This window comes from Streptomyces sp. NPDC032940, from assembly GCF_040636935.1.
GTDB lineage: Bacteria > Actinomycetota > Actinomycetes > Streptomycetales > Streptomycetaceae > Streptomyces.
In genome coordinates this window covers 54,480-111,230 of record NZ_JBEZVJ010000003.1, presented here as the reverse complement: position 1 = coordinate 111,230, position 56,751 = coordinate 54,480, and the positions used below count along the sequence as shown (strand labels likewise).

Genomic DNA, 56,751 nt, shown 5'->3' with positions numbered 1-56,751 from the left:
GCGCGCGCGTGAGGTTGGTGGCGCGGGCCACCGGCGTACGCGCCGCGGTGCCGGCGGACGTCTTCCAGGCGCCCGCGGTCATGCCGGCCGCGCGCCGCTCGGGCACGACGACGCCGTGGCCGCCGAAGGCGGAGACGGAGCGGACGACCGCGCCGAGGTTGCGCGGGTCGGTCACCCCGTCGAGGGCGACGATCAGCGGGTCCGCGCCCTCGTCGTGGGCGGCGGCGACCAGGTCCTCGGGGTGGGCGTACTCGTACGGCGGGACCTGGAGGACGAGGCCCTGGTGGTTGAGCCCGTTGGTCATCCGGTCCAGTTCGGGCCGCGGCGCCTCCATGAGGTTGATGTTGCCGCGCTCGGCCGCGAGCTGGAGCGCCTCGCGGACCCGCTCGTCGTTGTCGATGAACTGCTGGACGTAGAGCGTCGAGGCGGGCACGCCCTCGCGCAGCGCCTCGTAGACGGGGTTGCGGCCGACGACGAGTTCGGACGTCGACCGGCCGCCCCCGCGACGCTGCTGCGGGCGTCCCGCGGCACGGCGGGCCTTCGCGTTCGCGGCGCGCTGCTTGGCGTGCCCCTTGCGCATCTCGGCGGGAGGCGTCGGCCCCTTGCCTTCCAGGCCCCGGCGTCGCTTGCCGCCGCTGCCGACCTGCGCGCCCTTCTTGCCGGACATGCGGCGGTTGTTCGCGGCCATGAGTTACCTGTCTCCGCTCTCTACGTCTTCACGCGGGTGTGCGTGGTGTTCGGTGCTCGGTGCTTGGTGCGTCTTGTGCGGTTGCGTCTTATGCAGTGTGCCGCCCGGGAGGCCGGGCGGCACAGTCGATCTTCCGGGACCGAGGGGCTCAGCGGGAGCCGAGGCTCCAGCGGGGTCCCTGCGGGCTGTCCTCGATGGCCAGCCCCGACTCCTTCAGCTGGTCGCGGATGGCGTCCGCGGTCGACCAGTCCTTCCGCGCCCGGGCGGCCTCGCGCTGGTCGAGGACGAGGCGTACGAGACTGTCGACGACGTGGTGCAGGTCCTCGCCCTGCTCGGCCTCGCCGGCCCAGTGCGGGGCCTGCGGGTCGAGTCCGAGGACACCGAGCATGGCACGGACCTCGGCGAGGCGGGCGACGGCGGCCTCCTTGTCGTCGGCGGCCAGTGCGCTGTTGCCCTGCCGGACGGTGGTGTGCACGACGGCGAGCGCCTGCGGGACGCCCAGGTCGTCGTCCATCGCCTCGGCGAAGGCGGGCGGCACCTCGGCGGCGGGCTCGACGGTCCCGGCCAGCTCGGTGACGCGCTGGACGAAGCCCTCGATCCGCGCGTACGCCGACTCGGCCTCGCGCAGGGACTCCTCGCTGTACTCGATGGTGGAGCGGTAGTGCGGGGTGCCGAGGTAGTAGCGCAGCACGACCGGCCGCCACTTCTTCACCATCTCGCTCACGAGCACGCTGTTGCCGAGCGACTTGGACATCTTCTCGCCGCTCATGGTGACCCAGGCGTTGTGCACCCAGTAGCGCGCGAACGCGTCGCCGAAGCCCTTGGCCTGGGCGATCTCGTTCTCGTGGTGCGGGAAGATCAGGTCGATCCCGCCGCCGTGGATGTCGAACTCGGTGCCGAGGTACTTGTGCGCCATGGCGGAGCACTCCAGGTGCCAGCCGGGCCGGCCCCGTCCCCACGGCGTCTCCCAGCTGGGCTCCCCGGGCTTCGCCGCCTTCCACATGGCGAAGTCCCGCGGGTCGCGCTTGCCGGTCTCGCCCTCGCCCGCGGGCTGGCGCAGCTCGTCGAGGTCCTGGTTGGACAGCGAGAGGTAGCCGGGCAGGGACCGCACGTCGAAGTAGACGTTGCCCTCGGCCTCGTAGGCGTGCCCGCGCTCGATGAGGCCGCGCATCATCTCGACCATCTCGGTGATGTGGCCGGTGGCACGGGGCTCGTAGGTGGGCGGCAGGCAACCGAGCGCGTCGTAGGCGTCGTTGAACGCCCGCTCGTTCTCGTATCCGATGGACCACCAGGGGCGGTTCTGCTCGGCCGCCTTCCAGATGATCTTGTCGTCGATGTCGGTGACGTTCCGGATGAACGTGACGTCGTAGCCGCGGTACGCGAACCAGCGGCGCATGATGTCGAAGTTCAGACCGGAGCGGATGTGCCCGATGTGCGGGGCGGCCTGCACGGTGGCGCCACACAGGTAGATCGAGACACACCCGGGCGTGAGGGGGGCGAAGTCACGGATCTGCCGGGCGCTGGTGTCGTACAGGCGAATAGTCACGGGTCCAGGGTAGTGGGCCCCGGGCAGTGCCAGGGGCGCACGGCCCGCTTGTCACCACACCGATTCCGAAGACACCGCCCATGGGGGCACCGGCCACCGCCCGCCCGAGCCCCGTCCCACCCCCACCCCTCACCCGACCGAGCCAGGAGGCGGCGGTCACCGCTCGTCCGACCGAGTCGGGTGTGGGTGGGCGTAGGCCGGGGCCCAGGGGCGGAGCCCCTGGCGGGGTGCGGGAGCGGGGTGCGGGGCGGAGCCCCGCGACCACCGGGCACGAGCACGGACACGGACGCCACACTCACCCGGCACGGGCAGCGCCCGTCACTCCACCCCCGTCCGCACCACCAGCGCCGTGGCCACCGCCATCAGCCCCTCTTCCCGCCCGGGGAACCCGAGCCCGTCCGTCGTCGCCCCCGACACCGACACCGGCGCCCCCACCGCCTCGGACAGCACCTTCTGCGCCTCGTCCCGCCGCTTGCCGATCTTCGGCCGCGGCCCCACCACCTGCACCGCGACGTTCCCGATCCGGAATCCGGCCGCCCGCACGATCCGCGCGGCCTCCGTCAGCAGGGTCACCCCGGACGCGCCGGACCACTCCGGCCGCCCGGTGCCGAAGTGCTGCCCCAGGTCACCGAGGCCCGCGGCGGAGAACAGCGCGTTGCACGCCGCGTGCGCGACGACGTCCGCGTCGGAGTGCCCGGCCAGCCCCGTCCCCTCGCCCTCCCACTTCAGCCCCGCGCACCACAGGTCGCGGCCGTCCTCGAAGGCGTGGATGTCGGTGCCGATCCCGACCCGCGGCAGCACGAAGGAAACCTCAGAACCCATCGTTCAGCCTCCTGCGCGCCAGTACCGCCTCCGCGAGCACCAGGTCCAGCGGGCGGGTCACCTTGAACGCCTCCTCGTGCCCCGGCACGACCACCACCGTCAGGCCCAGCTGCTCGACCATGCTCGCGTCGTCGGTGACGTCCTCGGTCACGGTCTCGTGGGCCCGCACCAGCGTGACCCGGTCGAAGCCCTGCGGCGTCTGCACGGCCCGCAGCCGCGCCCGCTCCGGCGTCGCCACCACGGGCTCCGGCTCGCCCGGCGCCGCGGCGGGTTCGACCTGCTTGACGGTGTCGGCGAGCGGCAGCGCCGGCACCACGGCGGGCGCCCCCTCGCGCACGGCCTCGATCACGCCGTCCACCGTGTCCACCGGCACCAGCGGACGCGCCGCGTCGTGCACGAGGACGATGTCGTACTCCGGCGGCAGCGCGTCCAGGCCGAGCCGTACGGACTCCTGCCGCGACTCGCCGCCGGGGACGACGAGGAAGTCGGTCCGCTCGGGCAGGGCGTGGACGTCGAGGAGGCTCTTGACCTCGGCGGCGCCGTCGGGCGGGGCCACGACGACGACCAGGGAGACCCCGCGGGACGCGGCCATCGCGCGGACCGCGTGGATGAGCATGGGCGTGCCGCCCAGTGAACGCAGGGCCTTCGGGGCACCCGGGCCGAGGCGTACGCCGCGGCCGGCGGCCGGGATCACGGCCGCGGTCCGGGCGTGTGGGCGGGCCTCGGCGGGCGGCTGCGCGGGCGTGGGGCGCGATTCGTCAGACATCGGTTCCTGTCAGGTTTGTGTGCTCGACCTAGTTGGGTATGGCCTCACCGTGCCGGGCGCGACGCCTTGACCGGACCCTTCCGTGACCCTGGTCGAGCCAGCAGCCCGGGCCCGGCACGCCAGGACCGGGGGGAAGCCTCCCGGGATGAGCGTACGAAGGCGTACGGCGTCGGGGTACGAAGATGCCGCAGCGCCCGGCGACAGTACAGATGTCATCGGGCACCGCGGCATTTCCGTGCGCTGAACCGAGTGGGACCGACTCGAGCGGCCGGTGGGCCGTCTCTCGCGTCAGGTCCCGCGAGCGTGTCGCCTCAGGAGGCGAGCACCTCGTCGAGCAGGGCCTCCGCCTTGTCCTCGTTGGTGTTCTCCGCGAGAGCGAGCTCGCTCACCAGGATCTGGCGGGCCTTGGCGAGCATGCGCTTCTCACCTGCGGAGAGTCCGCGCTCGCGCTCACGCCGCCACAGGTCGCGCACGACTTCCGCGACCTTGATGACGTCGCCGGAGGCGAGCTTCTCCAGGTTTGCCTTGTAACGACGCGACCAGTTCGTGGGCTCCTCGGCATACGGCGCGCGCAGCACCTCGAAGACCCGGTCCAGCCCGTCCTGACCGACCACATCACGCACGCCGACGAACTCCGCATTGTCCGCTGGCACACGTACCGTCAGGTCACCCTGGGCGACCTTCAGCACCAAGTAGGTCTTGTCCACGCCTTTGATCTGGCGAGTTTCGATAGCCTCGATCAGCGCGGCCCCGTGATGGGGATAGACCACGGTGTCGCCAACCTTGAACGTCATGTGACAGGTACCCCTTCCGTGGCTATCCAGGGTAACACGGATACGGCGTCTTCTGAATGGCGTTTTCGCAGGTCAGGGCATATCTCGGGGCTTGACAACAGCAACAGGAACGTGCTTCGCCGGGTGAGCGGAAGAAGGTATTCGCAGGTCGGAGCGGCTCTTACGGCCGGGTGAAACATGCACGTCACACACGTCGGGAGGGGCCGCCGGATGACCGAAGATCCCCATATGTCCGGTTCCATGCGTGCGACTTCCGCTACTCCGTTCGGCGTCCGGCGCGGGCTTCCGGTCGAATCCGGAATTGATCACGGGCACGTCCGGCCCGCCCCCGCCGGTGATCAATTCCCGGTCCGTCCGCGCATTCCTTCACGCAAAATTCGCGCACGGGCAGGGCACCCGTATGGCGGCGCTTCTTATCCGAATGGCGGATGAGTACGTGTTGACTCTGCGTACCAATGCGACTCCTGATGCCGGTGTGTGTGACGCCCGATGCCGGTGCGCCGGACGGGCCCTTCCCGCGGCCGGCCGACGCCGTCACTACCGCCTGCCGGGCGAAGCCGGAAGCCTCCGGGGAGGGTCGGGTGCGGCGGCCCGGGAACGGCTCGGTAACCTAAGGCCGCTGACAGACACTTAGGGCGGCTTTATCCGTTGGCCGCCGCCTCGCTCGAGTCCAAGGAGTTGCCGCCGCCGTGAGCAGCAGCCTTCGACGCGGTGCCCTCGCCGCCGCCGCCATCGCGTTCTCGATCGCCTCGCTCGCCGCGTGCGGTGCCGGTCACAACGCCCAGACCCTGGAGATCAAGCCGGACAACGCGGCGACCTCCGTCGGTGACATCAAGATCCAGAACGCGCTCGTCATCACGCAGCCCGACCTGGAGTCGACCGGCCCGGCCGTGGTCTCCGCCACCCTGTTCAACGGCGGTACGACCGACCAGAAGCTGGACTCCGTCACCGTCGCCGGCAAGTCCGCGGAGCTCAAGCCCGCCAAGGGCGCCAAGGACCTGACCATCCCGGCCGGCGGGCGCCTGATCCTGGGCGGCGAGGGCAACGCCACCGCGGTGCTGCCCAGCAGCCGCGAGGCCATCCAGGACGGCAACGCGCAGAAGGTCACCTTCGCCCTCAGCGAGACCGGTGACGTGAGCCTGAGCGCCTTCGTCGTCCCCGCAGAGAGCTACTTCTCCTCGTGGGGCCCGGCCGACGTGCCGGCGACGCCCAGCGCCTCGGCGTCGCCGTCCGCGGGTGCCTCCGGGGAGCCGGCCGCCGGCGAGAGCTCGGGCGTCCCGGCCGACGGCGCTTCGGCGGACGCCTCCGAGGGTGCCTCGGCGGACGCGACCGGTGCGGCGGCCGACGGCGAGGAGCACGAGGAGACGGCCGGGCACTGAGGCCCGTACGCCGGAAAAGCACGGTACGACGAAGGGCGGGACCCTCTCCGGGGTCCCGCCCTTCGTCGTACCGTCCGCCCCGGTGGCCGGGGCCGGGCCGGCTACGGCTCGAACTTGTAGCCGAGGCCGCGCACCGTCACCAGGTACCGCGGCGCGCCCGGGTCGGGTTCGATCTTGGCGCGCAGCCGCTTGACGTGGACGTCGAGGGTCTTGGTGTCACCGACGTAGTCGGCGCCCCAGACCCGGTCGATGAGCTGCATGCGGGTCAGCACCCGACCGGCGTTGCGCAGCAGCATCTCCAGCAGGTCGAACTCCTTCAGCGGCAGGTCGACCTTGGTGCCGCCGACGGTCACCACGTGCCGGTCGACGTCCATGCGGACCGGCCCGGCCTCCAGCGCGGCGGGGGTGACCTCCTCGGGCTCGCCCCGGCGGCGCAGTACGGCGCGGATGCGGGCGACCAGCTCGCGCGAGGAGAAGGGCTTGGTGACGTAGTCGTCGGCCCCTATCTCGAGTCCGACGACCTTGTCGATCTCGCTGTCCTTGGCGGTCACCATGATCACGGGGACGTTCGAGCGGCCGCGCAGCTGTCGGCACACCTCGGTGCCCGGCAGGCCGGGCAGCATCAGGTCGAGGAGGACGAGGTCGGCGCCGTTGCGCTCGAACTCGTCGAGTCCGTCGGGCCCGGTGGTCGCCACGGCGACCTCGAAGCCCTCCTTACGGAGCATGTAGGACAGGGCGTCGGAGAAGGACTCCTCGTCCTCGACGACGAGCACACGGGTCACGGAAGGACCTCCGGGGCGGGAAGCGAAGCGTACGGGGATGTGTCGGGGGAAGCGGGGGCGGACCGTCCGCCGCCGGCGATCTCGCCGTGCTCCACGTGCCCGAGGTCCAGGTCTTCCACCTGGTTCCCGGGGCCGGCGTCGGCGGCGTCGTGGGCGGTCCGGCGCGCTGCGCGGTCGCGGGAGGTGCCCGACTCCGGCAGTCGCAGGGTGAACGTGGAGCCCTGGCCTTCGGCGCTCCACACCGTGACCTCCCCGCCGTGCGAGGCGACCACGTGCTTGACGATCGCGAGACCCAGCCCGGTGCCTCCGGTGGCCCGGGAGCGGGCCGGGTCGACGCGGTAGAAGCGCTCGAAGACGCGCTCCTTGTCCTTCTCGGAGATGCCGATGCCCTGGTCGGTCACGGCGATCTCGATCAGGTCGCCGCCGGGAGCGCTGACGCGCCGGGCGGCTATGCCGACGCGGGTGCGGGCGGGCGAGTAGTTGACGGCGTTCTCGACGAGGTTGCCGAGGGCGGCGGCGAGCTGGCCGCGGTTGCCGCGGACGTGCAGGTCCGCGGTGCCTCCGGCGGCCATCGTGATCTGCTTCGTGCCGGCCGCGTGCCGGCAGCGGTCGATGGCCTCGGCGACCAGTTCGTCCACGCGGACCGGCTCGGCGTCGTCCAGCGGATCGTCGTTCTGGACCCGCGACAGGTCGATGAGCTCCTGCACGAGGTTGGTGAGCCGGGTCGCCTCGATCTGCATGCGTCCGGCGAACCGCTCGACGGCCTCCGGGTCGTCCGAGGCGTCCATCACGGCCTCGGAGAGCAGCGAGAGCGCACCGACCGGTGTCTTCAGCTCATGGCTCACGTTCGCGACGAAGTCGCGCCGCACGGCCTCGATCCGGCGGGCCTCGGTGAGGTCCTCGACCAGCAGCAGCACCAGCCGCGACCCTAGGGGCGCCACGCGTGCGGACACGGCGAGCGCCTCGCCGCGTCCGGTGCCCCGCCTGGGCAGGTCCAGTTCGACCTGCCGTATCTCCCCGTCGCGCCGCGTGTCCCGGGCCATCTGCAGCATCGGGTCGACGGCGAGCTTGCCGCCCCGGACCAGGCCGAGGGCGTACGCCGCCGAGCTGGCCTTGACGACCGCGTCGGCCTCGTCGAGGACGACGGCGGAGGAGCGCAGCACCGACAGGACGGTGTCCACGCCGGGCGGGAGCACCGGGTCGGTGTGCAGGGAGGTGCGGGTGGGGCGCTTCTGGTCGCGTTCGCTCCAGCGGAACGCCAGCATGGCGATGACACCGGTGAGCACTCCGGCGATCGCTGCCGCTGCGGCGACCGCCGCGTTCACGTCCATGCGTCCAGGTTAGGCATGGCGAACGGCCCCGCATCAGCCATCGGAGTGCGACCTCGAACACTCGTCGCCCAGAGTTCACCTTGGCGCCAGGGCCGGTTCACTTGTGGTGCCGGAAACGGACGCGTGCGGGCCGGACCGTGTAAGCGTGGGGGTGCGGCGAGGGATGCGAACCCCCTCCCAGGACGTACGAGAGGGAACCTGATGCGGGACGCGTACCACGAGGAACTGGACTCGATCGGCGACAGTCTGGTGGAGATGGCCCGGCTGGTCGGGTCGGCGATCGGGCGCGCCACGACCGCCATCCTCGACTCCGACCTGAAGCTGGCCGAGCACGTGATCGAGGGCGACCAGAAGGTCGACGAGCTCCAGCACGAGCTGGAGGCGAAGGCGATAGCGCTGCTGGCCCGGCAGCAGCCGGTGGCGACGGACCTGCGCATCGTCGTCACCTCGCTGCGGATGTCGGCCGACCTGGAGCGCTCGGGCGACCTGGCCCAGCACGTGGCCAAGCTGGCCCGGCTGCGCTATCCGGCGCGGGCGGTCCCGCACGACCTGCACGCCACGATCCTGGAGATGGGCCAGCTCGCGCAGCGCCTGATGGCGAAGGCGGCCGAGGTGATCATCACCAAGGACGTGGACCTGGCGCTCCAGCTGGAGCAGGACGACGACGCGATGGACCTGCTGCACCGCGCCCTGTTCCAGCACCTGATGGACGACCGCTGGAAGCACGGCATCGAGACGGCCGTGGACGTGACGCTGCTCGGCCGCTACTACGAGCGCTACGCCGACCACGCGGTGGCGGTCGCCAAGCGGGTGGTCTACCTGGTCACGGGCGAGCACGCGGACGAGCTCCAGGCGGACATCCAGCCGGCGACGGGGGTGGAGGGTGCCTGAGAGGGCCTCAGGGGCCTGACGGGGCGCATCGGAGGGCAGGCCGGGGGCGCGCGGGGGAACCTCAGTGCGCCGTTGATGCGACCAGGGCTCCGGGCTTCCAATGGGCTCAGGCACCAGCCTCGAGGAGGAACCCATGGCCGATTCCCCCAGCACGACGCCCGACCCCGCGCAGGAACGCCGGAGCGAGCAGCCCGCCGACCTCCGGAGCCTGCCCCTGATCGCCGCCTGCGGCTGCGGTTCGGGCTGCGGCTGCGGCTGCCAGTCGGGCAACCCGTGTCAGTGCGGCTGACGGGGCGATGACGCGGTGACGCGTACGGCGGCCGGGCTCGCTCCGGCCGCCGTACGGGCGCACCCTGGAGGGGAGAGACCCTGAAGGGGGTGCGAGGCCATGGCTCACTTCATGGACGTGCACCGCGGCGTGCGCGGCATCACGCCGGACCAGTTCCACCAGGCGCACCAGGACGATCTGGAGCGGGAGAAGGAAGAGGGTGTGCACTTCGAGCACGCGTGGGCGGACCCGGAGTCCGGCACGATCTACTGCCTGTCGGAGGGCCCGTCGGCCGAGGCTGTCCAGCGCGTCCACGAACGCGCGGGGCACAAGGCGGACGAGATCCACGAGGTGTCGATGATCGTCTGACGGCGCCTGTCTGCCCGTAGGCCGTCGTCTCCCCGTAGGCCGTCGCGCCGCACCGCGTGAGTACGGGTACTCAGGACGCGGAGGGCTCCCCGGCCCGACCCTGACAGCAGGACAACGACCCACGGGGAGACGCCGATGAACGCCCGCCGCCCGATACGCACCCTGGCCCGCCTCACCTTCGCCAACCCCGCCTCGGTGGCCTACCTGACCCTGGTGGGCGGAGCCGTCGCCTTCGCCGCGGCGCAGCCGCTGCTCACGCCCGACGCGGACGCGTCCTTCGTCTGGGTCTGGCCGGCCCTGTTCAGCTTCCCGGCCTTCGGTTTCGTGGCCTGGCTCGGCCAGGCGGTGTGGGGCGCGGAGGCGCCCGTGTGGTTCTTCACGGGCGGCATCGCGGTCGCGGCCCTGCTCCAGTCCCTGGCGCTGGGCGCGACGCTGGAGTCGCTCCGGGGCCGGCGGCGACGCCACGCGCCTTCGGCGGGCTGAACCGGCCGCGTCGATCGCTAACTTGGCTCCATGGCAAGTCAGATCATCACCCTGGTCGGTGTCCTGCTGGGCGCGGTCACGTCGTTCTTCGCCGCGACACTGGCCGAACGGGCCAAGTTCCGGCAGGCGTTGGCCACGCGGTGGGACGAGCGGAAGCTCGACGCGTACGTGGAGTACGTCTCCTGTGTGAAGGAGGAGGCACGGGCCGCGCAGTCGTCCCTCGAGGCGCGTGAACGAGGTGACGACCCGTCCGAGGCGCTCGCGGAGATGGAGACGACGGAGCACCGGCGTTCCGTCCTCTTCGAGGGCCTCGTCCTGCTCGCGGAGGACGAAGCTTCCCGGGCGGCGTGGAAGGTCAACGAGCGCCTGTGGGACCTGCTGGGCCACGCCCGCGACCCGGCCGACGCGCCCACCGCCCGCCGCGACGAGCTGGGCCGGGCGCTCATCGACGCGCTGAACGACCTCCACAAGGCGGCCCGGACGGACCTGGCGATAGGCAGGCCCCGGTCCGGAGGGCGCTGAGGCCCTCTTCCCGCCCTTCGGCTAGGACGGCGTCTGACCGAGGCGCCGCTGCCGCATGTACCGGAGGATCACGGAGATGATCGCGGCGAGCTGCGCGACGGCCCAGATGCCGACCTCCACCCCTCCCATGCCGCCGCCGAACGCCACGAGCAGGAGGGCGAAGACGCCGATGACCAGCAGAAGGTTCACGATCAGGTTACGCAATGTCCTACCCCCGCAATCGTGGGCTCGCGCCCTGGCGAGCATGATCGCAGGTGAAGATCGCCGCGTACAGGTCACGGACCCGACCGGACCGGACCGCGACGGTCGGGCGCCGTAGCCGGCCCCCCTGCCAGGGTGAATACCGAAGGGAGGCCTCATGATCTCGGCCCTGAACCGGCTCGTCGACCTGGTCGAGGAGCACCTCGGCGAGGAACCGGACGTCCCCGCGCTGGCCGCGAGGCTCGGCACGACCGAGTACCACCTGCGCCGGATGTTCTCGTCGCTGGCGGGCATGCCGCTGTCGGAGTACGTGCGCCGGCGCCGCATGACCGTGGCCGCCGCCGACGTCGTACGGGGCGAGGACGACCTGCTGGGCATCGCCGTCCGGTACGGATACGGCTCCACGGAGGCGTTCGGACGGGCGTTCCGCTCGGTCCACGGCGCCGCCCCGCGCGACGTGCGCCGCGAGGGAGGCCCCCTTCGGACTCAGCCGCAGCTCAGGTTCCGCCTGACCGTCGAAGGGAGCACCCCCATGGACACCCGTTTCGCCGACCGCCCCGCCTTCCGCCTGATCGGCCACGCGACCCGCGTCCCGCTCATCCACGAGGGCGTCAACCCGCACATCCAGCAGCACATCGCCGCACTCCCCCCGGAGGCCCACGTCCGTCTGAAGTCCCTGGGCGACACAGACCCGGCGGGCCTGCTCCAGGTCTGCGACGACGTGGCCCAGGACAGCGCGGAGGGCACTGAGCTGACCTACCTGCACGGTGTCGCGGTCTCCGCCGCCGCCCCGGCCCCCGACGACCTCGACGCCATCGAGGTACCGGCCGGCACGTGGGCGGTCTTCCGCAGCTCGGGCCCCTACCCGGACGCCCTCCAGACGACCTGGGCTGCCACCGCGGCCGAGTGGTTCCCCTCCAACCCGTGGCGCCTGCGCCCCGGCCCGTCGATCGTCGCCGTCCTGGACCGCGCCGACGACTTCACGACGGCGACGACGGAACTGTGGCTGCCGGTGGAACCGGCCTGACGTACGAGCGCGCCGGCGATCGCACCCGACCGTCCGTGAGGGTACGAAGGGGCACGCTGCTACCTTCCGGAGCCATGACGGACAACGTGTACGTGGGCAACGCGGGCAAGGACGCGCCGCTGGACCGGGGGTGGCTGCTGGGGCACTTCAAGGACGTCTCCGACCCTCGGCACAGCGAGGACGTGGAGATCAAGTGGGGCGTCCACCCGCAGGGCGACGAACGCGCGCACTGGGTCACCGGCGAGGAGCGCACCGCCCTGCAGGTCCTCATCGGCGGACGCTTCCGGGTCGAACTGCCCGGCCGCAGCGTCGTCCTGGCCGAGCAGGGCGACTACGTCGTGTGGGGCAAGGGCGTCGACCACTCGTGGTACGCGGAGGAGGACTCCGTGGTCCTGACGGTGCGGTGGCCGTCGGTGCCGGGGTACGCGGTCGACCGGGCGGCCGATTCCGGTACGGGGGACCGGTCTTGACCTGACGGTGTCAGACGTCCCGGATGATGACGCGGTCCCCGCAGAGCCTGGCCCAGTCGTCGCGGTCGGAGGTGAGGACGAGGTCGGGACGTCATCTCCGCAGCGGCGGCGACCACCGACCCACAGGAGATCGACGGCTTCCTCGACGAGGTTCTCGACGGTGGTCCGGTGATCTGCGACGCGTACGGACTCAGGTACTAGGCCCTCGCACCCGCCAGGGTGCCGCCGACCTGGCGTGCGGCAGCGGACGACTGGCGTACACAGGATGTGGACTGTCTGGGGCACGGCACCTACCTGGGAGTGCCCCGCCCTGACATCGTCGACCGCCGGACGACCGAGGCCCGGTCCTACTGGGCGGTCCCGATGCCCTCGGCCGCCGCGTTCTGCGCGCCCCTGCGCGTGGCCCGCCTGATCGCGGCGGGAGCACATCGGGCCGGAGACGTGGAGGGACTCAGACCGGTGAACGGAGGGCGTGTCCGCGATCCCGGGCCCTGGCAACAACCACGTCTCGGTGGCCGTGGCCCAGGGCAAGCAGGCTAAGCCGCCTGCCCCGTGGTGCACGGCAGGCCCCCGATCGGCGCGGGTGAGCCGGACGGTGCGACGGCAGGGCCGCCTTCAAAAGTGATCTCGACGGCGTCGAAAGCTGCCCCGTACCTCTGTGCGGGCCGCGGCTTCGACCGCTTCGCGTTGCCGCGATGAGTTCGGTCGCCTCTGCCAGTCTGTACGTGTGTCGCGCGGTCCGACGGCCTCACGACGATCCGCAACTCCTGCTGCCGGAGAGAAGCTGATGTCCGACACCACCTGCCACATGTCGATCTCCCTCGACGGCTTCGCGGCCGGGCCCGAGCAGAGCCGGGACACCCCGCTGGGCAAGCGCGGCCTGGAGCTGCACGGCTGGCATATCGGCGACCCGCGCGCGACCGAGGCGGACAGGACGGCCGACGGCTGGCTGATGCGTCCGCGTGGCGCCTACGTCATGGGCCGGAACATGTTCGGGCCGATCCGAGGCGAGTGGACCGAGACGTGGGACGGATGGTGGGGCCCCGAGCCGCCGTACCACGCCCCGGTCTTCGTGCTCACGCACTACGCCCACGAACCGATCAAGATGGAGGGAGGGACGACCTTCCACTTCGTCACCGACGGCTTCGACGCCGCCTACGCGCAGGCGCTCGAAGCCGCGGACGGCAAGGGCGTGGACATCGCCGGTGGCGCTTCGACGGTCCGGCAGGCACTCGCCGCCGGCGTGATCGACGAACTCACCCTCGACATCACACCCGTCCTGCTCGGCAGCGGCGAGCGCCTGTTCGACGGCCTCGAGACCTTCGACTTCGAGCCCGTCGAGGTGCTCCACTCACCGCTGACCACGCACATCCGCTACCGCAAACGCGACGCCGGCTGAGCAGCGACCGGGGCTTGCGGCGCCAACGACGTCGACGCCCAGGCCCACCGAAGAGCCCAGCCCCTGCGGAGAAAGCGCAGGGGCGGGGACTCGATGGCGAGGGCTTACTTCTTCTTGCCCTGGTTCTTCACGGCCTCGATCGCCGCCGCGGCCGCGTCCGGGTCGAGGTACGTGCCGCCGGGGTTGAGGGGCTTGAAGTCGGCGTCCAGTTCGTAGGAGAGCGGGATGCCCGTGGGGATGTTCAGGCCCGCGATGTCGGCGTCGGAGATGCCGTCGAGGTGCTTGACCAGGGCGCGGAGCGAGTTGCCGTGGGCCGCGACCAGGACCGTGCGGCCCGTGAGGAGGTCGGGGACGATGTTGTCGAACCAGTACGGCAGCATGCGGACGACGACGTCCTTCAGGCACTCCGTCTGCGGGCGCAGCTCCGGCGGGAGCATCGCGTAGCGCGCGTCGGAGAACTGGGAGTACTCGGCGTCGCGGGCCAGCGGCGGCGGCGGGGTGTCGTAGGAGCGGCGCCACAGCATGAACTGCTCCTCGCCGAACTCCGCGAGGGTCTGGGCCTTGTCCTTGCCCTGGAGGGCGCCGTAGTGGCGCTCGTTCAGGCGCCAGTGGCGGTGGACGGGGATCCAGTGGCGGTCCGCGGCCTCCAGCGCGAGCTGGGCCGTGCGGATCGCGCGCTTCTGGACGGACGTGTGGACCACGTCGGGCAGCAGGCCGGCGTCCTTGAGCAGCTCGCCGCCGCGCGTCGCCTCCTTCTCGCCCTTCGGGGTGAGGTTGACGTCCACCCAGCCGGTGAACAGGTTCTTCTCGTTCCACTCGCTCTCGCCGTGGCGGAGGAGGATCAGCTTGTACGGTGCGTCGGCCATGGCTCCGAGCGTAATCGACCCTCCCGGGCGACCGCGCGCCGCGCCCGCTGGGCGGACGGTTGACGGGAAGTGTTAATCGACTGGCCTGCGGCGATCGAGCAGCCGTAAGTTGTGCTCGCCAGTTGAGCCGCTTACATAGCCGTCATCGGGGGTCCCATGTCCGTGTCCGGGGTCAGACGTGCCCTGCGCCAGTCCGTCTCCGGGCTTCCGCGCGAGTTCTGGTGGCTGTGGACCAGCACCCTGGTCAACCGGCTCGGCGCGTTCGTCGCCACCTTCATGGCGCTGTACCTGACCATCGACCGCGGCTACTCCGCCTCGTACGCCGGTCTGGTCGCCGCCCTGCACGGGCTCGGCGGGGTCGTGTCCTCGCTGGCCGCCGGGGTGATGACCGACCGGCTGGGGCGGCGGCCCACGCTGCTCGTCGCGCAGACCTCGACCGCCCTGTCCGTCGCGCTGCTCGGCTTCATGCGGGACCCGGTCGCCATCGCGGCCGTCGCCTTCCTGGTCGGCATGGCGAGCAACGCCTCCCGGCCGGCCGTGCAGGCGATGATGGCGGACATCGTGCGGCCGGAGGACCGTGTCCGGGCCTTCTCGCTGAACTACTGGGCGATCAACCTCGGCTTCGCCGTCTCCTCCGCGGGCGCCGGGTTCATCGCCGAGGTCAGCTATCTCGCCGGGTTCCTGATCGAGGCCGGGATGACGCTCGTCTGCGCCGTCCTCGTCTTCGTGAAGCTGCCCGAGTCGCGGCCCGAGCGGACCGGCCGGGGCGCCGCGCCGGCCGACGAGCGCCCCGTCTCCCTCCTGACCGTGCTGCGCGACGGGCGCTACATGGGCGTGGTCGGGCTGTCCTTCCTCGTCGCCCTCATCTTCCAGCAGGGCTATCTCGGCCTGCCGGTCGCCATGGGCGAGGCCGGGTTCACGCCCGCGGACTTCGGCCTGGCCATCGCCGTCAACGGCGTGCTGATCGTCGTCCTGCAGCTTCCGGTCACCCGGTTCATCGAGCACCGCGACCCCCGGCGGCTGCTCGTCGTCTCCTCGCTGCTCGCCGGGTACGGCTTCGGGCTCACCGCCTTCGCCGGGTCGGTCGGGGTGTTCGCCCTCACCGTGTGCGTGTGGACGCTGGCCGAGATCGTGAACGCGCCGACGCAGACCGGGCTGGTCGTGCGCCTCTCCCCCGTGCACGGGCGCGGGCGCTACCAGGGCATGTACACCATGTCCTGGGCCGTCGCCTCGCTCGTCGCGCCCCTGATGTCCGGCTTCGTCATCGACCACTGGGGCGCCGAGTGGCTGTGGGGCATGTGCGCCGTCGTCGGCACGGTGGCCGCCGTCGGGTACGGGGCGCTGATGCGACGGCTGCCGGACGACGAGCCCGTCACCGGCGCCGGGGGGTCCGCGCAGCCCGCGCCCGCGAAGCCCGAGGTCAGCGCCGCCTGACGCAGCCCGTCACGGGTGCATCCGCGCCCCCTTCAGGACCTTGTCCACCGCGTTCCTCGGGCCGTACACCGCCAGCCCCACCAGGTCCAGTTCCGCGGCCGGCACCGCCCGCACCGCCGCCCGGTTGTCGCGGTCGTTGCCCGTGGTGAAGAGGTCGGAGGTGAACACCGCGCGCGGCAGGGCGCGGGACAGTACGCGCGCGTGGGCCGTGGTCAGCGTCTCCTTCGTGCCCTCGAAGACCAGGACCGGCTGCCGGAACATCGGCAGGTAGGCGGTCCGGTCGGCGTCCTCGTAGGGCTCGCCGATCACCTCGGGGATCTGTGTGCCCAGGCCGCTCACCAGGAAGGCGGTGACGTTGAGGCGCTGCCAGGTCTCCAGGTCCTCGCGCAGCAGGACGGCGATCTTGGTGTCGAAGCGGACGGGGCTCTCGGTGTCGTGCGTGCTCATACCCTGAGACTGCCGCTCGGCGCGGGGCGCGGTCTTGTACGTTTTTTGCATGGCCGACCAGCGGAACGTCGCCGCCTGGCGGCCCCGGGTCCCGGGCGTCGTCGAGGTCTTCCACGCGCACTACACCGAGTACAGCTACCCGATGCACGTCCACGACGCCTGGACGCTGCTCATCGTGGACGACGGTGCCGTGCGCTACGACCTGGACCGGCACGAGCACGGCACGCCGCACGACACGGTGTCGCTGCTGCCGCCGCACGTGCCGCACAACGGCTCCCCCGCCACCCCGGACGGCTTCCGCAAGCGCGTCCTCTACCTGGACGCGTCCCGGCTCGGCGACGAGCTGATCGGGCGCGCGGTCGACGCCCCCGACCTGCGGGACCCGGTGCTGCGGCGACGGGTCGGGCAGGTGCACGCCGCGCTGGCCCGGCCCGGGGACGAACTGGAGGCGGAGAGCCGGCTGACGCTGGTCGGGGAGCGCCTCCACGCCCATCTGCGGCCCCGGGACGCGGCCCGCCCGCGGCGCCCCGACCCCGTACTCGCCCGCCGGCTGCGGGAGTTGCTGGACGAGCGGGTCGTCGAGGGCGTCGGCCTGGAGGAGGCCGGCGGGCTGGTGTCAGCCCATCCGGCCCATCTGGTGCGGGCGTTCAGCACGGCCTACGGCATCGCCCCGCACCAGTACCTGATGTCACGCCGGGTGGACCTGGCCCGGCGGCTGCTGCTCGCGGGGCGGACGCCGGCCGACGTGGCGGGGGCGACCGGGTTCTACGACCAGGCCCATCTGACCCGGCACTTCAAGCGGCTGGTGGGTGTGACGCCCGGCCGCTACCGCACCGGCGCGCGGCAGTACTGACCGCGCGTCAGTCGTCGGAGCCGCGCTCGATCAGGTGCTGGAACGCCTCCAGGTTCCGCGTCGACTCCCCGCGCGAGGTGCGCCACGCGTACTCCCTGCGGATGGCGGAGGCGAACCCCAGCTCCAGCAGGGTGTTGAAGGCGCCGTCGGCGGCCTCCAGGACCTGTCCGAGGATCCGGTCGATCTCGTCGGCGGTGACGGCTGCCAGCGGGAGCTTGGCGGTGACGTAGACGTCGCCGAGCCGGTCGACGGCGTAGCTCACCCCGTACAGCTTGAGGTTGCGCTCCAGCAGCCAGCGGTGGACGGCCGGTTCGTTCTCGTCGGGGTGGCGGATGACGAAGGCGTTGAGGGAGAGGGAGTGCCGGCCGAGGAGGAAGGAGACCGTGGTCGACAGTTTGCGGGTGCCGGGGAGCTTCACGACGTACGTGCCGGGCTCGGGGCTCTCCCACTCCAGCTCGGCGTCCTTCAGGGCGCCCTCGAGGGTCTGCGCCGCCTTCTGTGCCTCAGCCATGGTGGGAGCGTACGCGACGGCGGTGGGACTGGGTCGCGGCCGTGTAGACGTCGGCCGTCGCCGCGGCGGCGCTGTCCCAGCCGAAGGACTGGGCGTGCCGGGCTGCGGCGTCGCCCATGCGGGTGACGAGGTCCGGCCGGTCGGCGAAGTCGCGCAGCACGCGCGCGTAGGCGGCGGGGTCGTGGCCCTGGACGAGCCGGCCGGTGTGCCCGTCGCGCACGGCGACCGGGAGCCCGCCGACCGCGGCGGCGAGCACGGGCGTTCCGGTGGCCTGCGCCTCGATGGCGACCAGGCCGAAGGACTCGCTGTAGGACGGCATGACCAGCACGGATGCGGCCCGGAACCAGTCGGCGAGCTGCTCCTGCCCGACCGGCGGGCGGAACCGCACGACGTCGGCGATGCCGAGCCGCGCGGCGAGCTTCTGCAGGCCCTCGGGCTTGGCGAGGCCGCTGCCGCTGGGGCCGCCGACGACGGGGACGACGATGCGGGAGCGCAGCTCGGGGCGTTCGTCGAGGAGGACGGCGACGGCGTGCAGCAGGACGTCGGGCGCCTTGAGGGGCTGTATGCGGCCGGCGAAGAGCGGGATCAGGGCGTCCTGCGGCAGGCCGAGGCGGGCGCGGGCGGCGGCGCGGCCGTCGGCGGGGCGGAACCGGTCGAGGTTGACGCCGGGGTGGACGACGGCGACCTTGGCCCGGTCGGCGGCGTAGTGCCGGACGAGTTCGTCGGCCTCCTCGGCCGTGTTGGCGATCAGCCGGTCGGAGGCGGCGACGATCTGCGTCTCGCCGATGACGCGGGCGGCCGGTTCCGGGGTGTCGCCGTCGGCCAGGTTGGCGTTCTTGACCTTGGCCATGGTGTGCATGGCGTGCACCAGGGGCGCGCCCCAGCGCTGGGCGGCGAGCCAGCCGACGTGGCCGGAGAGCCAGTAGTGGGAGTGGACGAGGTCGTAGTAGCCGGGGCGGTGGCCGGCCCAGGCCTGCATCACGCCGTGGGTGAAGGCGCACAGCTGGGCCGGGAGCTCCTCCTTGGCGAGACCCTCGTAGGGTCCGGCGTCGACGTGCCGGACGAGGACGCCGGGGGCCAGTTCGACGGCGGGCGGAAGGGCGGCGGTCGTCGCGCGCGTGAAGATCTCGACCTCGATGTTGATCGCGGCGAGGCGCTGGGCGAGCTCCACGATGTAGACGTTCATGCCGCCGGCGTCGCCGGTGCCGGGCTGGTGGAGCGGTGAGGTGTGCACGGAGAGCATGGCGACGCGGCGGGGCCTGCGATGCAGCCGCAGCCGCGGGGCGGCCGCCGGTGAGCGACGCCCGAGCCTGCTGACGTACTGGCTCACGAGCCGTTCCTCCTCGCTGCGGGCATGCCGGTCGGAGGACACGCGCCGCCCTCCAAGGGGTGGGAACACCGGTCGACGGTGCTCCATTTCCGGTTCCCCGCCCTTTACCGAATCATTACCGCATATCGCTCAACCGTTCGAGGGCCGGGCGCGTGCGAGGAGCCCTGACCCCTCTGCGTCGCCCTACGCCCCCTTCACATCACCGTCCGCCCCTTTCACGCGGGCCTCCCCTGCCTTCGCGAGGGCCTCCGCTCCTTTCCTCCACGCCTCGGACAGGTCCGCGCCCGGCGGGAACCGGCCGTGGATCTCGAGGACGACCATCCCGTGCGCGAAGGCCCAGAGCGAGCGCGCCAGGTCCCCGTCCCCCCCGCAGGCCCGCAGCACCGGCGCGGCGGCCCGGTCCTCCAGGCCGGCCGGGAGGGCGGCGCGCGGCAGGGGGCGCTCGTTGGCCAGGCAGTACAGGTGGGGATGGGCGAGCGCATAGGTCCGGTACGCCCGCGCCAGCGCCACCGGCGAGCCGGGCTCGCGCGCCTCGGCGGCCTCCATGGCCTCGGCGGCCTCGGCGAGGAACTGGGCGACCAGCTCGGTCTCGACGGCCTTCTTGTCCGGGAAGTGCTTGTAGAGGGAGGGCGCCTTGATGCCGAGACGTTCGGCGAGCGCCCGCAGGGTGAGCGCGGCGGGCCCGGACTCCTCCAGGAGGACGCGCGCCTCCGCGGCGATCTCACGGGCCCGGGGGGACAGACGGTCGGCCACGCTGGGCCCTCCTTCGTACGCGGTCACGGTGCGCGGCGGCAGTGGCGGAGGGGGGTTCCCGCACTGGCTGACGTCATTGGCGCGCACCTAAGGCTAACATCGTTAGCCCATCGAGTCCGGGAAGGGGGCGCCCGGCCCCCGCATACCCTCGTACACATGACAGCCCGCCCCACCGCCCTCTCCCACGCTCGGCGTCGCCCGAGCGGGCGGGCCCCCGTCGTGGGGACGGTCACGCGTGGGACGACGAACCCGAACCGGCTGCGCCGCATGGACCGCTGGATCGCGGCCACGCACGGCGCCGACCTGCGCCGCGCCACCGACCCCGTCGCCGTCGACCTCGGCTACGGCGCCGCCCCCTGGACCGCCGTCGAGCTGCTGCACCGGCTGCGCACGGTCGCGCCGCGCACCCGCATGGTGGGCGTCGAGATCGACCCGGCGCGGGTGGCGGCGGCCGAGCCGTACGCGCGCGAGGGGCTCGTCTTCCGGCACGGCGGCTTCGAGGTCCCGGTCTCCCGGCCCCCGTCGCTGATCCGCGCGGCGAACGTGCTGCGCCAGTACGACGAGGACGAGGTCGCCGCCGTCTGGGAGCGGCTGTGCGCGCGGCTCGCGCCGGCGTCACCGCACTCCCGGGGCGGGCTCCTGGTCGAGGGCACCTGCGACGAGATCGGGCGGCGGCACGTGTGGGTCGCGCTCGGCCCCGAGGGGCCGCGCACGGTCACCTTCGCGACCCGGCTCGGCTCGCTCGACCGCCCCTCCGACCTGGCCGAACGGCTCCCCAAGGCGCTCATCCACCGCAACGTCCCCGGTGAGCCGGTGCACGCCTTCCTGCGCGACTTCGACCACGCCTGGGCCGCCGCGGCGCCCTACGCCTCCTACGGCGCCCGGCAGCGCTGGATGCGGGCGGTACGGGACCTGCGCGCCGACTGGCCGGTGACGGACGGTCCGGCGCGGTGGCGGCAGGGCGAAGTGACGGTGCGCTGGGAGGCGCTGGCCCCGCGCGGCTGAGCGGCGGAACGCGAGCGGCCGGCGACGACCGGCGAGCGGCGAGCGGCGTGCGGCGTGCGGCGTGCGGCGAGTCGCGGGAACGATCTCCGTGCGGCGTTCGTCACACAGCGCAGGGAGTGCCGCACCGGGGCATCGGAGGAGGGGAAGGAAGAGCCGAGGAAGCAGGCGGGGACCGGGCGGAAGCCACGCCAAAGCCGGGGCAAGCGGGGGGAAGCCCTCCACAACCCCCGGAAGTGGCCCCTCTGTCGCTTTCCGCGCCGGCATGGCACGATCCCTCGAGCGACCGATGTTACTGACGGTTAATCAGTTTTGGGGGCGAGGTATGCGTACGGGGAAGCGTGGCTTGACGACCGCCGCCGTGACCGTGGTCTGCGCGGTCACCGTGCTGGCCGCCCCGGGCACGGCGTTCGCGGCCCCGGACCCCACTCCGTCACCGACGGCCTCCGCGACCCCGTCGCCCGCCCCGGCCCCCGGCAAGGACCTGGAGGCCGTGCGCAAGAAGCTGGACAAGCTCTACCGCGCGGCGGCCTCGGCCACGGAGGAGTACAACGCCGCGGAGGAGAAGGCGCGGCAGCAGTCCGCCGAGATCGTCGCGCTGGCCAAGAAGATCGTCGAGGGGCAGCAGAAGCTGGACCGCCTCAAGGACCGCGCGGGAGCCGCCGCACGCGCCCAGTACCGCACCGGCGGGCTGTCCGACGAGGCAAAGCTGATGCTGAGCGAGGACCCCGAGGAGTTCCTCGACGACACCGGCCGGGTGATGCAGGGCCAGCGCGCCACCAAGGGCCTGATCGGCGAGATGACCCGCACCCAGGAGGACCTGAGGACCTACCAGGCGGACGCCTCCGCCCAGTGGAAGAAGCTGGAGGCGAACCGCAAGGCCAAGGCGAAGGCCCAGAAGAAGATCGAGGGGCAGATCGCGGCGGCCGAGAAGCTCGAGTCCGAGCTGGAGCAGGAGGAGAAGGAGCGCCTCGCCCGGCTGGAGAAGCTGGCCCAGGAGAAGGCCCAGGCGGCCTGGCTCGGCTCCGGCGTCATCGAGGACCTCGACGCCGACGCGACCGAGCAGGGCAGGAAGGCCGTGGAGTACGCCACCGCCCAGATCGGCAAGCCGTACCAGTGGGGCGCCGAGGGCCCCAAGGCGTACGACTGCTCCGGTCTGACCTCGCAGGCGTGGGTGGCGGCCGGACGGGCGATCCCCCGCACCTCGCAGCAGCAGTGGCAGCAGCTGAGGCACGTCGACATCAAGGACATGCGCCCCGGCGATCTGATCATCTACTTCGAAGACGCCAGCCACGTCGGGATGTACGTCGGCGACGGCAAGGTCGTCCACGCCCCGCGTCCCGGGCGCACGGTGACGATCGCGGGGGCGGGCACGATGCCGATCCTCGGCGTGGTGCGGCCGGACACGGCGGCCGGGCCCGCGCGGTGACGCAGGCCGCTCGACGACACGGCCCGCGGGGCGGCGCGGGCCACGCGGTCCGCGCCGTGGGGGTGCCCGCGGTAGTGACGCCGCCCACGTGACCCAGCGCACGCCGGGCCCGCCGCCCGCGTGACGTTCGTCATCCCCGCACGTCGGTCGAGGTGTCCAACTGCGGTAGGGAACGCGGCATATGACAGCGGCCGATGGCCGTCCGACGTGTTGTGGACCATTCCGCAGCGGCGCCGACACCCGCTATGGTCCCCGTCGGTGGGTCGAGGTCCCTCGCCCCGCCATGCCCTCGGGGGGAGGGAAGGAACCCAGACGATGCCCGTACCCGTACCGCGGCAGAGGGCGATCCCGGCCGCGGAGTGTGGTCAGGCGCCCGCCGCGTCCCCGCGGAGCGGCCGTTCCCCGGAACAGGCCCCGCCCGGGACGAACCCGGCCGAGAACCCCACCCGTGAGCGAGAGAACCCGACGGAGAAGCGCGAGAAGACCACGGACCGGCGAGAGAGCACCGCACCCGGCACCACGCCCACCAACCTGACGCTGCTGCTGATCGAGGACGACCCGGCCGGCTCGCCGATCGTGCCGGACCTGCTCGACCAGGCCGGGAAGCCGATCCGGGTCCGCACGGCCCGCAACCTCACCGAGGCCGAGCGGCTGCTGACCGACGACGTCCACTGCATCCTGCTGGACCTCGCCCTGTCGGCCCCGGCGCGCTCGGGCGACGGCGAGGGCGACGACGACGAGCTGGCGGTGCTCAAGCACGTACTGGAGATGGCGCCCCGGCACGCCGTGCTCGCGCTCACCTCCTCCAGCGACGCCGAGCGCGGCGCGGAGGCGGTGGCGGTCGGCGCGCAGGACTATCTGTTCCGCGACGAGCTGGACGGCCGGCTGCTGAGCCGCGCCATCCGCTACGCCGTCGAGCGCAAGCGGTCCGACTCGGCGGAGCGGCGGCTGGCCGAGGGCCGGCTGCGCGCGCAGGAGAACGCGCGCCTGGAACGCGGCCTGCTGCCGACGCCGCTGCTGGACGGCTCGCCGCTGCGGTTCGCCGCCCGCTACCGGCCGGGCCGCTCCCGCGCCCTGCTCGGCGGTGACTTCTACGACGTGGTCCGCACCCCGGACGGCACCGTGCACGCCATGATCGGCGACGTCTGCGGGCACGGCCCGGACGAGGCGGCGCTCGGCGTGGAGCTGCGGATCGCCTGGCGTGCGCTGACCCTGGCGGGGCTGTGCGGGGACGAGCTGCTCGGCACGCTCCAGCAGGTGCTGGAGCACGAGCGCTCGGACGACGAGATCTTCGCGACGCTGTGCACCGTGGACATCGCGCCGGACGGGCGCCGCGCCGGCCTGTGCCTGGCGGGTCACCCGGCACCGCTGATCGCCGGCCCCGGCATGCCCGCCCGGCTGCTGCCGTACGACAACAACGGCCCGGCGCTCGGGCTGCTGCCGGGCGCGCGCTGGCCGCGCATGCAGGTGGAGCTGGGCGCCGAGTGGAGCCTGATGCTCTACACCGACGGCCTGATCGAGGGCCACATCGGCGAGGGCCGCGAGCGGCTCGGCCAGGACGGCATGGTGGAGATGGTCCGCCGCCGCTTCGCCGACGGGCTGCGCGGCGAGGAACTCATCCAGACCGCGGTGAACGAGGTCCGCGACCTCAACGGCGGTGAGCTGACGGACGACGTGGCCGTCCTGCTGCTGGACCGCGTCCCCTGACCGCCGTGGCCGCCCCGGAGGGCGGCGCGGGGGTCAGCGCCCGCCGTTGTACGGGCCGTACGGGCCGTCGCTGCTGGAGCCGCGGCGGCTGTTGCGGCCGCCGCCGGGCAGGCCGCGCAGCACGGGCCGCACGTCGACCATGTACACGATCGTCGCGACGAGACCGATGATCGGCAGGAACGACAGGATCGGGAACAGCAGGTTCACCACGAACGCGAGGCCGAGGACGATCAGCCAGAACGGCTTGGTCTTCTTGTCGGCCGCTCGGTAGGCGTCCTCCCGGCGCGTGGCGGCGTCGATCAACGCGAAGCCGCTGAAAACGATCAGGGCGGTGCTCAGCAGCCACATGAAGCCTGCGAACCCCTGCATCAGCACAACGTCCACCACCAGACTCGGGTCGTCCTTACGCGGTCACCGTACCCGGAGAACGGGCCGGACACCCCAAGGGTGCCCGGCCCGGTATCTCCTTGTGCGCTTCTCTCCTACTTGGCGGGCGGCGTCGTCTTCTTGGCGGCGGGCGCGGTGGTGCCGTTCGGAGTCTTCTTCGCCGCCGGAGCCTTGCGGGCGGCCGGCGTCTTCTTCGGCGCGGCCGGCTTCTCCTCCGTGACCGTGACGGCCTCGGGCTTCGGCTCGACGGCCACGGCCACCTCCTCCACGCCCTCGGCGAGGTCCTCGATGCCGTCGGCGGCCTGGCCGCGCCAGGTGCGCACGGCCTGCTCGCCGTGCTCGGCGACCTTCTCGTAGGTCTCGCGGGCCTTGACGGCGTACTCGGCCGCGACGCCGACACCGCGCAGCGCGAGGTCCTGGGCGGTCTCGCCGAGCTTCTTGAAGTCGGCGTCGAGGGAGCCGAGGAGCTCGTTGACCTTGGTCTGCAGGGTGCCCTGCGTCTCCTTGACGCGGGCCGTCGCCTTCTCCTGGACGGCCTTCGGGTCGGTGTTGCGCACGGCCTCGATGCGCGCCGGGGCCTCGGTGCGCAGCTGCTCCACCAGTACCGGCACCTTCTTGGCCTGCTGGAAGGCGAGGTCGGCGGTGCCGGCGGCGAAGTAGAGCGGGGTGGGGTCGCTGAAGGTCTTGCGCAGGTCGTCGGTGATGGCCATGGTGCTGGTCCTCCCGGAATGCTGTCGGCTGAGGGTCGTTCGGTGGTCCCGCTTCCGGCCGGTCGGCCGCTCGCTCCGGCTCATCCGGCCGTCCGCCGCGGGTCGGCGTCGCTGCCGCCGCTCGTACGGGGGCGGCTGCCGGGTATGGAGCCGCCGGGGCCGCTCTCGGTGCCGCCGGCGGGGGCGTCGTCGGTCCCGAACCCGTTCTCCTTGCGGAAGGAGTCGTAGATCTGGAGCAGCACCTGCTTCTGCCGCTCGTTCAGCGTGGGATCGGCGAGGACGACCGCACGCGTCTCCACCTCTTCCCGGTCCCGTTCCGCGTCGAGGATCCCGGCGCGCACGTACAGCGTCTCGGCGGAGATCCGCAGGGCCTTGGCGACCTGCTGGAGCACCTCCGCACTCGGCTTGCGCAGCCCGCGCTCGATCTGGCTCAGGTACGGATTCGACACCCCCGCGGCATCGGCGAGCTGCCGCAACGACAGCTGCGCGTTGCGCCGCTGCTCGCGCAGGTACTCACCGAGACTGCCGACGTTGAGCGAAGCCATGCCTCCACCATGCACCAGCGTGCTAACTATTGCAAGCAGCCGCTTGCAACAGTGCGCTAAGCCCACCGTGGTCACCCGAACGCGCGCCCGGGCCCAACCGGCCCCCAGGACGGGTCGGCGGCCGGTGGGGCGGGCGCCGTTGCCGCCGTTTTCACGCCAAGCCCCCGGGCGTCCGCCTTCGCCCCGGCCCGGCCAAACCGGCGCAAAGAGCGGCACACAGGTGTTCGCAGTGAGGCGATCGAGCCAACAGAACCCCCTATTCCGTTTGTTGGTATTGATTCAACATACGGCCGTGGGTAATTTTTTCGCGGGCCGGAACCCCGGCCCTTTTTCTCGCAGAGAGATCGAGGTGGTCCTTATGTCCATCACCATCAAGCCCGTCGAGAAGCCCGCCATGAGCAAGGTCGCCGGCGCCGTTCTCTGTGGCTGACGCTCATCAGTAATGGAGGGGAGGCGCCTCACGGGCCTCCCCTCCATTTCGCGACGAAAGGACTGCTGCATGCTCAAGCGTGACCTCGAATTCCGACCGCGCCTCAGGCACTGCACCTTCTTCGTGCCCAGCAGCGGAGACGACGTGCTGATGATCGTCGGCGACCAGCACTTCCAGCTGGAGCAGCACGGTGCGCAGCTCAAGGACTTCCTGAACCTCAAGCGCTACCTGGACGGACGGCACACGGTCCAGCAGATCTCGGAGATCACGAACGTCACGCCGGAAGACGTGCTCGGGATAGTCAACGCATTCGCGGAGCAGGGCCTGCTGCGCGAGGAGAACCCCGGCCTCGAGAATATCCCCGTCGATGTGTTCCTCAAGCAGATCGACAAATCAACGGCCATGTGGACCGAACAGATCGGCTACCACCGGTTGTGGTCCGGCCTGGAGAACCAGGAATACCGCAAAGAGGTGCTCCTGGGACTCATCATGGAAACGTACCACTACATCAATTCGGCGAGTCGTCACATCTCCACGGCCATTGCCCACTGCTCGGACCCGCAGTGGAAGAGGCTGCTCTCGGAGTACCTCGCCGAGGAGTACGACCACGCCTGGATGGCCCGGGACAGCCTGATCCGCATGGGTCTGTCCAAGGAAGAGGTCGAGAACGCTCACCCCATCATCGGCACCTGGTCGTGGACCAACAACCTCTGCGAGATCGCGCGCGAGGACACGCTCGGGTACCTGGCGTGCACGAAGCTCTTCGAGGCCCGCGGCACGGAGACGATCGAAGGCGCCGAGACCCTGCAACGGCTGGCCGAGGCCTACGGATACCCGAAGGACTGCCTCGAACCGCTGGTCTCCCACGTCAGGACGGACGTCGAGGCGAACCACACCGGCCTGCTCGAGGAGGCTCTGGAGGGACGCAAGCACATTCCCGCCGAGCAGGCGCACCGCGCGGTCAACAACCTGCACGACCTGAAGCACTCGTTCGACCAGTACAACGACGGGATCATCCTGTACTACTCGGACGTGTCCAACTACATCCCTCGTCTGAAGGTCGACTACTTCAGCCTGTGACGACACAGCCGATTCCGAAGTCCCACCCGCCGGCGAGCGCTCCGACGGGCCGCTTCGCCCGACTCTGGGCCGCGTACACGGTCAATGTCGCCGGGGACGAGTTCTACACCCTGGCCGTGCCTCTGATCGTCTACCAGGTGGGTGGGACGGCCGCGGCGATGAGCCTCGTCTACGCCTGCGCGCTGCTTCCGCAGGTCTTCATGGGCGTCTGGGGCGGCGTGCTGGCGGACCGTCAGGACCGGGTCAGGCTGCTCCGCCTGTGTTACCTGTGCTCGGCCCTGACACTGCTGCTGGCCTACGCGGTGTTCTCCGCCACAGGTGTCAGCGTCGTGGGCCTGGCCACGACCGCCGTGCTGCTGGGCGTCATGGCCCCGGTGGCCGCGGCGAGTTTCGACAGCTCTCTGCCCCACTTCGTCCCGCCCGACGCGCTGGCGCGCGCGAACGCCGCCACCGAGGCCTCGCGAACGGCCTGTGTGGTGCTGGGCCCCGCGGTCGCGGGGTTCGCCGTCAGTCACCTGGCCCCCGAACAGACCGTTCTGTTCAACAGCCTCTCCTTCGCCGTGGCCTGTCTGCTGCTCCACCGCATCACCTCTCCGGCGCGCTCCGCGGCGCCCGCCGTCGCGGGCCTCGCGGGCCAGTGGCGGGATCTCACCACGGGACTGCGGTACCTCGTCTCCGGCAACACCGCGGTGCGGGCCGGCGTTCTCACGAGCACGGTGGTCAACTTCGTCTTCGGCGCGTACGAACCCATGGTGGTCTACCGCATGCGGAACGGTCTCGGCCTCGGAGCCGGCACGGTGGGGCTCGTGTTCGCGGTGTCCGGGGTGGTGTCCGTCGCCGTCGCGCTCCTGCTCTCCTGGAAGGCCCCGTCCCGCGGTTACCTCGCGGTCATGGGGATGTCCGTCGCTCTGCAGGGCCTGGCAGTGGCCGGTACGGGAGTCCTCACCTCTCTGGCGGCCGTCGTGGCCGCACAGGTCGCGTTCGCCACCGGCACCGTCCTGTACACCGTCTACTGGCGTGCCCTCCGCCAGACCCTCGTGCCCGGAGAACTGCTCGGGCGCGTCGCCGGGACGTGCAGGTCCATCGCCTACGCCGGCGCGTTCCTCGGCAGCGCCGTCTCGGCCGTGGTGCTCAACAGGTTCCTCGGTGTCGACACGGCGCTGCTGATCGCCGGCCTCGTCTCCACGGCCCTGGGCGTCGCGGTCGCGGGCTGCGTATGGTCGGGTTCGGTCTCCGGAAAGGGTGCCCGATGACTCTTCTGCTCGGTGCCGGCGAACTGGAGCGGCTGCTCACGCCGCAGGCCGCAGTCCAGGCGCTGCGCGAGGGCTTCGTCGCAGCGCTCGCCCCCCAGGCGTCACCGCAGCGCGTCCGCCAGGCCCTGCCGTCGTCGCCCGGCAGCATCGCCGTACTGCTGCCGGGACTGCTGCCGGGCGTCCCCGCCTACACGGTCAAGGTGAACGCGAAGTTCCCCGACGCAGACCCGGCGATCTCCGGCGTCGTCTGTCTCCACGACCTGAGGACGGGGAAGCTGCTCGCGCTGCTCGACTCCGCCTTCGTGACCGCGTGGCGGACGGGGCTGTCGGCTGCTCTGGCCACCGACCTGCTCAGCCCGGCAGAGACCCGCACCGTGGGGATCGTCGGCGCCGGAGCCCAGGCTGCCATGACCCTGCACGGGCTGAGCCGGCTGCGCCCGTTGGAGCGAGTCGTCCTTCACGACGCCGACAGCTCACGTGCGCACCGGATGGCCGAGGTCTGGCAGCGGGCCGGACTCGAGTGCCGGGTCGTCGACAGCGCGCGAGCGGTCGCCCGCGCGTGCGACAGCATCGTCACCGCGACCTGGTCCCGCCGCCCGCTGCTGCACCTCGGCGACCTCCGGCCCGGTTGTCACCTCACGTCGCTGGGAGCGGACGAGCCGGGCAAGCAGGAACTCGATCGCCAGGTGCTGCGGCAGGCGCGGCTCATCGTGGACGACCTCGACCTGGCCATGGAGTCGGGCGCGCTGGGCAGCGCGGAACTGGAGCGCGGGGATGCCGCGGGCGTCCTGGGCCAGATCATCGACGGGACCGTACCGGCGAGGACCGACGCCGAGGAGGTGACCGTGTACTCCCCGGTCGGCCTGCCCTGGCAGGACCTCGCGCTCTCCTGGGCCGCCTACCGGTCAGCGCGGCAGGACGGGGCGGGCGTCGAGTTCCCGTTCCACTCGCGACCGCAGGAAGTGGACCACGCATGAGCTCGACGACCCCTGCCGACCAGGCGGATCCGCTCAACGGCCTGGAACTGGCCGATGTGGCGCCCTCGGAGATTCCTCCGCTCGCCCTGTACCAGAGCCCGTGGACGATCTCGTTGGCGATCGCCTTCGCGTTCCGCGGCGCCGGGACCTACGTCATCGACGACATCGACAACGCGGGAGTCGCCCGCGGGAAGGCGGCGCGGCAGGACTTCCACGCCCTCCGCAAGGAGGTCCTGAGCAAGAAGGGCTGGACCAACTGCCGGCCGCTCGCCGCGTTCTGCCCCGACGGGCTGCTCTTCGCGAATCTCTCCCGCGCGGACTACGCGGCGCTGGACCGCCGGGTGCCGCTCGCCGTCCTGGCCCGGCAGCGCTCCACGACCGTCGAGCGGCTGGTCCGCGACACGTCCCGCCGGCACGGCATGTGGAGTCTGGCCGGCCCCGACCGGGCGATCACCGCCGTCCCCCTGGCGACGGCGTCGACGGGGCTGCGCGACATCATCGCCAAGCACGAGGAAGCCGTACTGCGCACCTTGCCCCGGCCCCGGGACCACGAGCCGGCCCTGCGCAGGCTCCGGCACCTCATGCCGGAACCCACGGGGGAGGGAAGCCTTCTGGACTACTTCCGGCGCTGCCTGCGGCGCGGCCTGGAACTCGTGGGCAGCGACGCCCCCGTCCTGTCCGCCGCGCGCGATCTGGTCCCGCCCGACGGCGGCCGCTTGCTGCCCCGCTTCCTGCAGGGCGACCCCGGGGCCGTCGACGTCTACAACGAGGCGGCGGCGCGCCAGGGCAGCCGGCCCGTCGGCGCCGGCCATCCGCTCCCCTACTACACCGTGGGGCTGACCGACGGGGTACGCACCGATCTGCACCACGCGGCACAGCCGGCCCGGGACCAGATCATCGCGCCGAAGATTCTCGCGCTGGAGGGGGTCGCCGGCATGGCCCTGCCGCGGACGACGGCGGCCCGGAGCACGATCCTGGCTCGCGAGCACGCCTACCGTGGGCTCGAGAGCGGCTCCAGCCAGGTGTTCTTCGAGACCAACTGGCTGGAGTCCCTGGCCTCGTGCCGGACGGAGGTCCGGGTGGACGAGCTCTTTGGGCCACTGGTCGGCGGCCGGCAGACCATGCCCCTCGGTGAACTCGTCGCGGGGCTCCTGCGCCACGAGGAAGCCGACGAGGACGGCGACGGACAGTCCCCCGCCGGGCAGTGGACGCGCTGGGCCCTGCACCAGACGCTGGCGGACTTCCGGACCTGGCACCATCCGGTACTCGCCTACGCCGTGGCCGGGGACGCGTGGCTGGAACGGCTCGGTCCGCGCTCGTACACCGCGTACCGCCCCACCGCTGCCCGGGCCGGGCGCAACGCGTAGCCCCCTCAGCCCGCCGCAGCCGCCGCCTTGCGCAGGGGTGGTACGAAGGCCACCGCCAGGAGGGACAGGAGGAGGTTCAGGACCAGGGTCACCGTGAAGGCGTGCGCGTAGGCGTGCTGTGTGGTGCCGTCTCCCAGGGTGGTGAAGTACAGGAGGCCGACCAGGGTGATGCCCACGGACATGCCCAGCTGGCCCACGGTCTCCAGGACGCCCGCCGCGCTGCCGGCCTCCTGGGGCGGTACGCCGGTGAGGGCGGCGCCGAGCAGGGGGCTGACGCCCAGTCCCTGGCCGACGCCGATGACCACGAGGGACGGGATCATCATCGGTCCGGACAGTGAGTCGCCGGCGGCGAGTGCGGTGAGGAGCAGGACGAGGTAGCCGAGGGCGTTGAGGCCGTATCCGGCGGTCAGGACGTGCAGGCCGAGCTTCGGCATGATCTTGGGCAGGGCCAGCGAGGTGGCGGTGAACGCGACGCCGAGCGGGGCGAAGAGGAGGCCGGACTCCAGGGCCGAGTAGCCGAGGCCGGTCTGGAGCTGGACGGCGAGGACGAAGAACAGTCCGGCGTTGCACGCGAAGAACGCGAGGAACAGCGCGTTGCCCGAGCGGTAGGCGCGCAGCCGCAGCAGAGGCGGGCTGATCAGGGGCTGGCCGCCGCTGCCGGACAGCTTGCGCTGCCACCAGCCGAAGGCGACGAAGCACGGCAGGGACAGCACCATCATCACGAAGCACCACACGGGCCAGCCCGCCGTGCGGCCCTCGGCCAGCGGGAAGGACAGCAGGAGCAGGGCCAGCGTGAGCAGGCCGACGCCCGGCAGGTCCAGCCGGGCCCGCCCGGAGCCCTGGACCCCGGGCATGGTCAGTGCGGCGCCGGCGATGGCGGCCAGGCCCAGCGGCAGGTTGACCAGGAAGATCGGGCGCCAGCCCCAGCCGAAGAGGTCGAGGTGGACCAGGACCCCGCCGATCAGCTGGCCGGTGATCGCGGCCAGTCCGATGGTGACGCCGAACAGCGCGAGGGCGCGGTCGCGCCGGGCTCCCTCGAACGTGGTCTGGATGATGGAGAGGATCTGGGGGAAGAACAGCGCCGCCGCGAAGCCCTGGAGGCAGCGGAACGCGATCAGGGTCTCGGGGTTCGGCGCGACGCCGCAGCACAGGGAGGCGACGGTGAACAGGCCGAGGCCGGCGAGGAACATCCGCTTGTAGCCCACGATGTCGCCGAGCCGGCCGCCGGTGACCAGGAACAGGCCGTACACGAGGATGTAGCCGCCGACCGTCATCTCGGCGGCGGAGACCGAGGCGCCGAGGTCGGTGCGGATGGACGGGATGGCGACGTTGACGATGTAGGAGTCCATCATCGCCATGAAGGTGGCGGCCATCGCGACCAGGACCATCGCCTTGACCCGGGCGGGCGTGGGCGGTGGCGGGCCGTCGCCGGTGCCGTCCGTCGCGGTGTCCGCCGTCTCGCTCCTGTCGGTGACGGAGACGGACTTGTCATCCTGCATGTGCGGGCCTGCTCTCGTGGGTGGGGGACGTGAGGCCGGCGTCGAAGGCGGGGCGGAGCAGGTGGAGTCGGGTGCCCACCAGTTCGACCCGTGAGGAGACGCCGAGCTTCTGGAAGATCTTCCGGAGGTGGAAGTTGACGGTGTGGGGCGACAGGTTGACGCGGGACGCTATCTGACGGTTCGTCAGGCCCGCTGCGACGAAGCGCGTGATGGCCTGCTCGGTGGGGCTCAGCGGGCCGCTTCGCGCCGCGTCCGCCGGCCGTTCCTCCCGCAGGAGGTCGGCGGCCTGGTGCAGCAGGGGGTGGCGGAAGCGCAGCCGGTCGCCGTCGAGGACGAGCACACCGGCGTCCACCGCCTCCCGCACGCAGCCCAGCACGGACGCCGTCCGGCCGTCCGGGAGGCTCATCAGCTCGCTCAGACGCGGCGGGAGCTGCCGTGCGGCGATCGCCGGCAGCAGCTCGCGGGTCGGGCCGGAGAGCCGGGGGTCCGCGCGCAGCAGCGTGGTCACCACGGGCGGCGACAGGGCTGTCGGCGTCAGCCCGGCGACGCCGCCGCTCACCCGGTGGCCGGCCCGGGCGACCAGTTCCTCCAGTACGGCCCCCAGCAGGGCGGGATGCCCGCCGCAGGCCGTGACCAGCCGCTCCACCGAGGCGTCCGGCGCTCCGCCGAGCCGGTCCGCGGCCATCCGCAGCGCGTCGCGGCGGCGCAGCGGACCGAGCACCAGCCCGACGGCGTCGGAACGCTGGAACAGCGCGTGCGGGCCCGGGCCTCCGGCGCCCGCCAGCAGCCACAGCACCCGGCGGGCGGTGGGGGCGGCGGGCAGCCCGCGCAGGGCGGCGAGGACGTCGGGGTCGTCCCAGGGGACGTCGTCCAGGGCGATGAGCAGGGGCCGGGAGGCGGCGCGGGACGGCGCTCCGAGGACCTCGTCCAGGAGGTCCGGCCCGGGGGCCGCGAGGTCCTGGCCGGCCGCGCCCGAGAATGTCTGAAAACCGGTCGCCGCGGCCCCGAAAGAAGCCGCCAGCAACACCCTCCTGTGCTGCGCCACAGGGCCTTTCACCACATCGAAACCGGCCCGTCGCGCGGTGTCCGAAATTCGATCCAGCAAAGCGGTCTTTCCGTACCCTCTGGGCGCACGGAGAAGAACCAGATTGCTATGCCCACGTCGTATCCGCTGTAAACGCTGGCGTATTACCCATTGCTCATGGACACGGCCGTACAGATCCATTACTTCTCCCCCGTGTGCGTCGGCACAACCGGCGTCCCGGCCCGTCTGCACACGGCACGGCGCCGCGAACGCCGCCGCAGACATTAACGGACGCAGGTAAAGGAAATCCCATGCACGGCCGCACTTTTGAGACGAGCGGGCGGCTGATTCCTTACTCCGCGCGGCGCTATATCCCACGCCCCTCCGGCCCGTCAACTACTCGAACAAGTAGTGGCTGATTACCAGATCCTTTGGCAGCTTGGAACGGTCCACGGAGTGCGTCCGGCGGGCCTCGAAGCGATCTCTACGGGGGAGAGTCACATCGACATGCGAGACGCCGACCGGGGCATTCGCCTGCCCTTGACCGCCGCGCAGTCGGGCGTGTGGGCCGCACAGCGGCTGAGCCCGGGAGACCCGCGCTACAACTGCGCCAGCTATCTGGAGATCCACGGCCCCGTGGACGCCGGGCTGCTCGGCCGGGCGGTGGCGGTCGCGGTCGCCGAGGCCGAGGCGCTGCGCGTGCGGCTGGACGACGGCGCCGGCCCCGGCCGGAACGGCGGCGGGCCGGGTCAGACCGTGCTGCCCGTGGCCGAGGCCGCTCCCCTCGACGTGCTCGACCTGTCGGCCGCCGGCGATCCCCGGGCCGCGGCCGAGGAGTGGATGCGCGCCGATCTCGCCCGGCCGGTGGAGCTGACGGCCGGTCCGCTGGTCCGGCACGTGCTCGTCCGGGAGTCCGCCGACAGCTGGCTGCTGTATCTGCGCTACCACCACGTGGTGATGGACGGGCTCGGTCACACGGTCCACGTCCGGCGCATCGCCGCCGTCTACACCGCGCTCGCGGCCGGTGCCGAACCCCCCGCCGTACGCACCCTGCCCCTGCGCGACCTGGTCGCCGAGGACGCGGCCTACCCCGGTACGCCCGCCTTCGCCCGCGACCGCGACCACTGGCTCGCCCGGTTCGCGGACCGGCCCGCCCCGGTGAGTCTCGGCGAACGGCCCCCCGGCGCCACGGGCGGCGGGCTGCTGCGCCGCACCACCGATCTCGCGCCGGCCGACACCGCGCTGCTGCGGGAGACCGCACGGCGGCTCGCGGCTCGCCCCTCCACGCTGTTCGTCGCGGCCGTGGCCGCCTACCAGGCCCGGCTGACCGGCGCCGAGGAGACCCTGCTGCGGGTGCCGATGCCGGCCCGCCCCGGCAGCGCGGCCATCGGCACCCCGGCCATGTTCGCCAACGAGCTGCCCCTGCGCATCGCCGTGCCCCGCGCCGCCTCCTTCGCCGAGGTGGCCGCCGGCGTGTCCCGGGAGCTCGGTCTCGCCCTGCGCCACCAGCGCTACCGCGGCGAGTGGCTGCACCGCGAGCTGTTCCCCGAGGGGCGGCGCGAACAGCTCGCCGGCACCACGGTCAACGTGGTCACCTTCGACGCCGAGGTGTCCTTCGGGGGCGTGCCGAGCACCGCGCACCACCTGTCCTCCGGACCGGTGGACGACCTGCGGTTCGACATCTTCGCCGACGCCCGCGGCGACCGGGTGCGGCTGAACGCCGACGCCGGCCCCGAGCGGCACCCCGCCGGCGCCCCCGCCGCGCACAGCCGCCGGCTGCTCACCCTGCTGCGCGCCGCGCTCACCGGACCGGAACTGCCGGTCGGGCGGCTGCCGTCGACCGACGAGGACGAGCGCCGCGCGGTGCTCGCCGCGGGCGCCCCGCGCGGACGCGAGTACGCCCCGGGCGCCCGGCTGCACGAGCTGGTCGAGGCACAGGCCCGCCGCGCCCCCGACGCCGTGGCCGCCACGGACGGCACGACGGCGCTGACCTACCGGGAACTCGTCGGCCGGGCCCGCCGGCTGGCCCGGCACCTCGGCGAGCAGGGCGTGGCGCCGGGCGCGGTCGTCGGCGTGTACCAGGAGCGGTCGGTGCACCTGGCCGTCTCCCTGCTCGCCGTCCTCATGGCCGGCGGCGCCTATCTGCCGCTGGACCCCGGACTGCCCGAGGCGCGCGTCGCCTTCCAGATCGAGGACGCGGCCGTCACCACCGTGCTGACGACCGCGGGGCTCGCCGACGGGCCGGCCGGGACCGGCGCGCGGATCATCGCCGTCGACGAGGTGCCGCCCGCCCTCCCCGAGGCGGACGGACCGCTGCCCGCCGGCACCCCCGCCGACATCGCGTACGTCATCTACACCTCCGGCTCGACCGGCACCCCCAAGGGCGTCCCCGTGCCGCACCGCGGTGTGGTCAACCGGCTGCTGTGGATGCAGGAGGAGTACGCCCTCGAACCCGGCGAATGCGTGTTGCAGAAGACGCCGTTCACCTTCGACGTGTCGGTCTGGGAGTTCTTCTGGCCGCTGATCACCGGCGCCCGGCTGCACCTCCTCGCCCCCGGCGCCCACCGCGACCCGAGGGCCGTGGCAGCCGCCGTGCGGACCGAGGGCGTGACCACCCTGCACTTCGTGCCGCCCATGCTCGACCTCTTCCTGGCCGAGCCGGACGCCGCCGCGCTGTCGGGCCTGCGGCGGGTGGTGTGCAGCGGTGAGGCGCTGCGGCCGGAGACCGTGGCCAGGTTCTTCGCCGTGTACGGGCCCTCGTCGAGCGCACCCGGCCTGTACAACCTCTACGGACCGACCGAGGCGTCCATCGACGTCACCCATCTGCGCTGCACGGAGCGGCACACCGAGGGGCCGGTCCCGATCGGCCGCGCCGTCGCCAACACCAGCCTGTACGTCCTCGACCCGGGCGGCGAGCCGCTGCCGTTCGGCGTGCCCGGGGAGCTGCACGTCGGCGGCGTCCAGGTGGCGGCCGGCTACCTCAACCGGCCCGGGCTGACGGCGGAACGCTTCGTCCCCGACCCGTACACCCCGGGCGGCGGCGTGCTCTACCGCACCGGCGACCTGGCGGTGCTGCGGGAGGACGGCACGGTCGAGTACCGCGGCCGGACCGACCACCAGGTGAAGATCCGCGGCTTCCGCATCGAGCCGGGCGAGGTCGAGTCGGCGCTGCTGGCCCTGCCCGGGGTGGAGCAGGCCGTCGTCACCGCGCCCCGCGGGCCCGACGGGCAGCACCGGCTGCTCGCCCACGCCGTGGCCCACGGAACCGACGCGGGAGAGCTGTCGGCGGCGCTGGCCGCGCGGCTGCCGGAGTACATGGTGCCGTCGGCCGTCGTGCTGCTGGACGCCCTGCCCCTGTCGCCCAACGGCAAGGTGGACCGCCGCGCCCTGCCCGCCCCCGCCGGCACCAGGGCGCCCGGGGCTGCGGGCGGCGCCGGACCGCTGGACGACGCCGAGCGGCGGGTCCACGACGCCTTCGCGACGGTGCTCGGCGCGGAGCGCGTCGACCCCGGCGCCTCCTTCTTCGCCCTCGGCGGCGACTCGCTGCTCGGCATCCGGCTGCGGACCGCCCTGGAACGCGCCGGGCACACCTTCGACCTGCCCGACCTCTACGACGCGCCGACCGTCCGCGCCCTGGCCCGCCGCACCCGGCCGCACACCCCGGCCGGACCGGGCAGCGTGCCCTTCTCGCTGCTGTCCGCCGCCGACCGGGACCTGCTGCCCGACGGCCTGGAGGACGCCCACCCGCTCAGCAGCATGCAGTCCGGCATGGTGTTCCACGCCGCGTACGAGGAGAACTCGTCCGTCTACCGGGTGGTGACCAGCATCCGCGTCGGGCTGCCCTTCGACGTACGGCCGCTGCGCGCCGCGCTGGACGCCACCGTCCGGCGGCATCCGGCCCTGCGCAGCTCCTTCCACCTGACCGGCTTCGGCGAACCGCTCCAGCTGGTGCACCGGGACGTGCACGTCCCGCTGGCCGTGGACGAGACGCTGCGCGGCGCGGACGCCGGGGAGCGCGACGCCCGGCTCGCCGCGTGGGCCGAGTCGGCCAAGCACCACGACTTCGACCTGACGGCGGCCCCGCTGCTGGCCTTCACCGTCCACCCGCTGGACGACGAAACGTTCCAGCTCGGTGTGGTCGAGCACCATGTGGTGCTGGACGGCTGGAGCGACGCGGCGATGCTGGACGAGATCGTCGTCCGCTACCGGGCCGCGCTCGCGGGCGAGGACCTGTTCCTGCCCGAGATCCCCTCCACCTTCCGGGAGTTCGTCGCCGCCGAACGGCGGGCCGTGGAGGAGCCCGAGCACCGCGCGTTCTGGGAGCGCGAGCTGGCCGGTGCCGAGGCGGCACCGCTGCCCACCCGCACCACGGGCCGCCCGGCCGGCGCCCGGCACCGCCGCTTCGACGTACCGCTGGGGCCCGCGACCGGGGCCCGGGTGACCGAGGCGGCACGGGCCGCCGGGATCCCCGCGAAGTCCCTCCTCGCCGCCGCCCACGCCGTCGTACTGCACACGGTGGCACCGGCGGACGAGGTGCTCACCGGCGTCGTCACGCACGGACGTCTCGAGGACGACGGCGGTGACCGGGCCATCGGCGTCTTCCTCAACACCCTGCCGTTGCGGCTGCCCGTGGCCGGCGCCTCCTGGCTGGAGCTGGCGCACCGGGTCCACGCGCACGAGCAGCGCACCCTGCCGCACCGCCGCTACCCCTTCGCCCGCGTCCTGCGCGACCACCCCGACCTCGCGCTGGACTCGTACGTCAACTTCATGGACTTCCACCAGCGCTGGGGATCCGACGCGGCGATCCAGGACGGCTTCGGCATCGCCGAGACCAACTTCCCGCTCGCCGCGAACTTCCTGGTCGACCCGGTCGGCGGCCGGCTGCGGCTCTGGCTGGACTGCGACACCTCCCTGCTGGACCCCGGCTTCTGCGAGCGCCTGGCCGGCTACTACGCGCGCGCTCTGGAGTCCCTCGCCGCCGACCCCGCCGCGCCGGCGGCCACCGAACTGCGCGGCACGGACGAACGGGCCCTGGTGGACGCCTGGAACGACACGGCGGTGCCCTACGACACCGGTGCGACCGTCAGCGAGCTGATCGACCGGCAGATCGACGCCACCCCGGACGCCGTCGCGCTCGTCGACGGCCACCAGCGGCTCACCTATGCCGAGCTGGGCCGGCGGGCCGCCCGGCTCGCCCACCACCTGCGGGCGGGCGGCGCCTGGCGGGGCAGCCGGATCGGCGTGAGCGTACGGCGGTCCGCCGACCTCGTCGTCGCCCTGCTCGCCATCGCCCGCACGGGCGCCGCCTACGTGCCCATGGACCCCGGGTTCCCGGCCGACCGGCTCCGCTACATCGCCGAGGACGCCGCGCTCGACTGCCTGGTCACCGGGGCCGGCGGCCCGCAGGACCTGGCCGCGGGCTCCGTCGTGCGGCTCGACCGGGACGCGGCGCGGATCGCGGCGCGGCCCACCGGTCCGCTGGACGACGGTCCGCGCGCCGACGACCCGGTGTACGTCATCTACACCTCCGGCTCCACCGGCCGCCCCAAGGGCACGGTGCTGCTGCACCACAACGTGGGGAATTTCTTCGCCGGCATGGACCGGCGGATCGGGATCGGCGCCGACGACGTCGTCCTCGCCCTCACCAGCGTCTCCTTCGACATCTCCGTACTCGAACTGCTGTGGCCCCTGACCCGGGGGGCGACCGTCGTCGTGGGCGGCGAGCGGATGATCGAGCGGCTCACCCCGGCCGACGGCGAGGGCTCGCTGAGCGACCTCCTCGGCCGTCACCTCGTCACCCTCGTGCAGGCCACGCCGTCGTTCCTCGCGGCCGTCGCCGCGCAGCCGGAGGCGCTGGACGCGCTGCGGCCGCTGCGGGCCCTCCTCGTGGGCGGCGAGGCCTTCCCGTCCGGGCTGGCCCGGCGGCTGCTGACGGCTCTGCCCTCGGTGCGGGTGTTCAACATGTACGGGCCGACCGAGACGACCATCTGGTCGACCGTCCACGAACTCGACCGGGAACGGGACGCCGATGCGGCGGCCCTGCCGATCGGCCGGCCGATCGCCAACACGGCCGTGCGGGTCGTCACCGCGGAGGGCCGCGAGACCCCCGTCGGCGTCGCCGGCGAACTGTGGATCGGCGGCGACGGGGTGGCGCAGGGGTACCTGGACCGGGCCGTGCTGACGGCCGAGCGGTTCGTCACGGCGGACGGACGCCGCTGGTACCGCACCGGGGACCGGGTGCGGTGGCGGGCCGACGGGCTGCTGGAGTTCCTCGGCCGGATCGACCGCCAGGTGAAGATCCTCGGCCACCGGGTGGAGCCCGACGAGGTGGAGAGCGTCCTGTCGCGCCACCCCGGCACCGCCTCGGTCGCCGTCGTCGCCGCGCAGCGCCCGGGCGGCGGGGCGGAACTCGTCGCCTACGTGGCCCCGGTGGCACAGGCCGGTGACACCGACGGCGAGCGGGCGCACGTGGACCGGTGGCGGGACGTGTGGGAGGGCGCGTACGCCTCCGGCGCGGAGGACGCCGGCGCGGCTGGACCTGGCGCGGCTGGACCTGGCGCGGCTGGCCCCGGCGCGGCTGGCCCCGGCCTGTACGCCTCCGGCGCGGACGGCCCCGACCCGCACACCTCCGGCACGGACGGCCCCGGTGCGCCCGCCCCTGGCGCGCACGCGCCCGGCACGGACGGTCCCGTCTCCGCCGGCGTCCCGGCGGCTCCCGCGGCATCCGCGGGCGCGTCCGCCCGGCCGGGTACCGGCGGCTCTCCGGAGGAGGACGCGCGGGACTTCGCCGGGTGGCTCAGCAGCTACACCAAGCGCCCCATCCCCGAGCACGAGATGCGGGAGTGGCTCGACCACACCGTCGACCGCATCCGCCGCATCCGCCCCATCCGCCGCATCGGCGGGACGGGCGGGGCGGACGTCACCGGCGGGGCCAGGATCGTGGACGTCGGTGTCGGCGTCGGCCTGTACCTGCGCCGGCTCGCCCCCGGAGCCGGCTCCTACCTGGGGCTCGACGTCTCCCCGGCCGCCCTGGCCAAGGCCGCCGCGTCGGTCGCCGTGGACGGTGCGGTGCCCGGCCACGTCAGCCTGCGCCAGGCCGACGCCACCGCCCTCGCCGAGCTGCCCGGCGCCGGCGCCGACCTGGTGCTGTTCAACTCCGTCGTGCAGTACTTCCCCGGCCCCGGCTATCTGCGCCGCGTCCTCACCGAGGCGGTCCGCGTCGCCGGCCCCGAGGGTGCCGTCTTCGTCGGCGACGTCCGCGACCTGGCGCTGCTGCCCGCCTTCCACGCGGACACCCAGCTGCGCCGGGCACCCGCGCTGACCCCGGCCCGGGAGGTCGCCGCCGCCTCGGCGCGCGCCCTCGCCGAGGAACGCGAGCTGTGCCTGACCCCCGGCTTCTTCCGGGACTTCGCCGCGGCCGCCGGGCTCGGCCTGCGCGTCGAGCTCAAGCGCGGACGCCACGCCAACGAGCTGACCCGGTTCCGCTGGGACGTCACCCTGTACGGCCCCGGCCGCGCCGGGGACGGCGACATCGGTGACGGCGACGACGGCGAGCGGCTGCCCTGGACCGACCTGCCCGGCCCGGACGCGCTCGCCAAGCTGCTGGCCGGCACCGCCGCGGACCGGTCCCTGACCGTGACCGGCCTGCCCGACGGGCGTCTGGTGCGCCCGCTCGCCGCGCTGGCCCTGCTCGACGGCGAGCAGGAGCCCGACGGGACCGCGTGGGAACTGGAACGCGCGCTGTGGGAGGCCACCGCCGACCGGGGCGTCGACCCCGAGGACCTCGTGGAACTGGCCGCGCGCCACGGCCGGGCCGCCCGGCTGCTGCCGCCGCGCTCCGGCGCCGCCGGCGAGTTCGACGTCGTCTTCGCACCCCTGCCCGGCACCCCGGGCGGCGCACCGCGGCCGACCGAATCCGAGCCGGCGGCCAGGCCGCCGAGGAAGCAGTGAGGACCGTGAACGCACCCACTCCGCCCCTGGCCAACGATCCGCTGGCCCAGTCGGCCTGGGCCGCCCTCCGCACCCGGCTGCGGGAGTTCGCCGCCGACCAGCTGCCGGAGGCGATGGTCCCGTCCCGCTTCGTCGTCCTGCCCGAGCTGCCCAAGCTGCCCAACGGCAAGGTGGACCGCGGCCGGCTGCCCGCCGTGCCGGACGGCGAGAGCGCCGGCACCGCCTACGTGGCACCGGGGACCCCCCTGGAGATCCGGCTCGCCGGCATCTGGGCCGATCTGCTCGGCGTCGGCCGCGTGGGTCTGAAGGACAACTTCTTCGAGCTGGGCGGCGACTCCCTCGCCGCCGCCCAGATGGCGGCCCGGCTGCGCGCGGCGACCGGCCTCCGGGTGAGCCTGCGCGGCCTGTTCGACCACCCGACCCTGGAGCGCCTGGCCCGCCACCTCGACGCCCAGGACGGCCCGGCGCCCACCGCGGGCGGCGGCCGGCACCCCCGGTCGATCGCCGGTGCCGACCTGGCCGCGGAGGCCGTCCTGCCCGCCGGCATCACCCCGGCGGACGACGCCCTGCCGCCCGCTCCGGCCCCGTACCCCACCGTCCTGCTCACCGGCGGCACCGGCTACACCGGGGCCTTCCTGATGCGCGAGCTGCTCGACCGCTCCGACGCCCGTCTGTACGTCCTGGTGCGCGCGGACACCCCGCGCCAGGCCGCGGACCGGGTGCGGGCGGCGATGGAGCGGTACGGGGTGTGGCGCGACGGCGACGAGGCGCGGTTCACCGGGGTGCCCGGCGACCTCGCCCGGCCGTACTTCGGCCTCGGCCACGACGCCTACCGGCGGCTCGCCCGCGACGTGCGGATGATCGTGCACAACGGCGCCTGGTCCAGCTACGCACTGCCGTACCGGCGGCTCAAGCCGGTCAACGTGCTCGGCACCCAGGAGGTGCTGCGGCTCGCCGGACGGCACCGGATCAAGCCGGTGCACTACATCTCCTCCCTCGCCGTCTACCCGGGGCGCCCCGGCGAGCACCGCTGGGCGGAGGACGCGGCGACCGATCCCGAGGGCGTGGTCGGCGGGTACCGGCAGACCAAGTGGGTCGGCGACCGCATGATGGCGCAGGCCCACGCACGGGGCGTACCCACCTGCGTGTACCGGCCCGGTCAGATCACCGGTGCGCAGACCACGGGCGCCTGCGCCGAGGACACGTTCCTCAACGCGGCCCTGAAGGGCTGCGTCCAGCTCGGCGCGGCCCTGGAGTTCGACGTGTCGCTGGAGATGACGCCGGTCGACTTCTGTGCCGCGGCGGTCGCCCACATCGCGCTCGGCGGGGAGCACCACGGCACGGCCTTCAACCTGCCGGGCGGGCATCCGCTCGCCTGGAACCGGCTGGTCGAGCTGCTCGAGGAGTGCGGCTACCCGTTGCGCCGGCTCCCCTACGCCGACTGGTACGCCGAGCTGACCCGGGCCGTGGAACGCGGCGAGGAGAACGAACTCGCCCGCTTCCTGCCGCTGTTCGGCGCCGACCGGCCCGCCGAGGACCTCGGCTACCGGGGCAGCCGCCCCGTCTTCGAGACCGCCAACCTGCGTGCCGCGCTGAGCGGTTCGGGCATCTCCTGCCTGCCGCCGGAGCGCGAGCTGGTCGGCCGCTACCTCGACCACTTCGAGGCCACCCGCTTCCTGCCCGCGCGCGCCGAGAGGACAGCCCCGTGAGCGACTCCCTGCTGGACCACCCCAGCGCCCTGCACCTGCTGCGCCGCCACGCCGAGGAACGCCCCGGCAGGAACGCGGTCACCTTCGTCCACGACCACGACGCGGCCGACGGCGCCCGCACCCTGGACTACGCGGCGCTCGACGCCGAGGCCCGCCGGGTCGCCTCCTGGCTGCAGGAGCGCTGCGCGCCGGGTGACCGCGTCCTGCTGCTGCACCCGCCGGGCCTGCCCTTCGTCACCGCCTTCCTCGGCTGTCTGTACGCGGGCACGGTCGCCGTTCCCTCGCCGATGCCCGGGCAGTTCCAGTACCAGCAGCGGCGGGTCACCGGCATCGCGCTGGACGCCGGGGTGAGCGTGGCCCTCACGGACACCGGGCAGCTCGAGGAGGCGCGCCGCTGGATCGACGCCGAGGGCCTCGGCTTTCCCGTGGCGGCCAGCGACGGCCCGGACTTCGGCGCCGCCGGCGACTGGCGCGACCCCGGGGCCGCTGCCCGCGACCTGGTCCTGCTCCAGTACACCTCCGGGTCGACCGGCGACCCCAAGGGCGTCATGGTCGACCACGGCAATCTGCTGCACAACGCCGACAGCCTGCGCCGCGCCCTCGGCCTGGACGAGGACACCAATTTCGGCGGCTGGATACCGCTTTACCACGACATGGGCCTGATGGGGCAGCTGCTGCCCGGCCTCTTCCTCGGCAGCAGCTGCGCGCTGATGTCGCCGATGGCCTTCCTCAAGCGCCCCCACCAGTGGCTCGGTCTCATCGACCGCTACGGCCTCGGCTACTCGGCCGCGCCGAACTTCGCCTACGAGCTGTGCGTGCGCCGGGTGACCGACGCCCAGCTGGAGCGGCTGGACCTGTCCCGGTGGCGGTTCGGGGCCAACGGCTCCGAACCGATCCAGGCCTCCACCCTGCGCGACTTCGCGGAGCGCTTCGCCCCCGCCGGATTCCGGCCCGGCACCCTCGCCCCCTGCTACGGGATGGCCGAGGCCACCGTGTTCGTGTCCGGCCTGGCGGGCCGCCCGCCCCGCATCACCCCCGTCGACTCCGACGCCCTGGAGAAGCACGTCCTGCAGCCCCCGTCCCCAAAGGGCCCGGTGCGCGAGCTGGTGGGCTGCGGGGACGTACCGGACTTCGACGTGCGGATCGTGGACCCGGCCGACGGCACGGTGCTGCCGGACGGCACCACGGGCGAGATCTGGCTGCGCGGTCCCAGCGTGGCCGCGGGCTACTGGGGCCGGCCGGACGCCACCGAGGAGACCTTCGCCGCCCGCACCGCCGACGGCGAGGGACCGTTCCTGCGCACGGGCGACCTGGGCGCCCTCCAGGACGGCGAGATCTATGTGACCGGGCGCAGCAAGGACCTGCTGATCGTGCACGGCCGCAACCTCTATCCGCAGGACGTCGAGCACGAGCTGCGCCTGCACCACCCCGCGCTCGCCACGCTGGCCGGCACCGCGTTCACGGTGCCGGTGCCGCAGGAGGAGGTCGTCGTCCTGCACGAGGTGCGGGGCCGGTTCACCGAGGAGCAGTACCGGGAGCTGGCCCGGGACATGCGCGCCACCGTCTACCGGGAGTTCGGGGTGCGCACGGCGGGTCTGGTCCCGCTGCGGCCGGGGTCGGTCCGCAAGACCACCAGCGGCAAGGTGCAGCGCGGCGAGATGCGGCGGCTGCTCCTCGACGGCGCCCTCGCCCCCGTGCACGCCGAGCTGGAACCGGCGGTGGCCGCACTGGTGAGCGGCGGGACCGCGTGAGCGGCGGCGCGGCGGACTGGCCGGGCGGCCTGCCCGGCGTCCTGGAGTCCGCCCTGGACGCGGCGTCGGCCGACGGGCCCTTCCACCCGGCGGCCACCGCACGGCTGGACGCCGGGGAGGAGTTCCCGACCGAGGCCTGCGCGGTCCTGGACGCCTGCGGCATCGCCCGCGCCTATGTGCCGGGCCCGCTGGGCGGCGCGCCCGGGGGGCTGCCCGAACTGGTCGCGGCGCTGCGCGCGGTGGCCCGCCGGGACGTGACCGTCGCCGTCGCGCACGGCAAGACCTTCCTGGGTTCGGTGCCGGCCTGGGTGGCCGGCGGGGAGGGGCAGCGGCGGGAGCTGGCCGCCGCCGTCCTGGACGGGGCGGTGGTCTCCTGGGGCCTGACCGAGCCCGGTCACGGCAGCGACCTGCTCGCGGGCGAGCTGACCGCCGTGCCCGCGCCGGGCGGCGGCTGGCGGCTCGACGGCGCCAAGTGGCCGGTCAACAACGCCACCCGCGGCCGCTTCGTCTCGGTGCTGGCCCGCACCGAGACGGACGGCGGCCCCCGCGGCTTCAGCGTGTTCCTCGTCGACAAGGAGAGGCTGGCGCCCGGCAGTTGGCGTCCGCTGCCCAAGGAGCCCACACACGGCATCCGGGGAGCCGACATCAGCGGTGTCCGTTTCGAGGGCGCGCACGTCCCCGGGGACGCCCTGACCGGCGGGGCCGGGGAGGGCCTGGAGATCGTGCTGCGCTCCCTCCAGCTGACCAGGACCGTGTGCACCTCGCTGTCGCTGGGCGCCGGGGAGCACGCGCTGCGGCTGGCCCACCGTTTCGCGGCCGGGCGCGCCCTGTACGGGACCACGCTGCTGCGGCTCCCGCTGGCCCGCCGGACGCTGGGCCGGGCGGCGGCCTCGCTGGAGCTCGCCGACGCCGCCGCCCTGCTCGCGGCGCGCTCCGCCCATTGTCTGACCGGGGAGATGAGCGTGGTGTCCGCCGTGGTCAAGGCGGGCGTGCCCGACATCGTCCAGGAGTCGATCGACGACCTGGCCGAACTGGTGGGCGCGCGCGGCTTCCTGACGGGACAGCATGAGTACGGTCACTTCCAGAAGCTGGAGCGCGATCACCGCATCGTCGCCATCTTCGACGGCAGCACCGCGGTGAACCGCTCCGCCCTGATCAGCCAGTTCCCCGTGCTCGCCCGGCGGTTCCGCGACGGCGGGCACGACGCGGCGGGGCTCGCCTCCGCCGTCGCCGCGGGTCCCGTCCCGCCGCTCGACTTCGCGGCGCTGCGCCTGACCAGCCGCACCGGGTGCAGCGTGGTGCAGGCACTGCCCGCCGTCGCCGCCCGGCTCGGCGAGCTGGCCGCAGACGGCGCCGTACCGGGGCGGGTCCACGAGCTGGCCGGGGCCCTGGCCGAGGAGACGGCCGCGGTCGCCGAGGCCCTGGCGGCCCCGCGCCCGGCCGGCCGCAGCACACCCCCCGAGGCGTTCGCCGCCGCCCGCCGGTACGAGCGCTGCTACGCGGGCGCCGCCGCGGCCCACCTGCTCCTCGCCGGCCACGGCGACCCGGAGCGGGTCACCCGCCTGACGGCCGCCCTCGACCGGGCCCTGGAGCTGCTGCGGCCGGGCCACGAGGCACCGCAGGGCGCGTACGAGCCGATGGTGGCGGCGCTCGAGGAGCCCGCGAAGGAGCTGATCGCATGACCTCGGCGAGCACGGTGCGCGAGCCCGGCCCGCGCCCGACGGCCGCGCCGGACGGCGAGGCCGTCGACCACCTGGAGAAGCTCTTCGGGGACGCCGGCGACCCGGCCGGCCCGGTCGGCCGCGCCGCGGTCCTGGCCGCCGACGACCGCGCCGAGATGCTCGGGGCCGGCGAGGAACTGCTGACCGCCCACGGACTGAACGCCCACTTCGTCCCCGTGGAGCTGGGCGGACGCCTCGCCCGCCTGGACGACCTCGTCCGCGTCATGCGGGCCGTCTACCGGCGCGACCCCTGCCTGGGCCTCGGCTACGGTGCCGGCTCCTTCATGGCCGCCGTCAACGTGTGGACGGCGGGCGACGCCGGGCAGCGCGCCGTGCTCGCCCGGCGGCTGCTGGCCGGCGGCCGGGCCGCCTGCGCCTACCACGAGCTGGACCACGGCAACGACCTCACGCGGGCGGACCTCACCGCCCTGCCCGGGCCCGACGGCCGGCTCCGGCTGAACGGCCGCAAGGAGGTCGTCGCCAACCTGCGGCGGGCCGGGACCGTGGTGCTCTTCGCCCGCACCGACCCGGCCCAGGGCAGCCGCAGCCACTCCCAGCTGCTCCTCGACGCCGGGGAGCTGCCGGCCGGCACCGTGCGGCACCTGGACCGGTTCGCGACCGTGGGCATGCGCGGCGTCCAGCTCGGCGGCATCGAGTTCACCGACTGCCCCGTGCCCGACGGGAGCGTCGTCGGCCGCCCGGGGCAGGGCGTGGAGACCGCGCTGCGCTCCTTCCAGCTCACCCGCATCGCCCTGCCCGGCATGACGATCGGCCTGCTCGACACGGCGCTGCGCACCGCCCTGCGCGGCGCGCGCGGACGCACCCTCTACGGGGGCAGCGCGGCCGACCTGCCGCTGTCCCGGTCGCTCCTGACCGAGGTCTTCGCCGATCTGCTGCTGGCGGACACCTTCACCATGACCGCCGCCCGGGCCGTGCACACCGCCCCGGCCCGGGCGGGCGTCTACGCGAGCGCCGTCAAGGCCTTCGTGCCGACGCTGCTGATCCGCGCCGTGAGCCGGCTGTCCGAGCTGCTCGGCTCGCAGTTCTATCTGCGCGCCGGCGAACAGCCCCTCTTCCAGAAGCTGCTGCGCGACGTGCAGCCCTCGGCCTTCGGGCACGCCTCCCGGGTCTCCTGCCTGTCCGCGCTGCTCCCGCAGCTGCCGCTCACCGCCCGCCGCGGCTGGCGGGACGCCACCGCCGACCCGCTGCCCGCGGACACCTTCGACGCCGGCCGGCCCCTGCCCGCGCTGGACTTCGGGGGCCTCGCGGTCTCGGCCGGCGGGCGCGATCCGCTGGCCCGCTCGCTCCTGACCGCCACCGAGGCCGCGGACGCGGACGACCCCCTCACGGCGTCCGGCCGCGCCTGGTGCGCCGAGCTGACGGCGCTGACCGAGGACGCGGCCGGCCTCTCCCCCGCCCTGATCGGGCCCGACGCACCCCCGTACGCCTTCGGCCTCACCACCCGGTGGACCGGCGTGCTGGCCGCGTCGGCGTGCCTGAACACCTGGTGGTCCGGGACCACCGACGGGGACCCGGCCGTGCCGCTCGCCCTGCTGCACCGGCTCGGCGCCCACCTCGACCACCACCGCGACCCCCTGCCGGGCGATCTCGCCGAGCCGCTGCACGCCGAACTCCTCCGGCGCTTCGACGCCGGCCTCACCTTCGACCTCGACCGCCGCCCCACCGGGGCCTGAACCGCCGCCAGGAGTCAGACATGTCCGAACTCACCACCGGTACCACGCAGTCGGCCCCCGAGGTCGTCGCGTGGCTGCGCGACCGCGTCGCGGCCCAGACCGGCCGCCCTGCCGAGGAGATCGACCCCGGCGTCCCGCTCAGCGACTACGGCCTGGACTCGGTGTACGTGCTGGGCCTGTGCGCCGAGGTCGAGGACCACTACGGCATAGAGGTGGAGCCGACCGTCATGTGGGACAACACCTCCCTGGCCCCGCTGGCCGACGCTCTGCTGCCGCTGATCAACGCGCGCTGAACCGCCCGTCCGCCCGTCCGCCACCACGCCCGGAGCCGCCGCGATGACCGCCGTCCTGCCCGACTTCCCGATGCCGCGCGAGCACCCCCTCGACCCGCCGCCCCAGTACCGCGCGCTCAGCGCCGAACACCCGGTCTTCCAGGTGCGCACGCCCCGCGGGGACACCGCCTGGGTCGTCACCCGCCACGAGGACGTGCGGGCCGTGCTCACCCACCGCGCCTTCAGCTCCGACCCCCGCACTCCCGGGTTCCCCACCTACGTCACCGGCGACGTGCCCCCGCCGGCCGGCTTCTTCATGCAGGCCGACCCGCCGGACCACGGACGGCTGCGCCGCACCGTGACCCGGGAGTTCCTGATCAACCAGATGGAGGCGCTGCGGCCCACGATGCGCCGCATCCTCGACGAGCTGGTCGACCGGATGAGCGCCGACGGCCGCACCTCGGGCGACCTGGTCCGCGAGTTCGCGCTGCCCATGGCCGCCATGACCATCTGCGAGATCCTCGGCGTCCCCTTCGAGGACCATGTGCTGTTCGTGTCGCTCACCGACACGGTCCTGGACCGCTCCAGCACCCCCGAGCAGGCAGTACAGGCCGCCGGGGAACTCATGGGCTACTTCGACCGGCTGGTCACCGCCAAGGAGAAGCAGCCCTCCGAGGACCTCTTCGGCCGCATGGTCGCCCGCTCCGCCGACGGCGGCCTCACCCACGAGGAACTCGTCGGCATGGCCGCCCTGCTGCTTCTGGGCGGTTACGACACCATGGCGCAGATGATCGGCATGGGCACGGTCACCCTTTTCGAACACCCCGGCCAGCTCGCCGCGTTGAAGAGCGACGGGACGCTGCTGCCGGGCGCCGTCGAGGAGATGCTGCGGTACCTGTCCATCAACCACGCGGGGCTGCCGCGCGGGGTCACCGAGGACGTGGTGATCGGCGGGCAGCGGATCCGCGCCGGGGACGGCGTCCTCGTGATGCTGAACGCCGCCAACCGCGACGAGACGGTGTTCGAGGACGCCGACACCTTCGACATCCGCCGCGTGAACAACGGCAGGCACGTCGCCTTCGGCCACGGCTTCCACAAGTGCGTCGGGGCCACCCTCGCCCGCGTCGAGCTCACCGAGGTCTTCGGCGGCCTGTTCCGCCGGCTGCCCGGGCTGAGCCCGGCCCGGCCCCTCGAGGAACTGCCCTTCCGCCACGACATGGTGCTCTACGGCGTCCGTGAACTCCCCGTCACCTGGTGACCCCGCCCGACCCGACCCCCACCTCCCGAATGGACCACCCGTGACCGCTTGTCCCCGCGCCGCCGGCGCCCTGTTCACCCCCGAGTTCGTCGCCGACCCCTACCCCGCCTACGCCGCCCTGCGCGAGGAGGGCCGGGCGCACCGCGTCACCCTGCCCGGCGGCGTCGAGGCCTGGATGCTCACCCGGTACGAGGACTGCCGCCGGGCCTTCCTCGACAACGACTCCTACTCCAAGGACATGGCCGGCACCTGGACCGCCTTCCGGGAGCAGCGCGTCCCGGTCACCGGCGACGTGGTGATCGGCATGGGCGACCACATGCTGGTCTCGGACCCGCCCCGGCACACCCGGCTGCGCGCCCTGGTCTCCAAGGGCTTCACGCCGCGCCGCATCGAGGCCCTCGCCCCCGGCATCGAGGCGACCGCGAACCGGCTCCTCGACGGCCTGCTGGAACGGCGGGGCGAGCACGCCGGCCGCGCCGACCTCACCGCCGAGTTCGCCGCGCTGCTGCCGATGGAGGTCGTCCGGCAGCTCCTGGACGTGCCCGCCGAGGACGGCGAGCGGCTGCGGCACGCGGTGGAGGCCGTGATGAGCAACGACGAGGACAGCCGGGACGCCGCCATGGCCGCCTTCCAGGAGGTCCACGACACCCTGCGCGCCCTGGTGGCCCGCAAGCGCGTCGAGGGCGGCGACGACCTGACCTCGGCGCTCGTGGCCGCCCGTGACGAGGGCGACCGGCTCAGCGAGGACGAACTCGTCTCCATGCTGGCGCTGCTGCTCTCCGCCGGCCACGAGACCACCGTCAACCTGCTCGGCAGCACCGTCCTGGCCCTGCTGCGCCACCCGGAGCAACTGGCCCTGCTGCGACGCGAACCCGAACGGTGGCCGGACGCCGTGGAGGAGGTGCTGCGCTGGGACGGTCCGATCCAGAACGCGATCTGGCGCTTCACCCGCAAGCCGGTCACGGTCGGGGACGTCACCATCCCGGCGGGCGAGGCGGTGGCGCTGAGCGTGGCCGCCGCCGACCGCGACCCGGCCCGCTTCCTGGACGGCGAGGGGTTCGACGTCACCCGCGGCGAACGCTCGCACCTCGCCTTCGGCCACGGCATCCACCACTGCCTGGGCGCCCCGCTGGCCCGCCTGGAGGCGCGTATCGCGGTCCCCCTGGTGTTCGCGCGACTGCCCGAACTGGCCCTGGACGGCGCGCCGTCCTACCGTCCCTCCACCGTCTCGCGAGCGCTTTCCTGCCTGCCGGTGACCTTCCGGAACGTAGGGTGACCGGCATGAGGATTCTCGGTGTGTGCGGAAGCCTGCGTTCGGGGTCGTTCAACGCGACCGTCCTGCGCACCGCGGTCGAACTGACCACGGCCCCACGGGAACTCGTCGTCTGGCCGGACCTCGGCCGCCTGCCGTTCTTCGACGCCGATGTCGAGGAGAGCGGTCCGCCCGCCGTCGTGGCCGATCTGCGCGCCGCGGTCGGCGCGGCCGACGGGATGCTCGTCGTCAGCCCCGAGTACGCCCACGGCACCTCCGGCGTGCTGAAGAACGCGCTGGAGTGGATGGTCGGCGGCGGCGAGATCGCGGCCAAGCCGGTGGCCCTGGTGAGCGCGTCCACCGCGGTCACCGGCGGGGACAACGCCCGGGCCTGGCTGTCGCAGACCCTGACCGTGATGGGGGCCCAGGTGATCCCGCAGGACCTGCGCATCCCGCAGGCCGCGCGGAAGATCACGGACGGCCGGATCACGGACGAGGAGACGGTGGCCGGTCTGCGCGGTCTGCTGGACGACCTCGCCGACGCGGCGGCCAAGGCGCGCGCGGACGGCAACTCCTTCGCCTGACGCCCGGGGTGCCCCCGCCGGCCGCGGCGGGGGCCGCCCTCAGGCCGGTTCGGGCTGGGGCCGCGCCTGCGGTGCCGGCACCGCCACCGCCCGGGGGTCCCACTGCCTGACGGTGCGGGTGTAGCCGTAGACCACGGAGGCCATCGCGAGCAGCAGCAGCGGCCCGGCCACCCACGGGTGCGCGGCCATCTGCACGGGCAGGAAGCGGTACGAAGTGAGCAGCGCGGCGAACACCACCGTGCCGTAGGCGACCAGCCGGACGCCCCGCGGGTCCATCCCCCGGTCGAAGGTGCGCAGCGCCGCCTCGACCGTGTACGCGAACACCACGCCGGCGACCAGGTCCACGCCGTAGTGGTAGCCGAAGCCCAGGGTCGCGGAGAGCGTCGCGGCCAGCCAGAAGGTGCCCGCCCAGCGCAGGACGCGGGGGCCGGTGCGGGAGTGGATGAAGATCGACACGGCCCATGCCGTGTGCAGGCTGGGCATGCAGTTGCGCGGGGTGAACTCGTCGTACGGCATGTGCTCGGGGCCGCCGGCCGGCGGCAGGGTGTGCGGCCACAGGTCGGCCAGCGCCCAGATCCCGCCGCCGGTGCCCCAGGCGCCGTCGCCGTAGGCGAAGACCGGCCCGACCACCGGGAAGACCATGTAGACGGCCGGCCCGAGCAGCCCGATGGCCAGGAAGGTGCGCACCAGGTGGTGGCGCGGGAAGCGGCGCTCGGCCGCCACCCGGCGCAGCTGCCACACGGCGATGACGACCGCGGCCACGGGAAGCATGGTGTAGACGAAGTCCAGGACGTGGTGGCCGACCGCACCGGTGGCGCCGACGATCCGGCCGACCGCCCACGACGGGTTGCCCAGCGCGTGGTCGGCGCTCGCCAGGTACTGGTCGAGGACCATCGGGCGGGTCTTCGACGTGATGAGCAGCCAGGCGTCACCGGTCTTGCGGCCGGCCACGAGCAGCAGCCCCAGCCCGGCGCCCTTCAGCAGCAGGACCCGCTCCGCCCCGGTACGGCGGACGAGGGCGATGACGGCGGTGCCCAGGATCACCCACAGCGCGCCGTTGCCGAAGTTCATCTCGGCGCCGGCCGCCCACCGCACCAGGGCGAAGACGACGTCGATGGCCACCGCGGCACCGGCCGCGACGAACCGCTGCCGCCAGGTGAGCACCACCGTCGTCAGCGCGAGGCTGGCGTACAGCAGGGGCCCGGAGGCGGGGGCGAAGATCACCTCGCGCGCCTGGCTGGTGATCGGTCCCGGCTCCCCGTAGTGGCGTGCGGCGATCTCCAGCGCGACGAGGAACCCGAGGACCACCACGCCCGCCGCGGTCCACAGCATCACCTGTGGCCGGCGCCACGTGGCGATCGTGCTTCCGACGCGTATGCGCGACAACAGGCGTGATGCTGCAGGTATCAATGTTCGGCCGATGTGTGAGGAACGGGCGGTGAAGGAAACGCGAACGAGCGAGGTGCGATCATCGCAAGTTCGGACATGCTAGCGAATCCGCCACGGCTCCCGCCGGTCCCTTTCACGCCGCCCCGCAGCGCGGACCGCGCCCCTGGTCACCGCCCCCCGCCGGGCGCGGGAGGAGGCTCCGGGGGGCTCGCCGCCTCCCAGAGGACGCGGAAGAACGCGCGCCTGCGCGCGACGACCTCGCGCGCCCGCTCACCGTCGTCCCGGGACCAACGGGTCAGCAGCGACCCGTGTCCGATGAGGTCGAGCAGCTGGTCGTCGTCCCGCGACCGCAGCGGGGCGGGGACCAGGGAGCGGTACTCGTCCGGTCTCAGGTCGATCTTGTCGTAGATCCCTTCGAAGACCACGTCGCCGCCGATGACGTAGAGCTTCAGGAACGGCGACATGTGCACCACCCGGAACCCGACCGTCAGCGTGCCCTGTCCCCGGCGGAGCATCCGGCCGCGCATCGCCTGGAGGTCGCGTTCGTAGCCCGCGATCTTCCCGACCAGGTACCGGCGGAATCCGGGCGCGTCCGCCAGCTTGCCGTCCTCGTCCCGCACCAGGCCGGGAACCTCCATCGGCCGGGTGAAGTCCGGCACCAGGATGCGGACGTCCACCGACCGCGAGGGGTCCGCGGGAAGCTCCTCCAGCACTCTGCGCAGGGGGTCGGCGAAGGTCTCCCCGGTGAAGCACATCCCCCACAGCTCGACGTCCCCGCCGCGCCGCAGCACCTCGGCGCACTCCCGCACCAGCTGGTCCGTCGTGGCGTGCTCGCCCGCCTGCGGCCGCAGCCGCGCGGTCAGGTCCCGGACCTCCTCGCCCAGCCTCCGGACGGCCTCGTCCAGGTGCCGGGTCTGCTCCCGCTGCGCGTCGTGCGCCGTGTTCAGCCGCAGCACCTCCGCGTAGAGCACGTAGCCCACGATGCTGAGCAGCGCTCCGCCGATGTAGGTCTTGCCCTGCAGGGCGTCGCCCACCGGCTTCACGAACTGGGCCACGAGCCCGACGCAGAAGACGGCCAGCAGCAGCACCCGGGTCACCGCCGGCTCGGCGCGACTCCACCGCGCCGCCATCCTGCCGCCCAGCGACGGCCCACGTTCCGGCACCAAGTCCCCCCGACGGCACACGAGTTCACACGAGCCCACCCATGGTGCCCGGTGCCGGCCACGGCAGGAAGAGGGCGGCGCGCACCTAGGCCATGTGCGCGGGCGCGCCGTCCCGGCGGCCGTGCCCGCCGTGCTCCCGGTGCCAGGTGCGCAGGGCGTCCAGGATCTGGTCCCGGCCGGGTACGTCGACCAGGCGCAGTGGTTCGCGGGCCCGGCGGGTCGCCCGGTGGACGCGGTCGGCGGCCAGGCCGAAGTGGGCCCAGGTCGCGTCGGCCGGCAGGTCCAGGGCCGCGCGCATGACGTCGGGGAAGACGGACTGGGCGTGCTCGAACGCCAGGTACACGGGGAGGTCGTCGTCCAGGCCGGCGGTCAGCTCGGCGAGACCGGCCCGCCGCATCGCCTCGGCCCACAGCTCCGTCATACGGACCTGGTCGTGCTTCTCGTACCCCATGCGGACGAGGTGCGTCGCCAGGTCGTGCAGGGGGTCACCGAATATCGCCAGCTCCCAGTCGATCACCGTGAGCCGCCTGCCCCGGAGCACCGCGTTGGCGCGGTGGACGTCCGTGTGCAGCAGCCGGAACGGCCTGGCCGTGCGGCAGCGGTGGTGCGCCGCGAACCGGGCCATCGCGTCCCGGGGGACGCCGACCGCGTCGAAGAGCGCGCCGAAGCGGTCCCGGCCCGGCCGGTGCACCCGCTCCTCGGTGAAGCGGACCAGCCAGTCCAGGAAGCCCTGGGAGTCACCGTCCTCGGGCCAGTCGCGGGGGCGGGGCGGCAGCTCCGCGACGGGGACCCGCGCGGTGCGCACGAAGAACGCGGCGAACTCCCGCATCAGCCGTTCGTCCGCGCCCCCGGCAGCCCCCTCGGGCCCGAGCTCGCTGAGCGCCCGGCCCATCCGGTACCGGTGCACGGAGCGGTCGCCGAGGTCGGCGAGGCAGGGCGGCACGTCCCGCAGATGCCGGCACACGACGCGCAGCACCTCCGACTCCCGCGGCCAGATCCGCGGCACCACCTCGACCGTCGTGAGCGGCACGCGGTACTTGAACCGGGTGAACGGCACCGCGCCGAGCAGCAGCGCCAGCACCGGCCCGGCGCGCAGCACGTAATTGGTGTTGTGGTGCCCGCGCAGCACCTCGCCCCTGCCACGGAGCCTGCGGGACTCCACGAAATGGCGCACAAGCGCCTTGTGCGCTCGGTGGGGCAGACGGTGCATGGCCGGAGAGTAGCGTCTCGGGCCCGCCGGCCGCGGACGCGTCCGAGGGGTGTCCGCCGAACGCCGGATCAGCCGCCGGACGCCCCGCCGGTACGGAGCAGCGCCAGCAGCGGCTCGAAGGAGCCGACGACGGTGTCCGCGCCGGCGTCCCGGAGGGACTTCTCCTTGCGCTCGTTGCGCGCGTAGCCGAGGAAGGGGACCTGGGCGAGGCGCGCGGCCTCGCAGTCCGACGGGGAGTCACCGATGAACAGGGCGGCGGACGGAGCGGCCCCCATCGCGCTGAGCGCCCGGACGAGGGTGTGCGGGTCGGGTTTGAGGAGTCTCAGCTCCTGGGTGCGGCCGTAGATGTGGGGGCTGAAGCAGGGCAGCAGGCTCCGGCCGGTCAGATAGGTGCGCACCACCCGCGGCGCGTTGTTGGTGGCGACGGCGAGCCGGACGCCCACGGCCGTCCAGGTCCGGATCAGCGGATCGGCGTACGCGGTCGGCATGGCGGAGGCGGTTGCCCGCAGCTCCTCCTGGGTGAGACGTTCCTCCAGCTCCGCCACCAGGTCGCTGTCGGGATGCCGGCGGTCGACCGCGCGCAGCACCGCGTGCGGGTCCGGCGACTCCCGTTCCGCCTCGGTCAGCAGGCCGCGCAGCCCGCGGCCCTCCAGCCATTCGACGAGGTCGGCCGCCACCCGTTCCGCCGCGTGCCCGGCGAACAGCCGGCAGATCGGCCCGTCGAAGTCCCAGAGCACGAAGCGGGCGCCGCGCACCAGCCGTCCGAGGTCCTCCGTGTCCGCCGCCACCGGCTCGGTCTGCGTCGTATCAGAAGTCACTAGGAGAGTGTCATGTCCGTGGTGATGGTTTCCCAGAGGGCGTCGAACCACTTCTGTGATTCCTTCACGAACACCTCGTCCCGCTGCCCGGTGCGGTTCAGGAACGAGAACAGCAGCGACTGGGAGCCGAGGGCGTCGTACATCTCCAGCGTCCGGCTCTCGTACTCCTCCTCGCGCCGGGTGAGCATGTAGTAGCCGAGCAGCGCCTCCTCGCCGTTGAGCAGGTACAGCTTCATCGGCGGGGTGAAGGGCAGCGCGCGGAAGGCGATGCGCACGTCGACGCCGTGGGTGGAGCGCACGGCGTGCAGATTGTGCTGGAGGACGCGGGCCTGGGCGTTGCGCATCTGCAGCCAGCGCTGGTGGACCGGGTCGTCCTCCTCGTCCTCGACCAGGACGGGGAAGGCCAGTGCGATGTCCCGGGACGGCATCAGCACGCGGAAGTCGATGGACTCCGGGCGGATCCGGCCCTCGTGGATCAGCCGGAGCGGCTCACTGAGCGCCAGCATCAGCGTCTCCGAGGTGTGGCAGACGACGTCCACCCGCACATGCGGCACCGAGAACGCCTCCGCCAGCCGGGGCCCGAGCGCCACCATCGTCGGCTGCGGCTCGCCCCGGACGGGCGGGGGCTCGGCGATGCG

General features: G+C 73.2%; 50 protein-coding genes (2 of these 50 running past the window's edge). 27 read left to right on the top strand and 23 right to left on the bottom strand.

The features are described from left to right. The 5 genes from rlmB to AB0E77_RS05445 form a co-directional block, all read right to left on the bottom strand. Positions 1 to 688 carry the 5' portion of a 23S rRNA (guanosine(2251)-2'-O)-methyltransferase RlmB gene (rlmB, locus tag AB0E77_RS05465; protein WP_361565890.1) on the bottom strand. The gene continues 254 nt to the left of window position 1, outside the view, so only the first 688 of its 942 coding nucleotides appear in the window; its start codon is at positions 686 to 688; its stop codon lies off the left edge, out of view. 148 nt (positions 689 to 836) lie between these two features. After that, on the bottom strand, positions 837 to 2,234 hold the full coding sequence (cysS, locus tag AB0E77_RS05460; RefSeq protein WP_361565887.1) for a cysteine--tRNA ligase: 1,398 nt from the start codon (positions 2,232 to 2,234) through the stop codon (positions 837 to 839). Between the two features lie 318 nt (positions 2,235 to 2,552). Next, positions 2,553 to 3,056, bottom strand: coding sequence for a 2-C-methyl-D-erythritol 2,4-cyclodiphosphate synthase (gene ispF, locus AB0E77_RS05455; RefSeq protein ID WP_361565884.1), 504 nt, complete (start codon positions 3,054 to 3,056; stop codon positions 2,553 to 2,555). After that, a complete protein-coding gene (gene ispD, locus AB0E77_RS05450) occupies positions 3,046 to 3,822 on the bottom strand; it encodes a 2-C-methyl-D-erythritol 4-phosphate cytidylyltransferase (protein WP_361565881.1) in 777 nt (258 codons plus the stop codon). The genes ispF and ispD overlap by 11 nt, the downstream gene beginning before the upstream one ends. 311 nt (positions 3,823 to 4,133) lie before the next feature. Further along, positions 4,134 to 4,616, bottom strand: coding sequence for a CarD family transcriptional regulator (locus AB0E77_RS05445; RefSeq protein ID WP_003953493.1), 483 nt, complete (start codon positions 4,614 to 4,616; stop codon positions 4,134 to 4,136). A gap of 689 nt (positions 4,617 to 5,305) precedes the next feature. Between AB0E77_RS05445 and AB0E77_RS05440 the strand changes: the two genes are divergently transcribed. Next, positions 5,306 to 5,995, top strand: coding sequence for a DUF461 domain-containing protein (locus tag AB0E77_RS05440; RefSeq protein ID WP_361565878.1), 690 nt, complete (start codon positions 5,306 to 5,308; stop codon positions 5,993 to 5,995). Between the two features lie 101 nt (positions 5,996 to 6,096). Here the strand turns inward: AB0E77_RS05440 and AB0E77_RS05435 are convergent, their stop codons facing one another. After that, the gene (locus tag AB0E77_RS05435) at positions 6,097 to 6,777 is read right to left on the bottom strand and encodes a response regulator transcription factor (protein WP_004929857.1); all 681 of its coding nucleotides are present in this window, start codon (positions 6,775 to 6,777) and stop codon (positions 6,097 to 6,099) included. Then, positions 6,774 to 8,108, bottom strand: a complete 1,335-nt coding sequence (locus AB0E77_RS05430) for an ATP-binding protein (protein WP_361565875.1) — start codon at positions 8,106 to 8,108, stop codon at positions 6,774 to 6,776. The genes AB0E77_RS05435 and AB0E77_RS05430 overlap by 4 nt, the downstream gene beginning before the upstream one ends. A 201-nt stretch (positions 8,109 to 8,309) precedes the next feature. On the opposite strand from AB0E77_RS05430, the gene phoU reads away from it, so the two are divergent. The 5 genes from phoU (at position 8,310) to AB0E77_RS05405 (ending at position 10,641) form a co-directional block, all read left to right on the top strand. Continuing rightward, the gene (gene phoU / locus AB0E77_RS05425; protein ID WP_361565872.1) at positions 8,310 to 8,999 is read left to right on the top strand and encodes a phosphate signaling complex protein PhoU; all 690 of its coding nucleotides are present in this window, start codon (positions 8,310 to 8,312) and stop codon (positions 8,997 to 8,999) included. 133 nt (positions 9,000 to 9,132) lie between these two features. Further along, the gene (locus AB0E77_RS05420) at positions 9,133 to 9,288 is read left to right on the top strand and encodes a hypothetical protein (RefSeq protein ID WP_361565871.1); all 156 of its coding nucleotides are present in this window, start codon (positions 9,133 to 9,135) and stop codon (positions 9,286 to 9,288) included. Positions 9,289 to 9,387: 99 nt separating this feature from the next. Then, positions 9,388 to 9,636, top strand: a complete 249-nt coding sequence (locus AB0E77_RS05415) for an SCO4226 family nickel-binding protein (RefSeq protein WP_361565869.1) — start codon at positions 9,388 to 9,390, stop codon at positions 9,634 to 9,636. A 135-nt stretch (positions 9,637 to 9,771) separates the two neighbouring features. Continuing rightward, positions 9,772 to 10,119 carry a hypothetical protein gene (locus AB0E77_RS05410; protein ID WP_361565866.1) on the top strand — a complete coding sequence of 116 codons (348 nt, stop codon included), beginning with the start codon at positions 9,772 to 9,774 and terminating at the stop codon, positions 10,117 to 10,119. Positions 10,120 to 10,149: 30 nt separating this feature from the next. Continuing rightward, a complete protein-coding gene (locus AB0E77_RS05405; RefSeq protein ID WP_361565863.1) occupies positions 10,150 to 10,641 on the top strand; it encodes a hypothetical protein in 492 nt (163 codons plus the stop codon). Between the two features lie 21 nt (positions 10,642 to 10,662). On the opposite strand, the gene AB0E77_RS05400 is transcribed toward AB0E77_RS05405, so the two are convergent. Continuing rightward, on the bottom strand, positions 10,663 to 10,830 hold the full coding sequence (locus AB0E77_RS05400) for a hypothetical protein (protein WP_361565861.1): 168 nt from the start codon (positions 10,828 to 10,830) through the stop codon (positions 10,663 to 10,665). Between the two features lie 169 nt (positions 10,831 to 10,999). Between AB0E77_RS05400 and AB0E77_RS05395 the strand changes: the two genes are divergently transcribed. The 3 genes from AB0E77_RS05395 to AB0E77_RS05385 all read left to right on the top strand — a co-directional run bounded on the left by AB0E77_RS05395 (position 11,000) and on the right by AB0E77_RS05385 (position 13,738). Continuing rightward, entirely contained in the window at positions 11,000 to 11,869 is an 870-nt protein-coding gene (locus AB0E77_RS05395) for an AraC family transcriptional regulator (RefSeq protein WP_361565858.1), read from the top strand. A gap of 74 nt (positions 11,870 to 11,943) precedes the next feature. Beyond that, positions 11,944 to 12,339, top strand: coding sequence for a signal peptidase I (locus tag AB0E77_RS05390; protein WP_361565855.1), 396 nt, complete (start codon positions 11,944 to 11,946; stop codon positions 12,337 to 12,339). A 787-nt stretch (positions 12,340 to 13,126) separates the two neighbouring features. After that, the gene (locus AB0E77_RS05385) at positions 13,127 to 13,738 is read left to right on the top strand and encodes a dihydrofolate reductase family protein (RefSeq protein ID WP_361565853.1); all 612 of its coding nucleotides are present in this window, start codon (positions 13,127 to 13,129) and stop codon (positions 13,736 to 13,738) included. A gap of 104 nt (positions 13,739 to 13,842) precedes the next feature. On the opposite strand, the gene AB0E77_RS05380 is transcribed toward AB0E77_RS05385, so the two are convergent. Beyond that, entirely contained in the window at positions 13,843 to 14,604 is a 762-nt protein-coding gene (locus AB0E77_RS05380) for a phosphoglyceromutase (RefSeq protein ID WP_361565850.1), read from the bottom strand. Positions 14,605 to 14,760: 156 nt separating this feature from the next. Here AB0E77_RS05380 and AB0E77_RS05375 point away from each other — a divergent pair, with 156 nt between their 5' ends. Next, entirely contained in the window at positions 14,761 to 16,038 is a 1,278-nt protein-coding gene (locus tag AB0E77_RS05375) for an MFS transporter (protein WP_361565848.1), read from the top strand. Between the two features lie 9 nt (positions 16,039 to 16,047). On the opposite strand, the gene AB0E77_RS05370 is transcribed toward AB0E77_RS05375, so the two are convergent. Continuing rightward, entirely contained in the window at positions 16,048 to 16,485 is a 438-nt protein-coding gene (locus AB0E77_RS05370) for a DUF2000 domain-containing protein (RefSeq protein ID WP_361565845.1), read from the bottom strand. A 49-nt stretch (positions 16,486 to 16,534) separates the two neighbouring features. Here AB0E77_RS05370 and AB0E77_RS05365 point away from each other — a divergent pair, with 49 nt between their 5' ends. After that, complete coding sequence (locus AB0E77_RS05365) at positions 16,535 to 17,338, top strand: AraC family transcriptional regulator (protein ID WP_361565842.1); 804 nt, start codon at positions 16,535 to 16,537, stop codon at positions 17,336 to 17,338. A 7-nt stretch (positions 17,339 to 17,345) separates the two neighbouring features. On the opposite strand, the gene AB0E77_RS05360 is transcribed toward AB0E77_RS05365, so the two are convergent. From AB0E77_RS05360 to AB0E77_RS05350, 3 genes are all read right to left on the bottom strand, one after another. Then, complete coding sequence (locus tag AB0E77_RS05360; RefSeq protein ID WP_361565840.1) at positions 17,346 to 17,849, bottom strand: YbjN domain-containing protein; 504 nt, start codon at positions 17,847 to 17,849, stop codon at positions 17,346 to 17,348. Then, on the bottom strand, positions 17,842 to 19,179 hold the full coding sequence (gene mshA / locus AB0E77_RS05355) for a D-inositol-3-phosphate glycosyltransferase (protein WP_361566665.1): 1,338 nt from the start codon (positions 19,177 to 19,179) through the stop codon (positions 17,842 to 17,844). The genes AB0E77_RS05360 and mshA overlap by 8 nt, the downstream gene beginning before the upstream one ends. 183 nt (positions 19,180 to 19,362) lie before the next feature. Continuing rightward, positions 19,363 to 19,932, bottom strand: a complete 570-nt coding sequence (locus AB0E77_RS05350; protein WP_361565837.1) for a TetR/AcrR family transcriptional regulator — start codon at positions 19,930 to 19,932, stop codon at positions 19,363 to 19,365. Positions 19,933 to 20,151: 219 nt separating this feature from the next. On the opposite strand from AB0E77_RS05350, the gene AB0E77_RS05345 reads away from it, so the two are divergent. The 3 genes from AB0E77_RS05345 to AB0E77_RS05335 all read left to right on the top strand — a co-directional run bounded on the left by AB0E77_RS05345 (position 20,152) and on the right by AB0E77_RS05335 (position 24,070). Next, positions 20,152 to 20,937, top strand: coding sequence for a class I SAM-dependent methyltransferase (locus AB0E77_RS05345; protein WP_361566662.1), 786 nt, complete (start codon positions 20,152 to 20,154; stop codon positions 20,935 to 20,937). Positions 20,938 to 21,259: 322 nt separating this feature from the next. Beyond that, positions 21,260 to 22,363: an NlpC/P60 family protein gene (locus AB0E77_RS05340; RefSeq protein ID WP_361565835.1), complete on the top strand. Its 1,104-nt coding sequence runs from the start codon at positions 21,260 to 21,262 to the stop codon at positions 22,361 to 22,363. A 315-nt stretch (positions 22,364 to 22,678) separates the two neighbouring features. Next, positions 22,679 to 24,070 (top strand): fused response regulator/phosphatase, encoded by a 1,392-nt coding sequence (locus AB0E77_RS05335; protein ID WP_361565832.1) that lies wholly within the window; start codon positions 22,679 to 22,681, stop codon positions 24,068 to 24,070. A 33-nt stretch (positions 24,071 to 24,103) separates the two neighbouring features. Here AB0E77_RS05335 and AB0E77_RS05330 read toward each other — a convergent pair whose 3' ends face one another. The 3 genes from AB0E77_RS05330 to AB0E77_RS05320 form a co-directional block, all read right to left on the bottom strand. Then, a complete protein-coding gene (locus tag AB0E77_RS05330) occupies positions 24,104 to 24,439 on the bottom strand; it encodes a DUF2516 family protein (RefSeq protein WP_361565830.1) in 336 nt (111 codons plus the stop codon). 113 nt (positions 24,440 to 24,552) lie between these two features. After that, positions 24,553 to 25,167, bottom strand: coding sequence for a hypothetical protein (locus AB0E77_RS05325; RefSeq protein WP_361565827.1), 615 nt, complete (start codon positions 25,165 to 25,167; stop codon positions 24,553 to 24,555). Between the two features lie 80 nt (positions 25,168 to 25,247). Continuing rightward, positions 25,248 to 25,712, bottom strand: a complete 465-nt coding sequence (locus tag AB0E77_RS05320) for a helix-turn-helix transcriptional regulator (RefSeq protein ID WP_361565824.1) — start codon at positions 25,710 to 25,712, stop codon at positions 25,248 to 25,250. Between the two features lie 499 nt (positions 25,713 to 26,211). Between AB0E77_RS05320 and AB0E77_RS05315 the strand changes: the two genes are divergently transcribed. The 4 genes from AB0E77_RS05315 to AB0E77_RS05300 are packed head-to-tail and all read left to right on the top strand — an operon-like array spanning position 26,212 to position 30,819. After that, the gene (locus AB0E77_RS05315) at positions 26,212 to 27,222 is read left to right on the top strand and encodes an iron-containing redox enzyme family protein (RefSeq protein WP_361565821.1); all 1,011 of its coding nucleotides are present in this window, start codon (positions 26,212 to 26,214) and stop codon (positions 27,220 to 27,222) included. Then, positions 27,219 to 28,475 (top strand): MFS transporter, encoded by a 1,257-nt coding sequence (locus tag AB0E77_RS05310; protein WP_361565818.1) that lies wholly within the window; start codon positions 27,219 to 27,221, stop codon positions 28,473 to 28,475. The genes AB0E77_RS05315 and AB0E77_RS05310 overlap by 4 nt, the downstream gene beginning before the upstream one ends. After that, positions 28,472 to 29,452 (top strand): ornithine cyclodeaminase family protein, encoded by a 981-nt coding sequence (locus AB0E77_RS05305; protein ID WP_361565815.1) that lies wholly within the window; start codon positions 28,472 to 28,474, stop codon positions 29,450 to 29,452. The genes AB0E77_RS05310 and AB0E77_RS05305 overlap by 4 nt, the downstream gene beginning before the upstream one ends. Then, on the top strand, positions 29,449 to 30,819 hold the full coding sequence (locus AB0E77_RS05300) for a hypothetical protein (protein ID WP_361565812.1): 1,371 nt from the start codon (positions 29,449 to 29,451) through the stop codon (positions 30,817 to 30,819). Before AB0E77_RS05305 ends, AB0E77_RS05300 begins: the two co-directional genes overlap by 4 nt. Positions 30,820 to 30,824: 5 nt before the next feature. On the opposite strand, the gene AB0E77_RS05295 is transcribed toward AB0E77_RS05300, so the two are convergent. Both AB0E77_RS05295 and AB0E77_RS05290 read right to left on the bottom strand, forming a co-directional pair. Next, a complete protein-coding gene (locus AB0E77_RS05295; RefSeq protein ID WP_361565809.1) occupies positions 30,825 to 32,318 on the bottom strand; it encodes an MFS transporter in 1,494 nt (497 codons plus the stop codon). Then, on the bottom strand, positions 32,308 to 33,543 hold the full coding sequence (locus tag AB0E77_RS05290; protein ID WP_361565807.1) for a helix-turn-helix transcriptional regulator: 1,236 nt from the start codon (positions 33,541 to 33,543) through the stop codon (positions 32,308 to 32,310). Before AB0E77_RS05290 ends, AB0E77_RS05295 begins: the two co-directional genes overlap by 11 nt. A 306-nt stretch (positions 33,544 to 33,849) precedes the next feature. Here AB0E77_RS05290 and AB0E77_RS05285 point away from each other — a divergent pair, with 306 nt between their 5' ends. The 9 genes from AB0E77_RS05285 to AB0E77_RS05245 are packed head-to-tail and all read left to right on the top strand — an operon-like array spanning position 33,850 to position 51,533. After that, on the top strand, positions 33,850 to 41,292 hold the full coding sequence (locus AB0E77_RS05285; RefSeq protein WP_361565804.1) for an amino acid adenylation domain-containing protein: 7,443 nt from the start codon (positions 33,850 to 33,852) through the stop codon (positions 41,290 to 41,292). A gap of 5 nt (positions 41,293 to 41,297) precedes the next feature. Continuing rightward, positions 41,298 to 43,001: a thioester reductase domain-containing protein gene (locus AB0E77_RS05280; RefSeq protein WP_361565801.1), complete on the top strand. Its 1,704-nt coding sequence runs from the start codon at positions 41,298 to 41,300 to the stop codon at positions 42,999 to 43,001. Beyond that, the gene (locus AB0E77_RS05275; RefSeq protein ID WP_361565798.1) at positions 42,998 to 44,752 is read left to right on the top strand and encodes a fatty acyl-AMP ligase; all 1,755 of its coding nucleotides are present in this window, start codon (positions 42,998 to 43,000) and stop codon (positions 44,750 to 44,752) included. Before AB0E77_RS05280 ends, AB0E77_RS05275 begins: the two co-directional genes overlap by 4 nt. Then, entirely contained in the window at positions 44,749 to 46,434 is a 1,686-nt protein-coding gene (locus tag AB0E77_RS05270; protein ID WP_361565795.1) for an acyl-CoA dehydrogenase, read from the top strand. Before AB0E77_RS05275 ends, AB0E77_RS05270 begins: the two co-directional genes overlap by 4 nt. Then, positions 46,431 to 48,167: an acyl-CoA dehydrogenase gene (locus AB0E77_RS05265; RefSeq protein ID WP_361565792.1), complete on the top strand. Its 1,737-nt coding sequence runs from the start codon at positions 46,431 to 46,433 to the stop codon at positions 48,165 to 48,167. Before AB0E77_RS05270 ends, AB0E77_RS05265 begins: the two co-directional genes overlap by 4 nt. Positions 48,168 to 48,187: 20 nt before the next feature. After that, positions 48,188 to 48,460 carry an acyl carrier protein gene (locus AB0E77_RS05260; RefSeq protein ID WP_361565789.1) on the top strand — a complete coding sequence of 91 codons (273 nt, stop codon included), beginning with the start codon at positions 48,188 to 48,190 and terminating at the stop codon, positions 48,458 to 48,460. Positions 48,461 to 48,503: 43 nt separating this feature from the next. Continuing rightward, positions 48,504 to 49,697 (top strand): cytochrome P450, encoded by a 1,194-nt coding sequence (locus AB0E77_RS05255; RefSeq protein WP_361565786.1) that lies wholly within the window; start codon positions 48,504 to 48,506, stop codon positions 49,695 to 49,697. Between the two features lie 40 nt (positions 49,698 to 49,737). Beyond that, a complete protein-coding gene (locus AB0E77_RS05250; protein WP_361565784.1) occupies positions 49,738 to 50,973 on the top strand; it encodes a cytochrome P450 in 1,236 nt (411 codons plus the stop codon). 5 nt (positions 50,974 to 50,978) lie between these two features. After that, positions 50,979 to 51,533: an NAD(P)H-dependent oxidoreductase gene (locus AB0E77_RS05245; protein ID WP_361565781.1), complete on the top strand. Its 555-nt coding sequence runs from the start codon at positions 50,979 to 50,981 to the stop codon at positions 51,531 to 51,533. 39 nt (positions 51,534 to 51,572) lie between these two features. Here AB0E77_RS05245 and AB0E77_RS05240 read toward each other — a convergent pair whose 3' ends face one another. The 5 genes from AB0E77_RS05240 to AB0E77_RS05220 form a co-directional block, all read right to left on the bottom strand. Next, on the bottom strand, positions 51,573 to 52,865 hold the full coding sequence (locus AB0E77_RS05240; protein WP_361566659.1) for a phosphatase PAP2 family protein: 1,293 nt from the start codon (positions 52,863 to 52,865) through the stop codon (positions 51,573 to 51,575). Positions 52,866 to 53,089: 224 nt separating this feature from the next. Further along, on the bottom strand, positions 53,090 to 54,085 hold the full coding sequence (locus AB0E77_RS05235) for an ATP/GTP-binding protein (RefSeq protein WP_361565778.1): 996 nt from the start codon (positions 54,083 to 54,085) through the stop codon (positions 53,090 to 53,092). Positions 54,086 to 54,170: 85 nt separating this feature from the next. After that, positions 54,171 to 55,295, bottom strand: a complete 1,125-nt coding sequence (locus AB0E77_RS05230; protein ID WP_361565775.1) for a phosphotransferase — start codon at positions 55,293 to 55,295, stop codon at positions 54,171 to 54,173. A 68-nt stretch (positions 55,296 to 55,363) separates the two neighbouring features. Then, on the bottom strand, positions 55,364 to 56,113 hold the full coding sequence (locus AB0E77_RS05225) for an HAD family hydrolase (RefSeq protein ID WP_361565773.1): 750 nt from the start codon (positions 56,111 to 56,113) through the stop codon (positions 55,364 to 55,366). Next, positions 56,113 to 56,751, bottom strand: partial view of a winged helix-turn-helix domain-containing protein gene (locus tag AB0E77_RS05220; RefSeq protein ID WP_361566657.1) — the 3' portion only. It continues 237 nt past the right edge of the window; the window shows 639 of its 876 coding nt (coding positions 238-876); its start codon lies off the right edge, out of view; it ends in the stop codon at positions 56,113 to 56,115. Before AB0E77_RS05220 ends, AB0E77_RS05225 begins: the two co-directional genes overlap by 1 nt.

Coding starts and splice junctions, on each gene's coding strand:
- AB0E77_RS05265 (WP_361565792.1), top strand. CDS start 46,431: ATGACCTCGGCGAGCACGGTGCGCGAGCCCGGCCCGCGCCCGACGGCC.
- AB0E77_RS05385 (WP_361565853.1), top strand. CDS start 13,127: ATGTCCGACACCACCTGCCACATGTCGATCTCCCTCGACGGCTTCGCG.
- AB0E77_RS05415 (WP_361565869.1), top strand. CDS start 9,388: ATGGCTCACTTCATGGACGTGCACCGCGGCGTGCGCGGCATCACGCCG.
- AB0E77_RS05375 (WP_361565848.1), top strand. CDS start 14,761: ATGTCCGTGTCCGGGGTCAGACGTGCCCTGCGCCAGTCCGTCTCCGGG.
- AB0E77_RS05325 (WP_361565827.1), bottom strand. CDS start 25,167: ATGGCCATCACCGACGACCTGCGCAAGACCTTCAGCGACCCCACCCCG.
- AB0E77_RS05410 (WP_361565866.1), top strand. CDS start 9,772: ATGAACGCCCGCCGCCCGATACGCACCCTGGCCCGCCTCACCTTCGCC.
- AB0E77_RS05360 (WP_361565840.1), bottom strand. CDS start 17,849: ATGGCTGAGGCACAGAAGGCGGCGCAGACCCTCGAGGGCGCCCTGAAG.
- AB0E77_RS05300 (WP_361565812.1), top strand. CDS start 29,449: ATGAGCTCGACGACCCCTGCCGACCAGGCGGATCCGCTCAACGGCCTG.
- ispD (WP_361565881.1), bottom strand. CDS start 3,822: ATGTCTGACGAATCGCGCCCCACGCCCGCGCAGCCGCCCGCCGAGGCC.
- AB0E77_RS05335 (WP_361565832.1), top strand. CDS start 22,679: ATGCCCGTACCCGTACCGCGGCAGAGGGCGATCCCGGCCGCGGAGTGT.
- AB0E77_RS05395 (WP_361565858.1), top strand. CDS start 11,000: ATGATCTCGGCCCTGAACCGGCTCGTCGACCTGGTCGAGGAGCACCTC.
- AB0E77_RS05295 (WP_361565809.1), bottom strand. CDS start 32,318: ATGCAGGATGACAAGTCCGTCTCCGTCACCGACAGGAGCGAGACGGCG.
- AB0E77_RS05290 (WP_361565807.1), bottom strand. CDS start 33,543: ATGGATCTGTACGGCCGTGTCCATGAGCAATGGGTAATACGCCAGCGT.
- AB0E77_RS05230 (WP_361565775.1), bottom strand. CDS start 55,295: ATGCACCGTCTGCCCCACCGAGCGCACAAGGCGCTTGTGCGCCATTTC.
- AB0E77_RS05320 (WP_361565824.1), bottom strand. CDS start 25,712: ATGGCTTCGCTCAACGTCGGCAGTCTCGGTGAGTACCTGCGCGAGCAG.
- AB0E77_RS05365 (WP_361565842.1), top strand. CDS start 16,535: ATGGCCGACCAGCGGAACGTCGCCGCCTGGCGGCCCCGGGTCCCGGGC.
- AB0E77_RS05405 (WP_361565863.1), top strand. CDS start 10,150: ATGGCAAGTCAGATCATCACCCTGGTCGGTGTCCTGCTGGGCGCGGTC.
- AB0E77_RS05260 (WP_361565789.1), top strand. CDS start 48,188: ATGTCCGAACTCACCACCGGTACCACGCAGTCGGCCCCCGAGGTCGTC.
- AB0E77_RS05255 (WP_361565786.1), top strand. CDS start 48,504: ATGACCGCCGTCCTGCCCGACTTCCCGATGCCGCGCGAGCACCCCCTC.
- AB0E77_RS05240 (WP_361566659.1), bottom strand. CDS start 52,865: ATGCTGTGGACCGCGGCGGGCGTGGTGGTCCTCGGGTTCCTCGTCGCG.
- AB0E77_RS05420 (WP_361565871.1), top strand. CDS start 9,133: ATGGCCGATTCCCCCAGCACGACGCCCGACCCCGCGCAGGAACGCCGG.
- AB0E77_RS05445 (WP_003953493.1), bottom strand. CDS start 4,616: ATGACGTTCAAGGTTGGCGACACCGTGGTCTATCCCCATCACGGGGCC.
- AB0E77_RS05340 (WP_361565835.1), top strand. CDS start 21,260: ATGCGTACGGGGAAGCGTGGCTTGACGACCGCCGCCGTGACCGTGGTC.
- AB0E77_RS05305 (WP_361565815.1), top strand. CDS start 28,472: ATGACTCTTCTGCTCGGTGCCGGCGAACTGGAGCGGCTGCTCACGCCG.
- AB0E77_RS05380 (WP_361565850.1), bottom strand. CDS start 14,604: ATGGCCGACGCACCGTACAAGCTGATCCTCCTCCGCCACGGCGAGAGC.
- AB0E77_RS05315 (WP_361565821.1), top strand. CDS start 26,212: ATGCTCAAGCGTGACCTCGAATTCCGACCGCGCCTCAGGCACTGCACC.
- AB0E77_RS05245 (WP_361565781.1), top strand. CDS start 50,979: ATGAGGATTCTCGGTGTGTGCGGAAGCCTGCGTTCGGGGTCGTTCAAC.
- phoU (WP_361565872.1), top strand. CDS start 8,310: ATGCGGGACGCGTACCACGAGGAACTGGACTCGATCGGCGACAGTCTG.
- AB0E77_RS05430 (WP_361565875.1), bottom strand. CDS start 8,108: ATGGACGTGAACGCGGCGGTCGCCGCAGCGGCAGCGATCGCCGGAGTG.
- AB0E77_RS05285 (WP_361565804.1), top strand. CDS start 33,850: ATGCGAGACGCCGACCGGGGCATTCGCCTGCCCTTGACCGCCGCGCAG.
- ispF (WP_361565884.1), bottom strand. CDS start 3,056: ATGGGTTCTGAGGTTTCCTTCGTGCTGCCGCGGGTCGGGATCGGCACC.
- AB0E77_RS05330 (WP_361565830.1), bottom strand. CDS start 24,439: ATGCAGGGGTTCGCAGGCTTCATGTGGCTGCTGAGCACCGCCCTGATC.
- AB0E77_RS05370 (WP_361565845.1), bottom strand. CDS start 16,485: ATGAGCACGCACGACACCGAGAGCCCCGTCCGCTTCGACACCAAGATC.
- AB0E77_RS05390 (WP_361565855.1), top strand. CDS start 11,944: ATGACGGACAACGTGTACGTGGGCAACGCGGGCAAGGACGCGCCGCTG.